The sequence below is a fragment of the Phytoamicus setariae genome, assembly GCF_016722925.1.
GTDB classification, from domain to species: domain Bacteria; phylum Pseudomonadota; class Alphaproteobacteria; order Rhizobiales; family Rhizobiaceae; genus Rhizobium_E; species Rhizobium_E setariae.
The window spans coordinates 1-57,671 of the sequence record NZ_JAEQNC010000019.1; the positions used below are offsets into that span (position 1 = coordinate 1).

The window sequence follows — 57,671 nt, forward strand, 5'->3', positions numbered from 1 at the left end:
GCTTCCCGTCGCGGCGGTGAGATCGATTGCCAACTCGTCGGGGACCGGGTTAGCCTTGTAGGTCATTGTGTCTTCTACCTAGAAGGCCAAGCCGAGATATGAGGAACATTGGATAAAGCAGACGCGACTCATTTTGGCCCCTTTGGGCCATGAGCCGTCACCCTTGCCATTTGCCGCATCATCCCGCCAAACGGCTGCCCTGCTCCAGAAGCGGAGGTTGCTTAAGGCAGAATCGCTTTCCCCAGAAGCAGGGTTGCCTGTTGCCCCTGAATTGCATTGCGCCCCGGCTGCAGCTACTGGAATGAGGGCCAAGCCCCCGCTTTCAGGCGAAAGACTGCTGCCTGAATCTGGCGCCCGGGCCAGCCCTCCTCCCTTCCCGGAGCCCTCACCGCATGCTAACACTCGCGCCATGAAAAACGGTGATCATCTCTTTCTCGTCGACGGGTCCGGCTTCATTTTCCGCGCCTTCCATGCGCTGCCGGCGCTCACCCGCAAATCCGACAAGCTGCCGGTGGGGGCCGTCAGCGGTTTCTGCAACATGCTGTGGAAATTGCTGGTCGATGCGCGCAACACCGAAGTCGGCGTGACGCCGACGCATTTCGCCGTCATCTTCGACTACTCGTCGACCACGTTCCGCAAGGCGATCTATCCCGAATACAAGGCCAACCGCTCGGCGCCGCCCGAGGATCTGATCCCGCAATTCGGCCTGATCCGCGAGGCCACGCGCGCTTTCAACCTGCCCTGCATCGAGCTGGAAGGCTACGAGGCCGACGACATCATAGCCACTTTCGCGCGGCAAGCCGAGGCGGCTGGCGCCGAAGCCACCATCATCTCATCGGACAAGGATCTGATGCAGCTCGTCACCGAGCGCGTGCACATGTATGACGCGATGAAGGACAAGCAGATCTCGATTCCGGAAGTGATCGAGAAGTGGGGCGTACCGCCGGAAAAGATGATCGACCTGCAGGCACTGACAGGCGATTCGACCGACAATGTGCCCGGCATTCCCGGCATCGGCCCGAAGACGGCGGCGCAACTGCTCGAAACGTTCGGCGATCTCGAGACGCTGATGGAACGTGCCCATGAGATCAAGCAGGACAAACGGCGCGAAAGCATCATCGCCGGCCGCGAACTGGTGAAAATCTCCAAGCAACTGGTCACCTTGAAGACCGACACGCCGGTGACTGAGGCGCTGGACGATCTGGCGCTGGAGCCGCAGAACGGCCCGAAGCTGGTGGCGTTTCTGAAAACCATGGAATTCACCACGCTGACGCGACGGGTGGCCGAGGCGACCGGCACCGATGCCGCTGAAATCGAACCTGCCGATGTGCCCGTTGTCTGGGATGGTGCGCGCGGCCCCGATCTCGACAAGACAGATGCAACGCCAAAGGCTGAGAAGAAGGCTACGCCCTCTTCGCCGGCAGCCGCATCGCCCAAGACAGATGCTGCAGACGAGGTTGCGGACAATGCGACCGCCATGTCGCAGGCCCGCGCCGAGTTCTTCGCCACCCACCCGATCGACCATTCGACCTATGAAACCGTCCGCGACCGGTCCGCACTTGAGCGGTGGGTGGCGATGGCGCGGGAAACCGGCATCGTTGCCTTCGACACCGAGACCAATTCGCTCGACCCGATGCAGGCCGAGCTCGCCGGCTTCTCGCTGGCGGTGGCCGACAATGCCGCCTCGCCGCGCGGCGACGTGACCCGCGCCTGCTACGTACCCGTGGGCCACAAAAGCGGCCATGGCGACCTGCTGGGCGGCGGCCTGGCTGAAAACCAGATCCCTGTCCGCGAAGCGCTCGAGATCTTGAAGGGACTGCTGGAAGACCCCTCGGTTCTGGTGATCGGGCAGAACATAAAATACGACTGGCTGGTGATGAAGCGGCACGGCATCGCCATCAGCACATTCGACGACACGATGCTGATGAGCTATGTGCTCGACGGCGGCGGCAATACCACCCATGGCATGGATGCGCTTTCCGAGCGCTGGCTTGGCCACAAGCCCGTCCCCTACAAGGATGTGACCGGCTCCGGCAAGGGCGCCGTCACCTTCGATCTCGTCGACATCGACAAGGCAAAGACCTATGCGGCCGAGGACGCCGACATCACCCTCAGGCTCTGGCAGGTGCTGAAGCCGCGACTGGTCGCCAAAGGGCTAACGCGTGTCTATGAACGGCTCGAACGGCCGCTGGTCGATGTGCTGGCGCGCATGGAAGAACGCGGCATTTCCGTCGATCGACAGATCCTGTCGAGGCTCTCGGGCGAACTTGCGCAATCGGCCGCCCGCATCGAGGACGAAATCTATCAACTCGCAGGCGAACGCTTCAACATCGGCTCGCCAAAGCAGCTCGGGGACATCCTGTTTGGCAAAATGGGGCTGCCGGGCGCATCCAAGACCAAGACCGGCCAATGGTCGACATCGGCGCAGGTGCTGGAAGAACTGGCCGACAGTGGACTGCCGCTGCCGCGCAAGATCGTCGACTGGCGCCAGCTCACCAAGCTGAAAAGCACCTATACCGATGCGCTGCCGGGCTATATCCACCCCGAAACCAGACGCGTCCACACCTCCTATGCGATGGCATCGACGTCGACGGGGCGGCTCTCTTCTTCCGAGCCGAACCTGCAGAACATTCCGGTTCGCACCGCCGAAGGCCGGAAGATCCGCACCGCCTTCATCGCCGAACCGGGCAACCTGCTGGTCTCGGCCGACTACAGCCAGATCGAATTGCGCGTTCTCGCCCATATCGCCGAGATCCCGCAACTGAAGCAGGCCTTCGCCGATGGCATCGATATCCATGCAATGACGGCTTCGGAAATGTTCGGTGTACCGGTCGAGGGCATGCCTTCGGATGTGCGCCGTCGCGCCAAGGCGATCAACTTCGGCATCATCTACGGCATCTCCGCCTTCGGCCTGGCCAACCAGCTTTCCATCGAGCGCTCCGAAGCGGGCGAGTACATCAAGAAGTACTTCGAGCGCTTCCCGGGCATCAAGGACTACATGGAAGCCTCGAAAGCCAAGGCGCGGGAGAACGGCTATGTCGAGACGATTTTCGGCCGCCGCATCCACTACCCCGAAATCAAGTCATCCAATCCTTCCGTGCGCGCCTTCAACGAACGCGCATCGATCAATGCGCCCATCCAGGGCTCGGCCGCCGACATCATCCGCCGGGCCATGGTCCAGATCGAGGATGCGCTCGAAACATCGGGCATCAACGCCCGGATGCTGCTGCAGGTGCACGACGAACTGATCTTCGAAGCCCCTGAAAACGAGGCGGAAAAGGCCATCCCCATCATCCGCGAGGTCATGGAGAATGCCGCGATGCCGGCTATCTCCATGAGCGTGCCACTGGCCGTCGATGCCCGCGCGGCAAAGAACTGGGACGAGGCGCACTGAGATGAAGCTGCCGGCAATCGATCCCGATCGAGCCGGCAGGCACCTCACCGCCAGTTGCGCCATCATGGCCGAGCTGGTCGCCCGGCACGGCCGCTGCACGCTGATGGATCGCGACTACCAACCATTCGAGACGCTTGCCGCCTCCATCATCGGCCAGCAGCTTTCGGTGAAAGCAGCCGATACGATCGAGAGGCGTGTGCTCGAGGCCATCGGCGGCTCGTGGAGCCCTGGGGGCATACTGGCTGCTGAGCCGGAACGCTTACGCACCTGTGGCATTTCCAATGCGAAGGTCAAATACATCAGGGCGCTCGCAGAGCGCGTCGCGGCAGGGGCAATGGACTTCGATGCCATGACCGCCGAGCCCGACAACGAAGTGGTGATAAATCAACTCGTCACGCTTCCCGGGATCGGCATATGGACGGCGGAAATGTTCCTGATCTTCGGGCTCAAGCGACCGGATGTGCTGTCGCTTGGCGATGCCGGCCTACAACGCGCCGTGCGCCAGTTGTATGGCGAGGACCAGACGATGGCCGACATCGGCGAGCGCTGGCGTCCCTACCGTTCGTTCGCCTCTTGGTATCTCTGGCGGCATCTGGATGCCGCGCCGTTGGAGTGACTTTGCGTCCCACTTGATAACTATTATCGAAGGGATCATATTGACCGCGCATAAGGAGATTTTCCATGGCGCACAGTGTGGAACTCGGAAATCTCGAGTCGGTGGTTGACTGGCTCGTGGAAAGCGGTCGCTACAATTCGAAGAGCGAAGTCCTCAGGGAAGGCGTCCGCCTTGTCGAGGAGCGAGAAAAGCGCCTGGCCGCTCTGGACGCGGAACTCGCCAAGGGCCTGGCGGATGTCGAAGCGGGACGGGTCCGTCCCGCAGCAGACGTGTTCGATGAACTTAAGGAACGCTACCGCCGCATGGCTGAAGAGCGCGGCCTATGAAAGTCATCTTCACCGATGAGGCCCGCAACGATCTGATCCTTATTGGTGACTACATTGCCCGGGACAATCCGCGAAGGGCGCTTTCGTTTATTGAGGAGCTCGAAGCGAGCAGTTTTTCGCTCCGCGATTTCCCACAATCCCATGCCTTTGTCATAGGATACGAACACACCAACATACGCCGGGCAGTTCACGGAAACTACGGAATTTTCTACACAATTTCTGAAAATGCAATCTACATCCTTCGCATTCTCAACACATCGATGGACCACCGGCGGATCCTATTTCCAGAAGACTGATTGGAAATGACTGACTATGTCATCTTCATCAGATCATCGGCTGTAAACAGCTCCATCGTGCCAAAGCCGCGAATCTCATGCTTACCGAGCGGCCTCAGCGGGCGGGCACTTTCCTTTTCTGCCGCCGGACCGACGCAGATGGTGGTGCCAAGGAACTTGTTTGCGTCCTGAAGCCGGGCCGCGAGATTGATGGCATTGCCATGGGCCGTATAGTCGAGCTTGCCCGCAATGCCGACCTCGCCGAGCACCGCCATGCCGGTCTCGATGCCGATCCGCGTGCGGCCGAATTCCTGCACCTTGAAATCGAGCCGTTCACGCATCTCCTCGGTCAGCCGAAAAATCGCCAAAGCGCATTCGATTGCCTTGTCGACGTGATTTTCCAGGTCTTCGGGTGCGTTGAAAAAGGCATGCACGGCGTCCCCGACGATCTTGTCAACCATGCCGCCATGATCCGAGACGAGCTTCGTCACCTCGGCGAAATAGACATTGAGCAGGCCAACAAGCACGTGCGGCGACACCCGGCCAGCCAGATTGGAGAACGCCTCGATATCGGTAAACAGCGCTGTGACCTGCCTGTCCTCGCCTGCCATTGGCCTGGCGTTCGGATTGTCGATGTAGCGATCGACCACGGACTGAGGCAGATATTGCGAAAATCGCTGGCGCGCGACCCGCTCTGCCCGTCGTGTCTCGGCAAATTGTGAAAAGGCCGCCACCAGCAGTACAAGTGCAAGCGCCAACGCCACGGTAAACCCATCAATCAGCCAGGCCGCGCGCGAATACATCAGGGCGGACAGCCCCAGCGACATCGCAATGACCGCAACACCGCCGAGCGCGATTGCCCATGGCCGGAACCGGACTGTCAGCAACGCGATCAGCAAACCGGCCAGCAAGACATATCCCGCCTCCCAGTCCACAAACCAGTCGTGACGCGTCGGCACGAATTTCTGGATGAGAGAATTGGCTAGATCGGCGTGGATCTGCACCGAGGCCACAAGCGGCTCGGCGGCGCTGCCGCGCAGCCCGCCGAGATTGGGCATCGAAGACCCGATAAAGACGATCTTGCCCTCGAAATAGTCTCGTGGTGGGTTGTCGACAAGCACATCGGCGGCGGAAACAGTGCGCCTGGCAATCTCCGCTTGATCGCTGGCAACAAAACGAAGGCTGCCATCTTCCGCCAGGCTGAAAAGATCGCGCCCGAGTTTCAGCCACGGCGGGGTTCCGCCGAGGATTGGCGTCTTGATCTTGAGATAGCGGCGCACGGCCTCCAGGCCCAGCGCCGGGAACGGATCGGCCCCGACAATCGAAAATGCCTGAACCCGCCGCACGCGCGAATCCTCATCGCCGATCAGAAACGATGCGGCAGAACTCGCGGCAGCCTTCTGAAACACCGGGCAGGAGGTCTCCGCACCCGGCAAGAACCAGATCTCCGGAACGGTCAGCGATTTGGCAATGGCAAGCGGCGGCAGCGGTTGAGGGGCGGCCCCCTCAACATCCGACAGCAGAAAACCCAATAGCGTCGGCGCGCGCGACAGGGCTGCTGCAAGCGCCTGATTGGCCGGAGCGGCAGTATCGCAATCGGTGGAAAAAACCAGATCAAACGCAATCACCGCCGGCTTCTGGACGGCAATCTTGTCGATCAAGGCAGCGGTATTTGCACGTTGCCATTTTTGATCCCCGACTGACGAAAACGCCTTTCGGTCAATATCGACAACGACAATGTCGTCCGAGTGGCGTGGCGGAAAGAGTTGGGTCAGGCGGTCAAAATAGAGTTCGCGCCCGCCCTCCAGTAGCGTCTCCGGCAGAACAACCACCATCAGCGCCGCAATCAGGCTTGCCAGAATTCCCATATGGAACGGGCGGAAGCGAAAGGTCATTCAAAAATTCTACACGCTTGCGGCACGAAATATGAAGCACTTCGCAAAGCTGAGGCCGGGTTGGATACCGGTTCAGGGCTTCGTTTCGGTCATGTATTTCCGCCAATTTCTAGTCGTCGTCCGGTTCGGCCAGGCTCATCAGCCGGCCGATATTGCAGTCAATCACATTGCCCTGACGTTTGATGGCGCCATGTTCTTCAAGCGAAAGTATCGATCGGTTGATTTTTGGCCGGCTTGCGCCAAGTATCCCGGCAATCTCGGTCTGGCTCAGCGCAATATGCAGATTGGCCTGATCGGGCAACTCCTCGCCGTGAATCTGGCGCAGCGTTGCGAGAAAAAAACGGGCGACGCGCGAATCGAGGTCATAGAGAGCGATGGTCTCAAGCTGGTCGGTGGTTTCCCGCAACCGCTTGCAGAGATAACGCATCACTGCTTCGGCTGCTTCAGGGTTCCGGGTGATCAGCGCCATGAACTCGTTCTTGCCGATAACATAACCTTCCGTGGCGATGGACGCTGCCGCATCGGCCGAGCGCGGCGCACCATCCAGCACCGCCATTTCACCCAGCAGCGTGCCTGGTTCCAGATGACGAAGCGAAAGCTCCTTGCCCTGAGCCGTGATGAGGGAAAGCTTGATCCGGCCTGCCGTGACGAGGATCATGTAGTTGCCATCGTCGCCACGCTGGAAAATGACTGTGCCTGACGGCCACCGCCGCCATTGCGCAAGGGCCGCAACCTCGGCGATCAGTTCCTTTGAGAATTCCTCGAAGATCGGAAATGACCGCCAGAAAGCCGGACTCCTGTTGATTTCTGCCATATTTGATTGTCCCCGTAAGCCGTACCCCGCCATGCCGCGCCTCCAGCAGCTTACAGATTACAGGACGCTCGCAAAAAGTTAAACGATTTCATCACTCGCCGTTCAATCGACGGAATGCACCGCGATTTGTGGATAGGCGCGCGCTGAGCTGACAACTTCCGGCGCCATCAGCGGATGGCTCCATTCCTTTCTTCCCAGCGACCTGATCCCGTCGACTATCCGCGTGAAACCGTCCCTTGCCCGGGGTGCGATGTGGCGAGCCCGCAGGAAACCGTGGACCAGCCCTGTTTCTTCATGCCACCACCCCTTGCCATGGGCGGCGACTATGCGGCTGCAATAGGTTTCGCCATCCGAGGAGAGCGGATCGCACTGTGCGGTAATGGCGATCGTCGGCGGCAGGCCGGCATAATCCGTGTCCGTCAGCGGCATGTAAGTCGGGTCGCGGGAAAAATCGCTGCCGCCGGAACGCACATCCTTGTAGAAATGGATGTCGCGCAGGCTGAGCAGCGGGGCATGCGCGTGCGCAACGTAGGATCCCCTGGACTCATCACCTCCCAGTGCCGGATAGATCAGCATCTGGCCGATCGGTGCCTTTCTATGTCCACGGCTGCGATGCGAGACAACCGCCGCCAGGTTGCCGCCTGCACTGTCGCCCGCCAGCACGATCGGCAGATCGTAGGCGTCGGCGGCCCATTCGAAGAATGCAAGTGCATCGTCGAAGGCCGCGGGATGGCGGTGTTCCGGTGCCAGGCGATAGTCGACGGAGACGACTTCATAGCCGGTGCGCGAGCAGATCTCGGCGCAGATATCGTCATGGCTTTCGAGGCTGCCGAAGGTGAAGCCACCGCCATGATAATAGAGGACAACGGCGTGTGGGTCATAGCGCATGGCGCGGTAACGACGAATGTGCAGCGGATGCCCCTTGACAGAGACATGCTTGGATTCCGCCGACACGCCATCAGGATAGGGCGAGAAAAATGCCCGACACATGCGATCGTAGGTTTCTCGTCGCCGTGCGATCGAGTTGTCGGCCTGGCCAGGCGGATAGCACGCCAGGGTTTGCTCAATGAAGGTCCAGGTTTCGTTGTCGATCAGTGCCTGATAGTCAGTCATCTCAATCGCGCTCCCTCAAAGCATGATTGAGTGTCGCAGAATGTCGTCCTGTTTTCAATTGCGGACTTGGCTGACACCGGCTTGTGGGCAGCACGCTTACTTTGCCGTATCGAAGGCGCCTAACGGGCCTGCAGCCATTCCGAAAGTTCCGCCTCCGCCCGTTCCAGTGACGAATAGTTCAAAAGCTTGCGGAGGAATGCGACCGTGACAGCGCGTGCGCGCAGGTTGAAGCGGCCTTCCTCGCTGTCCTCGCCCACAGGCTGGTAGACCTCCAGCTTTTCATAGAGCTGCTGCAGCCGGTTCTGAACGCTGCGCAGCGACAGATTGCGGCGGCGGGCAATGGCGCGATCGGTCAGGCCGAGCGCGATGTCGACGAGGATTTCGTATTCGCTGTCGGTAAAACCGTTGGCGTGCCCCAGCGATTTCTGTTGCAGGCCGCGCACCTCCCGATCGATGACGCATTGGGATTCGATGAAGATCGAGCGCAGTGCGAGCCGCAATCGGTCATCGGAGGCCGATTTCAGCACATAGCCGTAAGCTGCGCCTTCCGGGACGATACGCGAGATGCCCCGGACATAGGCCTCATCGGCATAGTTGGACCAGAACAGAATGCGGGTGTCGGGCCGCTCCTTCCAGATCGTGCGGGCAGCCTCGATACCGTTGCGCGGGCTCATCTGCAGGTCCATCACGATATGTGCCGACTTGTTCTCGCGGGCGAGTTTTTCGCCGACCCCGCCATTCTCCGCCTCGATCACCGTGTCGCATTCAGGGAGTGCCGCGCGAACCGCCTCGTTGAGATAGGAACGGTGGAGGGGATCATCCTCGACGATCAGCACCTTCATCATTCGGCACCCTTCGGCGCGATCGGCAATGTAACCTGTATGCACGTGCCGCTGCCTTCCTTGTTCCTGGATATTTCGAAGCGCGCCGAGATCAATCGAGCGCGCGTCCGCATGTTGTCGATGCCGCCGCCGCTCCGTTTGGTGCCGGGGGCGATGCCGATCCCGTCATCGCGCACCTCGACACCGACATTCTTTCCCGTCGCCCGCAGCCGCACATTGATGCGATCCGCATGGGCATGGCGGATGGAATTGTTGATGGCTTCCTGCGCGATGCGGAAAAGCGCGGTGGCGACCGGTTGCTCGAGACTGTCGATCGCGCCACTGGCTTCGTCAGCAAGCCGCCATTCGACAGTCGAGCCGCTGTCGCGCACCGAACGGTCGAGATGGTTTTCGATGGCCTGGGCAAAGCCGAATAGCTGCAGCACCGAGGGGCGAGCTTCCTCGATGATCTGCCGGAGATCGTGCATGCAATGCTGCAGGCTGCGGAACAGCGGCTCCAGGGTTTCACCCGGGATGTCGGGACTGAGCGTCAGCCGCTCCATGCGCCGGGCCAACCGGGTGAGATCGGCAAGGGTCTGGTCGTGCAGGTCCATGCCGATCCGCTGGCGCTCAGCCTCCAGCGCTTCGGTAAGTTTCAACGCACCAAGCCGCAGGCCTTCCTCGCGGGCGCGCGCCTCGGCTTCGACAATGGCCGAGCGCTTTGCCTGTTCGGCGGCTCTGAGTGCAAAAAAGTAGGGCGCCAGGAGATCGGCTATAGAGCGCGCCTTCTCCACGTCGTCCTGGCTGTAGACGCCGACTTCACGGCTCGAACAACTCAATGCGCCGATAATCTCGCCCTGGGCCTTGAGCGGCACATGCAGACGGCTGCGGAGATTGTTCTCGATGATCGGCCCGGAAAAGGAGCCTTCATAAAGGAAGCGGAGATCGTTGCAGGCATCATCCGTCAACATCGTCTCCGCTTCGCCATAGAGGACTTGCCGGATCGGGCTGTTGGAAATCGGCGCAGGAGGATGGCGCCCCCAGCCGGTTTCAAACCCGCTTTCGTAAGCCGTGTGATACTGACCATCGAGCGTGATGATGCAGACATCCATATGATCGTGAGGGATGATCTGGGCGACCTCGGCAGCCACCGCGCGGATTGCCGAGTGAAATTCCAGCTGCCCTGCCAGCAGCCGCGATATCGTCAGATACTGATTGAGCAACGATGTCGGCGCCGAATTCAGCATCGCGAAATATCCTCCCGGGCGAACCTCCGTGCCCGCCGTTGCGCGTCGCATTCTATCGTCAAAGAGGGCCGGTTCGTCCTGCGAAATCCCGCAGATTTTGTGCGGGTTCCCGCAAGTTGCGTGCCGTGAACCGCCTATACTATTTAGGCGTTCTGATACATCATACTTTTACTGAGCGAAGGAGCCTCAGCGCAACAACAAAATTCGGTTACCTGGAGGTAGGTGCCGGAGCCGGCCCGAAAAGGCCCGGTCATCAGGGAGAGAAAGATATGAAGATCAGGACGATACTCCTGGCCTCGGCCGCTATGGTCGTTGCTGCCATGCCGCTTTCTGCATCCGCCGACACGTCGGGCAAGAAGATCGCGCTTTCCAACAATTACGCCGGCAACTCCTGGCGTCAGGCGATGCTGACGAGCTGGGACAAGGTGACCAAGGAAGCGGTCAAGGCCGGCACCGTTGCTGCCGCCGATCCGTTCACCACGGCCGAGAACCAGGCGACCGAACAGGCCGCCCAGATCCAGAACATGATCCTGCAGGGCTATGACGCCATCGTCATCAATGCCGCCTCCCCGACCGCGCTCAACGGCGCCGTCAAGGAAGCCTGCGATGCCGGCATCGTCGTCGTATCCTTCGACGGTATCGTGACCGAGCCCTGCGCCTACCGCATTGCCGTCGATTTCAAGGAAATGGGCCGCAGCCAGGTCGAATACCTCTCGAAGAAAATGCCGGAAGGCGGCAACCTGCTTGAGATCCGCGGCCTCGCAGGCGTTTTCGTCGATGACGAAATCTCGGCCGGTATCCATGAAGGCGTCAAGCAGTTCCCGCAGTTCAAGGTCGCCGGCTCGGTGCATGGCGACTGGGCGCAGGACGTCGCACAGCGCGCGGTAGCAGGCATCCTCCCAAGCTTGCCGGAAATCGCTGCTGTCGTCACCCAGGGCGGCGACGGCTATGGCGCCGCGCAGGCCTTCACTGCGGCCAAGCGCAAGACGCCGCTGATCATCATGGGTAACCGCGAAGACGAGCTGCAGTGGTGGAAGAAGGAAAAGGACGCAAACGGCTATGAGACCATGTCGGTCTCGATCGCGCCGGGAGTATCCACGCTCGCATTCTGGGTCGCCCAGCAGGTGCTGGATGGCAAGGAAGTCAAGAAGGACCTCGTCGTGCCGTTCCTGCGCATCGATCAGGACAATCTCGAAAAGAACCTGGAAACCACCCAGAAGGGTGGCGTCGCCAATGTCGAGTACTCGCTCGAAGACGCCCAGAAGGTGATTGCCGCGGCCAAGTAAGCGGCTATTGTCTGAAGCAGTCCGGCGGGAGACATTTCCGCCGGACTGTTCTTCACTTTGCAGAATTCCTTTCAGGCATCACACCGGATTCATGGCAGACATCTCCACAAAGCCGGCTGTCGTCGCAGCCGAAGGCGTCAAGGTGCATTTCGGCGCGGTCAAGGCGCTGGATGGCGTCGATCTCGCAATCACGCCCGGCGAATGCGTCGGATTGGTCGGCCACAACGGAGCGGGCAAATCGACCATCGTCAATGTCATCAATGGCGGGCTCTCTGCGCATGAAGGCGAGGTGCATTACAATGGCGGCGGCCATTCCGGCCACGGCATCGCCATTGCCCGAGCCAATGGCGTACGCTGTGTCTTCCAGGAACTGTCGCTGTCGCCAAACCTGACCGTGGTCGAAAACACCCGGATCATGCATTCCGAGCTCAAGGGCTGGAACTGGCGCAGGCGCGCCCTAGCGATCATTCGCGCCAAGCTCGACGAAGTCTTTGCCGGACATCACATAGATTGCAAAAGCGCAGTCGGCGAGCTTTCGATTGCTGAACGGCAGATGGTGGAAATCGCCATCACCTTCGCCACCGTCACCGAGGCGCCTCGGCTCGTCATACTCGATGAGCCTACATCGTCGCTCGATGCCGGGCTTGCGGCGCAGCTCATGGATTATGTCCGAAAGTACGTATCTACAGGCGGCTCCGTGCTGCTGATCTCGCATATTCTCGGGGAAATCCTTTCCACCTCCGACCGCATCGTGGTGATGAAGGACGGCAAGGTGGTGACCAGCCGGCCGGCGCGCGAATTCAACACCAAGAGCCTGGTGGAAGCGATGGGCAGCGTGGTGCGCGAACAGTCGAGGCCGGCAAAGGTGGCCAGCAATACAGATGTCGCGCTGGTTCTGGATGCGCCACCGCGTAAGAACCATGGGTTACCATTCAAGGCCTACAAGGGCGAAGTGATCGGCCTTGCCGGGCTCGGCGGCCACGGCCAGACGGAAATGCTGCTTGACCTCTACAGAAGTCTATCGAGCGACTGGTTCCCGGGCCGTGACAAGTCGGTCGCCTTTGTCGCCGGCGACCGCAGCCTCAACGGTACATTCCCGCTCTGGAGCATACTTCGAAACCTGTCGGTCGCTTCACTCGGCGCCCTTTCATCCGCAACGCTGGTGAAGTCGGGTGCGGAAAGCACCCTTGGAGCGGACTGGAAAAAGAAGATCGAAATCCGCACACCCGACATGGACAACGGCATCCTGTCGCTTTCCGGCGGCAACCAGCAGAAAGTGCTGTTTGCCCGCGCGCTCGCCACCAAGGCCTCGATCCTGCTAATGGACGATCCGATGCGCGGCGTCGACATCGGCACCAAACAGGAGGTCTATTCGATCCTGCGAACCGAGGCCGCAGCGGGCAGGACTTTCATCTGGTACTCCACCGAAATGGACGAGATCCGGCTTTGCGACCGTGTCTACGTCTTCCGGGACGGTGCGATCGTCGCGGAACTGCGCGGTAACAACATCAGCGAGGAAAACGTCCTAGCGGCCTCGTTTACAGGAGAAGCCGCATGAAGGGGATCTCCGCCAACACAATCCGGCAGATCGTGCCCGCGCTGTCGCTTGCCGTGCTGCTTGCAGCGGTGTTCTACCTGCAGCCGCGGGCCATGAGCTACAACGGCCTCAACCTGCTGTTCAATCTTGCCGTGCCGATCGCGCTGGCCACCGTCGCCCAGATGATGATCATGGCCGTCAACGATCTCGATCTGTCGATGGGAACCTTCGTCAGCTTTGCGGCGTGCGTGGCCGCCACCTGGCTCAAGACCGATCCTCTGATCGGGACGGTCATAATGGTCGGCGCAATCCTGGCCTATGCCGCACTCGGCGTCGTCATCCACCTGCGCGACCTTCCGTCAATCGTCGTCACGCTGGGCATGAGCTTCGTCTGGGGCGGGCTTGCCGTGCTGATCCTGCCTGCGCCTGGCGGCTCCGCGCCGGATTGGGCGCGGGCATTGATGACATCCAAGCCTGCATTTGTGCCGATCGCCATCATCGCTTCGCTGGTGATTGCGGCGGTTGCCCATTTCGTTGTGATGCGCACCACATTCGGCGTGCTGGTGCGTGGCGTCGGCGGCAATGCCCGTTCGGTCGAGCGTGCCGGCTGGTCGGTGCTGGCAATCCGCGCCAGCGCCTATGCTGCGGCGGCGTTTCTCGCCATTCTCGCCGGCATCCTGCTGGTCGGGCTGACAACGGCGGCCGATGCCAATATCGCACTGCGCTACACGCTGCTGTCGATTGCCGGCGTCATTCTCGGCGGCGGTGAATTCGTCGGCGGTCGCGTCTCGCCCGTCGGGGCCGTCATCGGTGCGCTGACATTGACACTCGCCGGCTCGTTCCTGTCCTTCCTGCGGATCTCGCCCGACTGGCAGATCGGCGCGCAAGGCGCGATATTGATCATCGTGCTGGGACTGAGGCTGCTGCTCAACCGCGCGGAAAAGAGGGAGAAAAACTGATGAAGGCCCTCGCCGCCAAGCCATGGATCTGGTCCTATCTTGCCGTTCTCATCGTCTGGGTGATCACGGTGATGTTCACAGGCGGTGCGAGCGCGCTCGGCCTGTCGCAGGCCGCATTCACATTCGCAGCTTTCTACGTCGTGGTCGGCATCGGCCAGATGTTCGTCATCACGCTAGGGCCCGGCAATATCGACCTGTCGGTGCCGGCCACCATGACGCTCGCCGGCACCATCGCGCTGAAGATCATGGACGTCAACGATGCGATGGTCGTTCCGGGACTGCTGATCGCCATCGGCATCGGCATCGCTGTCGGCATGGGCAACTACGCGCTGATCAAGCTCCTGCGCATCCCGCCGATCATCGCCACGCTGTCGATGAGCTTCATCGTCCAGTCGACGGCGATCTGGTACAATCGCGGCCTGCGCATCAAGCCGCCGGAGACGCTGGCGACGTTCACCACCTCCGATGTCCTGGGCATCCCGAACGTCGCCATCGTCGCGCTGGTCCTGTCGGTCGCAGCCTGGTTTCTGCTTGAGAAAAGCATCTACGGCCGCTGGATCTCTGCCATCGGCCAGAGCCTGTTTGCCGCGCGGATGGCGGGCATTCCGGTCGACGGCGTCCGCTTCGTCACCTATATGCTGTGCGCGGTACTGGCATCTGTCTGCGGCTATCTGTTCGCCAGCTTTTCAGGCGGAGCGGCACTTAACATGGGCGCGGAATATCTGCTGATGTCGATTGCCGTCGTGGTGATTGGCGGCACGGCCGTGGCGGGAGGCAATTCCAATGTGCCGGGCATCTGGGGCGCGTCGCTCTTCATGTTCCTGGTCGTGTCGATGCTCAACACCTATGGCTTCGGCGCCGGCATCAGACTGATCCTGACTGGCGTTATCATCATCGCCGTCATTCTCGTGGCGAGCGGAAAGATGCGCGACGCGCGCTGAACGAACAGACCTCTAGGGGAAATACAATGTCGAGCGAAAGACAATCCATCTATGAAATCCACGATCCGCGTTTTCGCTATCTGACGGTCGGTAGTTCGGCACTTGAGGAGCTCTATTCCGGCTGCCGCTGGGCCGAAGGCCCGGTCTGGTTCGCCGACCTCAACTGCCTGATCTGGAGCGACATCCCCAACGAGAGGATGCTGCGCTATTCGCAGAACGGCGACGTCTCGGTGTTCCGCACCAATTCCAATTTCGTCAACGGCAACACCCGCGACCGGCAGGGTCGGCTGGTGTCCTGCCAGCATGGCGGCCGCCGCGTGGTGCGCACCGAAGTCGACGGCACAATCACCGTGCTGGCCGACAGCTATCAGGGCCGGAAGCTCAACTCGCCCAACGATGTCGTGGTGAAATCCGATGGCTCGGTCTGGTTCACCGACCCGACCTACGGCATCATGTCTAACTACGAGGGATACAAGGGCCAATCCGAGCAACCGACCCGCAACGTCTACCGGCTCGACCCGGCCACCGGCGAACTCAGCGTCGTCGTCGATGATTTCGGCCAGCCTAACGGCCTTGCCTTCTCGCCTGACGAATCCAAGCTCTATGTCGCCGACTCCGCCTCCAGCCATGACGTCAACGCGCCGCGGCATATCCGGGTCTTCGATGTGGTCGGCGGCAAGACGCTTGCCAACGGCCGCGTGTTCTGCAACGTCGACGCGGGCCTTCCTGACGGTTTCCGCGTCGATACCGATGGCAATGTCTGGACCAGTGCGGCAGACGGCGTGCATTGCTTTGCGGCAGACGGGACTCTGCTCGGCAAGATTCTTGTGCCGCAGACGGTTGCCAACCTCACCTTCGGTGGTCCCAAGCGCAATCGCCTGTTTATCACCGCGACCAAGTCGCTTTACGCTGTTTACGTGACGGCGACCGGCGCACAGTATCCCTGACCTTCCTGCACGTCATCTTTCGCTTTTGCTCGGTTCCGGGTTATAGAACGGCAAATGGAGCGAAAGACAAGCATGGCGATCTGGCAGGATGAGACGGACGAAGCGTCTGCTCGCGGGCCTGAAAAGAAGAGGATCTACGCCGAAATCGCCACGCGGCTCGGCGAGGCGATCTCTTCGGCCCATATTGCCCGGGGCACGGTGCTAATCGAAGGCCCGCTCGCCAGCCAGCTCGGCTGCAGCCGGGCGCCGGTACGCCAGGCGTTGAAACTGCTCGAAGAGCAAGGGATCGTCAGCCGCTTCGACGGGCGTGGATACGTCGCTGGCGGGCCTGGCACTTCGCCAAACCGCAAAAGCCAGCCCGGCGCGATCGAGGGCGACTTCCTGCAGGACCGTGCCCTCTTTGCCTGGCAGATCCTCTATGAAGACGTCGAAAAGACGGTGGTGCTGCATTCCTTCTTCGGACGCTACCGGATCAACGAAGTCGAGCTGGCCCGCCACCATAAGGTCGGCCGTACGGTTGCCCGCGACGTGCTGCTGCGGCTGGCGTCCCTCGGCATTCTGGAAAAGGACGAGCAGTTACGCTGGTCCGTCGTGCCACTGGACGACCGGCGGATCGCCAATCTCTACCAGCTCCGGGAACTGATCGAGCCTGCCGGGATCGCGTCCGCGACCCAACATATGCCGAAACCGGAAATCGACGGCATGCTGGAGCGGCATCGTGCGGTGCTCGACCGCTACCCTGACATCGCCACATCCGAGCTCTATCAGCTGGAATTCGACCTGCATGTCCGCGCGGTCGGCTTTTGCGCCAACGCCGATCTGTTGAGCGCTTTGAAACGAACACATGCGGTGCTGACGCTATCCAAACATGTGCTGGGATTTCAGTGGACGCTTTCCAACGACGATCCATTTGTCGGCGAGCATATCGGCATTCTCGAAGCGATGCAGGCGGGCCGCGCTGACGCGGCAGGAGCCGCCATGCATATGCATATCAGATCGTCGATGCCGAAGGTGATCGGTCGCGCCGCCGAAGCGCGTGAAACGCAGAAGCCCGAGCCCTGCATCTATATCGTCGAGGGAAAATAATCAGATAGATTTCACCATTCATCGCTAACAGGAGAGTGACATGACCCTGAGGGGAGTTTCTGCCGTCCTGATACTGTTGTCCACGCCCGGCGCCACCCTGGCTGCCGATGTGCCACCAGAAGTGCGCGCGGCCTGCATGGCCGATGCCAAGGCCCACTGCAGGGGCGTGATCCCCGGGGGCGGCAGGATGGTTGCATGTTTCGTCAAGAACGCAGGCGCATTGTCGGAAGGCTGCAAACTGGAGCTGTCGAAAATGTCGTGCTCGGCAGATGCCCCAAAGGATTTGAAGGCTGCGTTCCCCTGCGGGTGATGACTGTCACCCTCTTCTCCCATCGGGGTGAAGAGGGCGTGCGCCTCAGGTAATCGCGCCGACCTGCCACGGCACGAACTCGTTGTCGCCGTAGTCATAGACCTCGCTGACCGTCTTCTTGCCCGAGGCCACCGCGATGATGTCTTCGAAGATGCGCTTGCCAGCCGCCTCGATCGTATCGTCGCCAGTGACGATGCCACCGCAATTGATGTCCATGTCCTCGTCCATGTGTTCGTACATGTCGGTGTTGGTAGCGATCTTGATGCAGGGCGCCGGCTTGAAACCCGAAACCGAGCCGCGGCCGGTGGTGAAGCAGATGACGTTGCAGCCGCCGGCTACCTGGCCGGTCACCGCCGCCGGGTCGTAGCCGGGCGTGTCCATGAACACGAAGCCCTTCTCGGTGACCATCTCGGCATACTCGTAGACGGCTTTCAGCGGCATGGTGCCGCCCTTGGCGACAGCGCCGAGCGACTTTTCGAGAATGGTCGTCAGGCCGCCCTGCTTGTTGCCATAGGAGGGATTGTTGTTGAGTTCGTCGCCATTGCGGGCGGTATAATCGCGCCACCAGTCGATGCGCGACATCAGTTTTTCCGCCACGGCCGGCGTCACCGCGCGCCGCGTCAGCAGATGCTCGGCGCCGTAGATTTCAGGCGTCTCGGCCAACACCGATGTGCCGCCATGGCGAACCAGAAGATCTGACGCCACGCCCAGCGCCGGATTGGCCGAGATGCCGGAATAGCCATCGGATCCGCCGCATTCCAGCGCCAGCTTGAGCGCCGACAGCGGCTGCTCGGTGCGCTCGACGGAGTTAACGATCGGCAGCATCTCGCGAATGATCTCCTGCGCCTTCTCGATGGTTTTTCGAGTACCGCCGGTCTGCTGGATGGTCATGGTGCGCAGTAGCGCGCCTTCCGCGAGCTTGTAGTGTTCGAGGATCGGCGCGATCTGGTTGGTCTCGCAGCCGAGCCCGATCATAAGGATGCCGCCGAAATTCGGATGGCGGGCGTAGCCCTGGATGGTGCGGGTGAGGATGCGATAGCCTTCGGACTTGTTGTTGATCGCACAGCCGCCGCCATGGGTCAGCGCCACGACACCGTCGACATTGCCGAAGCCTTCAAGCCCACCCGAACGGTTGAAATGCTCGGCGATGTAGCGCGAGACCGTGGCCGAACAGTTCACTGAGGAAATGATGCCGATATAGTTGCGGGTGCCGACCCCGCCCGGACCGCGGTCATAGCCCATGAATGTGCGGCGTTCTGCTTCCGGCAGCAGTTCTTCATCCTTGTTGCCGGTGGCGAACTGATGCTCATGTTCGGAATCGATCATCTGCAGATTGTGCAGGTGGATATGTTGGCCGGGTGCTATATCGGCCGTGGCGACACCGATCACCTGGCCGAACTTGTGCACCTCCTGCCCCGCCTTGATGGCCTTGAGCGCCACCTTGTGGCCGCGACCGATATGGTCGGTCGCAATCAGGTCGCCGATACCCGTGCCGGTGTTCTTCTGGATCGAACGGCGCGCCACGCCGACATCGTCGACCGGATTGAGGACAATGACGGGCGGATTGGAATCGGACATTGGCGCATCCTTAGAATGACTATTGCATGCACAGGACAAATTACAATTTTGGGCCTGAGGTCAAGCGCTAATTTAAACGCGTTGCCGCAACAGCTCAAATTACTCCGGAAACGCCGGAAGCACCAAATCGGTTTTCTTGAGCGCCCGCTCGCGGAAGAAGATATAGAGACCGGATCCGACGATCAGCGCCGCTCCGATCAGCATAGCGACAGACGGCATGTCGTTGAACACCATCCAGCCGAAGACGATCGCCCAGAACAGCAGCGTATACTGAAGCGGCGCGACGGTGGCTGCATCGGCCAGCTTCAGCGCGCGGTTGACCAGCATATGCGCCGACATGGCGACCACGCCCAGCAGGCCGAGCAGCAGAACCTCCGTGGTACCCGGCATCACCCAGCCGAATGGCAATGTACAAAGTCCGGCAAGGCCCGCACCGACGATTTGCCAGAAGACCAGGACCGTATCCGGCGTGTTGCGCAGGGTGCGACCGGACATCAGCATGAATGCCATGGCCATGCTGCCGATGATCGATATGGCGGCAGGAAAGCTCAACATCGCGCTCGATGGTTCAAGCGCCACGATCACGCCGAGAAAACCCACCGCAATCGCGGTCCAGCGCCGCCATCCGACCTTCTCGCCGAGCAGCAGCGGCGCAAGCGCTGCAACATAGACGGGCGCAGCAAGCCAATAGGTCATCACGTCGGCCAGCGGCAGATAGACGACCGCCGCATAGAAGGCGAAAACTTCGAATGTCGAGAACACCACCCGCGACGCCTGCATCATCGGCTTTTCGACGGCAAAGATCTTGCGAAATCCCGTCCACCACAAGAACGGCGACAGCACGATCAGCGCCGCGACGCTGCGCATGAAAATAACCTGCCCGACCGGGTAGGTTGCGACGAGCCATTTGCCAAGCACGTCGTTGAGCGCAAACATCAGCATGCCCACGAGCATGATGATCACGCCCCGGCTTGCGGTCGAAGCGGGCGATGCGGGGCTGATAGTGGAGGTATTCATGAAGACAGGCTTTACTAGCTGAGCGTCGCCACAAGGCACGCTGGAGAGGAGGCGAAGAACTGAACGTAGCTCGGGCTTACAGCATTTCCAATGAACTGATGCAAAATTTCCAAGCGACTGTAAGCTTTCGATTGCCGCAAAATCAAGCCGTTCCGCGCCGATATCGCCAGGCTTTCAGCTTGCCCGTCGGCGGTGGCTCGTTGCGCACAAAGACCTGTCGGGATAAACAACCGAACCGTCCGCAGCCCCCTGCCGGCGATAATTCTGTTACAACATGCATATTCCGAGGGATTTCGGGCTTTTCCCGACGGTCGATTTGCGCCATACCTCAGGCGAAAAAGAACCTGTACCAAGGCTAGGCAATGAAAGAGTTTGACGTCCTCACGATCGGCAACGCGATCGTCGATATCATCGCGCGCTGTGAAGAAGATTTTCTCGTCGACAACAACATTGCCAAAGGCGCCATGAATCTGATCGACGCCGAGCGCGCCGAGCTTCTCTACTCGCGCATGGGACCGGCCATCGAAGCCTCCGGCGGCAGCGCTGGCAACACCGCCGCAGGCGTGGCAAGCTTCGGCGGAATCGGCGCCTATTTCGGCAAGGTGTCTTCGGACCAGCTCGGCTCGATCTTCAGCCACGACATGACGGCGCAGGGTGTGCATTTCGCCACCAAGCCACTCACAGGCTTTCCACCGACGGCCCGCTCGATGATCTTCGTCACGCCGGACGGCGAGCGATCGATGAACACTTATCTGGGGGCTTGCGTCGAACTGGGGATCGAGGACGTCGAGCCTGCCGTCGTCGCCGCGTCCAAGGTCACCTATTTCGAAGGCTATCTCTGGGATCCGCCGCGCGCCAAGGAAGCAATCCGCGAATGCGCCCGCATTTCCCATGAGAACGGCCGCAAGATGTCGATGACGCTGTCGGACAGCTTCTGCGTCGACCGCTACCGCGAGGAGTTCCTTGAGCTGATGCGAAGCAAGACCGTCGACATCGTGTTTGCCAACAAACAGGAGGCAATGGCGCTTTATCAGACCTCCGATTTCAACACGGCGCTCGATCTGATCGCGGAAGACTGCCGGCTGGCAGTGGTGACGATGAGCGAGGAAGGCTCGATCATCCTGTCGGAAGGCCGGCGCATTCCGGTCAAGCCGCTGCAGGTCGACCGGGTGGTGGATACCACGGGTGCCGGCGATCTCTATGCGGCAGGCTTCCTGTTCGGCTACACGCACGGCTTCGAACTGGCCGATTGCGGCCGGCTCGGCAGCCTTGCCGCCGGACTGGTGATCCAGCAGATCGGGCCGCGGGTTCAGGAATCACTGAAGCAGGCAGCCATCGAGGCCGGCTTTATCGTGTAAAGGCCTCGCCCGGATAGGCGCCCCAGATCTCGCCTTGGTTCAGCCATCCCTCGGTGCCATCCGCCTCGGCGTGGCACCAGTTGCCATTGCACTCATCGATCTTGACGACGACGCCGGGCTGCAGGCGCGCCACAACCGCGCCGCTCTCGCGCGAATCGGCATGCATGTTGACGAAAAGCTGATCGCCCTTGCCCTTCATCCAGGGCGCGGCGATCGCGCTGCGCTCGCCCGACAACAGCGAGTGGAAGACCCAGCCTTCGGCGCCATCGGCATCGCGGACGCGCCGCCAGTTGTCATATTCCTGGACGATCTCGACCGGCAGGCCAGACTTGAGGAACCGCCAGGACACTGCATAGTCCTTACCGGGGCCGACCCGCAGATTGACCTTCTTGGATTTCAACGACACGAAGCGCGGCAGCGGCAAGCCGGTTGCGCCCTTGGTCGCCTGAGCCGCTGCCGGTGCGACGGCACCGGAAATAATCAGGCCAAAAATGGCGATGCTGGCTGCAAGAAGAGAATGCTTACGCGACGTCATGAGATACCCCTGTCAGACGCCACACCCGAGCTCCCTATCGGAGGAGGAAGGAAGCGATTGTCTTCGGGTGCGCGTCTGATTAAGAATGTGCTTACCGGAAGCCGAGTGTCGCGCAACTTGGTTAACGGACGGTCAACAACTTGCCGGAACATGCGGATGACAACGAAGAAAAAACCACTGGTCTACATAACCCGCAAACTGCCGGATATCGTAGAAACCCGTATGCGCGAGCTGTTCGACGCTGAGTTGAACATTGATGACACCCCACGCAGCCGTGACGAGCTCATTGCGGCCGTCAAGCGTGCCGACGTGCTGGTTCCAACCGTCACGGACCGAATCGATGCCGGCCTGATCGAGGAAGCCGGGCCGCAGCTGAAGCTCATTGCGAGCTTTTCCAACGGCATCGACCATGTCGATGTCGAGGCGGCGGCAAAAAAAGGCATCACCGTCACCAACACGCCGAATGTGCTGACCGAAGATACTGCGGACATGACCATGGCGCTTATTCTCGCCGTGCCCCGTCGGCTCGCGGAAGGGGCACGCGTGCTCACCGACAGCAAGGGCGACTGGGAAGGCTGGTCGCCGACCTGGATGCTCGGCCATCGCATATGGGGAAAACGATTGGGAATCATCGGCATGGGACGCATCGGCACGGCCGTTGCGCGCCGCGCCAAGGCATTCGGACTTTCGATCCATTACCACAATCGTCACCGCGTCAACCCCCAGACCGAAGCACAGCTTGAAGCGACCTACTGGGACAGCCTCGACCAGATGCTGGCGCGCGTCGATATCGTCTCCATCAATTGCCCCTCGACGCCCGCCACATACCACCTGGTGTCGGCGCGCAGGCTGGCGCTGATGCAGCCCACCAGCTACCTCGTCAACACCGCCCGCGGCGGCGTTGTCGATGAAACGACCCTGATCAAGTGCATACGCGAGGGCAAGATTGCCGGCGCCGGGCTGGACGTTTTCGAGAACGAACCACTGGTCAATCCCAAGCTTCTCAAACTCGCGCATGAAAACAAGGTCGTGCTGTTGCCCCATATGAGCTCGGCGACCATCGAAAGCCGCATCGACATGGGCGAGAAGGTCATCATCAACATCAAGACCTACATCGACGGCCACCGCCCGCCCGACCGGGTGCTGCCGGGCCGGGACTGATATCGGCAAACGAGACTTAATTTTTGCGACGATACTTGATCACATCGAACCGGGCCGCAAGCGCGTCATACATCATCAACCGGCCCAAAAGCGGTTCGCCGGCGCCGGTGATGAGTTTGATCGCCTCCATTGCCATCAACGTACCGATGACGCCGGTCAGCGCGCCGACCACGCCGGTTTCGGCACAGACCGGCAACATGCCGTCGGGCGGCACTTCCGGAAACAGATCGCGGTAGCGCGGCCAGAACTTGCCGTCGGCTCCTGCCTCATAAGGCTTCAGCACCGTCAGCGAGCCATCGAAGCGGCCGACCGCGCCGGTGACCAACGGAATCCTTGCCGCCTCGGCAGCATCGGCGGCGGCATAACGCGTGGCGAAATTGTCCGAGCCATCTATCAGCAAATCATAGCCGGACAGTAGCCCGGGCGCACTTTCGGGCGTGAAGCGGGTGTCATGACCATTGACCGTCACGTGCGGGTTTAGCGCCGCAACCCGGGCGGCGGCACTTTCAATCTTCTTCAGCCCGACTGTGTCTGTGGCATGGATCATCTGCCGCTGCAGATTGGAAACCGAAACGACGTCGTCATCGATCAGACCGAGCGTGCCCACCCCAGCTCCGGCGAGATACTCGATGACCGGCGATCCGAGCCCGCCCGCGCCGATCACAAGTATACGCGCCGCCTTCAGCCGCTGCTGGCCGGGTCCGCCGATTTCCGGCAACAGGATGTGGCGCATGTAGCGCGAAATTTCCGGCTGGGAGAGGGTTACGTCATCGGTCATATCAAGGATGTAGCAACACCGGGCACAGGATTGAAGGGGGGGGAAGGTTTTCAGTGCGAGGAAGGCGTGGCCCGAATTGCCGCCGCCGCATCCTGCAACCCACCCCATGTCTCTTTGCCCGGGGCAAAGCGGGCACGCATATAGCTCGCGAGATCGGCAAGCTGACGGTCGCTGAAACTTTGCGCGAATGCCGGCATCGCCATGATCTCCCGCTCTTCAGCCATTGCCTTTGCAGCTAATTGCGCCGGCGCATCCATGCCGGTCAGGATGACTTGCAACAAATTGTCCGGCCGGTCGCTGTGAAGATTGCTGTTGAGCGCCAGATTTGGAAGCAACGTGCCCTCGCCATGGCAAGAAGAGCAAGCGCCTTCGAACAGTCGGGCTCCCTCTGGCGAGATTTTTGCTGCATTCGGGATTGCAGCATTGGCGGCGTCCAGCGCAGCGTTTTTCTGTTGCTCCACCGCCTTTTCACTCCCCTTGCCATTCGACAGGTAGATCGCCATCGCCCTGACATCCTCGTCGGGAAGCGCGGCCATCGATTGCACCACGGCGGCCATCGGCCCACCCGCGCTGCCATGATCAGCCGAATGACCATGACGCAGATAGTCGTAGAGCGCGGCCTCGGTCCAACTGACGGGCGCCTTGCCTTGTCCCAGGATCGCGGGCGCCTCCCAGCCCTCGGCAAATCCACCGGCAAGATGCGCCTTGCCGGTGAGTTCCGCACCCAGAGCATTGCGTTCGGTGTGACAGGCCGAACAATGGCCGAGGCTTTCGACAAGATAGGCACCCCGATTCCAGGCCGTGCTTCTGGTCGCGTCCACCGGCACCGGCGTGGTGCGCAGGAACATGGTGTTCCATCCGGCCATCAATGCTCTGTTGTTGAACGGAAACGAAAGCGCCGTCTCTTGCGGCCGGTTGTCCGCCGATGTGCCGTTCATCAGGAAGGCATAGAGCGCCTGAAGATCCGCGTCCTCGGCATGGGTAAACGACGTGTAGGGGTGCACCGGATAGAGGTGTTGGCCATCGCGCGAGATACCCTGCCGCATGGCCCGCTCGAAGGCCGGATAGGACCAGGCACCGATGCCATTTTGCGGGTCCGGACTGATATTGCTGGCATAGACCGTGCCGAATGGCGTCTCGAAACCACGCCCACCGGCAAAGGCCGTGCCATCACTGCCGACATGGCAGAGATTGCAGGCACCAGCCGCAGCCGCCAACCGCCCCCGCTCGATGGTGGCGGCGCTGAAGACGGCCGGGTCAGGCCGGGGAATGGGTGGATAGGCACCCCGCCATGGCGAAAGAACCGCCAGCCCGCCGGCGGCAATACCCGCAACACCAGCGACGCCAACGCCGAGCTGCCACCAGCGCCGCGATTTGCGCGCACGGGTCGGCGGCGGCAGAGCGCGCTGATAGCTGCGTCCCTCTAGTGCGGCGAGAACCCTGTCCGGCGTCAGCGGCAACTCGCGAAAGCGGATGCCGGTCGCATCGTAGACCGCATTGGCGATGGCAGCGGCACTGGGTATGGAGGCAGATTCGCCCACACCGCGCGGCTCCTCGTCCGGGCGCGGCAGCATCAGCACATCGATCTCCGGCACGTCCTCGAAGCTGAGAATGGGATAGCCACCCCATTCGGCGCTTTCCACCGCAGTGTCGGAGAAATCGATTTTTTCCTTCAGCACCCGGCTGATCGACTGGATGACGTTACCATGGATCTGGTGGCGCACCCCATCAGGATTGATCATCAACCCGGCGTCCTGCCCGACTGTGATGCGCGTCACGGCGATCTCGCCCGTCTTCCGGTTGACCGCGACATCGGCGACCCAGGCGGACCAAGCGGCAGGTGTCCCCGGGAATTTTCCGTGCACATAGAGCGCATAGGCAAAACCGCGTCCGTAGAGCAGATCGCCCTCGCGGCCAGCCGTGCCCCATTTCGTACGCGGCGTCCACTTTGCCTTCTCGGCAACGGCACGAACCAGATCGATGGCCCTGGCATCGGTGAGATAGCGCAGGCGATACTCGACCGGGTCGACGCCTGCCGCGAAGGCCAGTTCGTCGATGAAGCTCTCATGCGCAAACGAGTTCGGCATGGCCGAAACGCCGCGAAACCACGAGGCGCGAGCGAGCGGTGGCATGTCGTGGACAGTGACGCGCATATTGCCGAAGGCATAGGGCGGGATCGCGGTGCGGTCGCCCATCTCGACCGTCAGTGGTGGGCCGTCCACTTTGCCTGTAAGGATCAGCGCCAGCGTCGGTGCGAGATTGGAGGGATATCGGGTCTCGAAATCGTATCCGGCTGGACCGCCTTCGAGATCGAGCCCGCCGCGCACATCTATGACCTGTGCGGCACCTTTCGGCTCCCAGCCATGTTCCTGCTCGCGGGTCAATTGCACACGCACCGGCTTGCCGACGGCACGCGAAAGAAGAGCCGCGTCTGCGGTCACATCGTCGGCGCAGTTGCGGCCATAGCAGCCCGCCGCTTCCAGCCGTTCGACTTCGATCCGCTCCTCGGGCATATCGAGCAGGAGCGCGAGATCCCTGCGCATCGGGTAGGGATTCTGAGTGCCGGACCAGACGACGAGGCGCTCGGAACTCCAGTCAGCCACCGCACAGGAGGGACCGATGGAGCCGTGCATCTGATAGGGCCAGACGTAGGTCCGCTTCATCTCGGGCGAAGCGCCCTCCAATGCGGCCTCGACGTCGCCCTGATCTGCGAGCACACGCGGTGTCGACGGGTTGCCGCGTAGCGCCTCTTCCGGTCGGTTGAGATCGGGGCGCGCGGGCTGATCACGCCACAAGACCTTGAGGCGTTTAGATGCTTCGATGGCCTGTTCTTCGCGAAGGGCGATGACCCCGACGAAATCTCCCTCCACCACCACACCGACCAGCCCCGGCAGATCGGCAACCGAGCTTTCATCTACCGAGATCAGGCTCCGGCCGACCATTTCACCATGATCGTAGCCGACATAGGGCGGGCGTACGACACGCCCATGCAGCATGCCCTCGATGCGCACATCATGCACAAAGGTCCACTGGCCCGTGATTTTGGCAGACATGTCATTGCGCGGCTGGGACGAGCCAACAATGCGATAATCGCGGACACGCTTCAGCGTGATTTCGAGATCGATCTCGATGCGTTCGTGCTTGCCGCGAACGAGCTCACCGTAGCTGATGGCTCTGATGTCTTGATGGTGCACAATGCCATCCTCGACCGTCAAACCCGCGACTGGCACGTCAAGAACTTCGGCAGCGCGGGCGAGAAGAAGGTGGCGCGCGGTCGCGGCCGCCAGCCTGAGCGGCCGGGCTGTGATCTGGATCGTTTCGCTGGCGATCGTCGGCCCCTGATCCGGTGTGACGCTGGTGGCCCCCAGCACCATCGTTACCGCATCGAAGGCGACATCAAGCTCTTCGGCGGCGATCTGCGCAAGCGCCGTACGGATACCGGTGCCGAGATCGACCTTACCGCAAAAGGCGGTAACTTTGCCCTGGCTGTCGATCGCGAGATGAATTTCGGGATCGTTGTCCGTGCCATGGCGGATGACCAGCAACATGTCGGGCGCTTCCAGCCAGGCACTGCGCGGGAGATCCTGGAGTCCATTCATGCCGGCACCCCGATGCACTCGGCATGCATCAGTTCGACCGCCCGCCGCGCCGCCGCGAGTATCTCGACATGCGTGCCGCAACGACAGAGATGCCGGCTGAGCGCCTTGCGTATGTCGGCCTCGGTTGGATTGGCATTGCGCTCGAGGAGCGCCACCAGCGCAACGATCATGCCGTTGATGCAATAGCCACATTGGGCCGCCTGCATTTCGATGAAGGCCTGCTGCACAGGATGCAGTTTACCCGCGGCACCGAGCCCTTCCAGGGTCGTGATAGCCTTGTTCTCGACAGCGCCGATCTTGACGGTGCAGGAACGCACCGCCCTGCCCTCGACAAGCACAGCGCAGGCCCCGCATTCGCCAAGACCGCATCCGAATTTCGGGCCGTTCAAACCGAGATCGTTGCGCAGGATGTAGAGAAGCGGCGTATCCTCGGCAACAACGAACGCGTGGCTGCAGCCATTGACGTCGAGCGAGATCGAACGCGGCCTCATCGTCCAGCCCGCCAGTCGGGGGAGGCTGGCCGGCACCCAGTATCCGGCAAGGCATGCGCCGGGGATGAATATCCCGACCCTGCTGACATCACATTCCCCTCATCGCGCTTTTTCCAAGCTTTATTTGACGGTCATCTTAGCCAAGATACATTGGCATGCAAACGAATATTGGGAGGGGAAGCCATCTTCTGCGAACCGCCGGAACCTGCTGCCTCAGCTGATCTTGCGCAGCAACTCTACCAACATCATCCGTTCGGCGGAACTCAGCGGCGACAACGTCTCTTCAGTGACGGCACGCGCGATGTCGACATTGCGTTCGATGGCCGCCTGCCCCTCGTCGGTAACGGACAGCACCAGCCGCCGCCCGTCCTTGGGATCCGGCGCAGTCTGCAAATACCGCCGTGCCACCAGCCTGTCGACCACGCCCTTGATCGTGGCGACGTCCATCGCCGTCTCTCGCCCCAACTGGTTTTGCGAGCAGGGCTGGATTTCGTTCAGCTTGGTCAATGCGGCCCATTGCGTCGTGGTCAACCTGTCGCCCATCATGCCGGTGAAGATCGAAACGTGTCGCTGGTTGGCTTGCCTGAGATGGAAGCCCACCTGCTGATCGACGCGATAGGCGGGCTGCGCGCCCTCCTCGACTTCAACCACCTCTTCACTGTCCGAAATCGATGCCATGCTCTTCCCTGTCCGGCTTTGCCGCTTCGTCAGCAAAGCGTATAAACATGCAAGCGGATCGGCAACCCCGAATTCGCCGGCATGGTCATCCGCCGGTACAAACGGCATTTCCGCGACCGTTTCGCATGCATGCGCAAGCTGATCGCTTGACAGATGGCCGAGTTGGCTCAATAGTTGTTCGCATACAAACAAACAAAAACAGCAGGGAGTGCGGTGCATTCCGAAGCTGGAGACGCCGCAATCCTTGGCAGGAGGCTCCGCTTGGTAAAGCAGCATGTCGAAAGCGCGATAAACGGCAAAATCCGCTGCGATGCCTGTCCGGTGATGTGCTACATCGCCGAGGGCAAGGCCGGAGCGTGCGACCGCTACGCCAACGAGAATGGCGAACTCATCCGCGTCGACCCGCTGACCATCATCGAAAACACCGCATCGTCAGGCGGCAAGCTCGTGCCCTTCGTCCCGGAAGGCGGCGAAGACAATTGGGATGGCGATCTCGTCCATTCAAACAGCCAGTTCGTCACCGCTGTCGGCGCCGGCACCACCTATCCCGACTACAAGCCTGCCCCCTTCATCGTCTCGCAGAAGCAGAACGGCGTCGATATGGTGACCGTCGTCACCGAGGGCATCTTCAGCTATTGCGGCGCCAAGATAAAGATCGACACCGACCGGTTCCTTGGTCCCGAGACCTCGCTGGTCCGCGTCGAGGGCGAACCGGTCGGGCATGTGACGACAGGCGAATACGGTTCGCAGATGCTGTCGATCGGCGGGGTGCACCACTTGACCGGCGGTTCGAAGAAAGAGGGCCGCGTCACCTGCGACACGATTCTCAAGCTCTGTAACAGCGAAACCGCCGAGCTTGCGATCGACGGCGGGGCAACGATCTCGCTCAAGGCAGGCAGCGCGCCGATCATCAACGGCGTCGAGGAAAGCCGGATGCGGGTGGGCTGCGGCTCGGCGACGATCGGCATGTTCGCCAAGCAATGGCTCGGCCATGTCGACGAGGTGGTGGTGGTCGACGATCATATCACCGGCGTGCTGTCGGAACATCAGGCCGGCAAGCTGCTCGACATTGCCGGCACCGGCATCAAGATCAAGGGGCGGCGCTCGACGCCTGGCCGCTATTTCAGGGTTGCCGAACCCGGCATCGGCTGGGGCGGCACCAACATCTACGATCCGCTGACCATCCTTGGCGATTTCGACCCCAAAACGGCCTATCCCGGCTTGCGCATGCTGATGGTTTCCACCACAGGCGAGCAATATGGCTACTACATCCTGGACGAAAACCTGAAGCCTGAACTGCAAACCGCCCTGCCCGCGAAGCTGCAGGAATCCGTCGAGATCATCGCCGAAAACTGCGAGCCTGCGCTCGCTTCGGTGCTGTTCATCGGCGGGGCCGGCGGCAGTCTCAGGGCCGGGGTCACCACCAATCCGGTGCGACTGACGCGGTCTGTCAAGGACGCATTGACCTATGTGTCGTGCGGCGGCGCACCAGCCTATGTCTGGCCGGGCGGTGGAATCACGGTCATGGCCGACGTGACCCAAATGCCGTCAAACTCCTTCGGCTACGTCCCGACACCGGCAATCGTTGCGCCGATAGAATTCACCATGCGATTGGAGGATTATCGCGCGCTTGGTGGACATATGGAAGCGATCGTGCCAGTCGAACAGGCGATAGAACTGGCCGAGCGCAGGATCGCTCAGCCAAGCAATGTATGGCCGATGGCGGAAAAGAACTTCAAATGGGGCGCGTAACCGACGCGCAAGATGAGTGCGGCCAATGAACGGTCCTGTAGCAAATTATCTCGATGGCGATCAGAACGGCCGGCTGCATATGCAGCACGGGCCGATCGACCTGATCATCGGCGTCGATGGTGCAATCTCGCTCGAGCTAGAATCCTATCAACGGGCGCATGCCTACGCGATGGCCAACCGTCGCTTCAAGACCGTACTTGAGGAACTGGTGGCCGAGCTCCCGTTGTTGAAAAGTCGAGCGTGGCCGGATAGTCCGATGCCGAAGGGGACGACCGCCCGCAGGATGATGAGAGCGGTGCTGCCCTATGCGGACACGCATTTCATTACGCCGATGGCGGCAGTGGCCGGTGCGGTGGCGGACGAAGTGCTCGCGGCAATGCTGGCGGGCTTTACCGTCGAGAACCGCCCCAAGCGCATCTATGTCAACAATGGCGGCGACATCGCCATCCATCTCGATGCGCCGGCGGAATTCCATGTTGGCATGTCGCGCGAGGACCGGACCGGTCTCGGCAGCTTCACTCTGGACTGGCGGAGCCCGACGCGCGGCATCGCCACGTCGGGTCGCGGCGGCCGCAGCCTGTCCATGGGCATTGCCGATTCCGTTACCATCCTTGCCTGCAACGCGGCGGAAGCCGACGCGGCTGCAACCATCGTCGCCAACGAGGTCGATCTGCCCGACCATGCCGCCATTACGCGGATGCGCGCGTCCGACGTTGTCGATGACAGCGATCTGGGCGACCGGCTGGTGGTGCGCGGCTGCGGCATGCTGACGGCGCTGGAAGTCGATACAGCCCTCGAGCTCGGCGTCGAGGAAGCCGAGCGCCTGCGGCTTGGCGGGCTGATCCAGAAAGCTGCGATCTTCCTCAAGGACCAGGGCCGTATCGTCGCTGCCCCGATCGACAAGATTGACTTCCATTCCGACGACCATGACCATTTGCATCTGGAGATGAGACGACATGCCTGAGCCAAAAGTCCGCAAATTCCTGTCCGTGGTCGAAGAGGTGATGCATGAGGGCGGGCCGGTGGCCGAAACGCCGCTGAAGCGCGGCGCCATTCTCGCGGTGATCGAGAACCCGTATGCCGGCAAGTATCACGAGGACATCTCCGCCTTCATGAAGGATCTCGAGCCACTGGGGCTCGAGATGGCAAACCGGCTGATTGCCGCACTCGGAGGCGACAAGGACGACATCCAGGGCTACGGCAAGGGCGCCATCGTCGGCCAGGCGGGCGAACTCGAACACGGCGCGCTCTGGCACGCGCCGGGCGGCTATGCCATGCGTGCGGCGCTGGGCGATGCCAAGGCGATCGTGCCCTCGACCAAGAAGGTCGGCGGCCCCGGCACCCGCCTCGACGTCCCGGTAGCCCATGTCAACGCGTCCTATGTGCGCAGCCATTTCGACGCGATGGAAGTTGGCATACCGGATGCGCCGCGCGCCAACGAAATCGTGCTGAGCCTGGTGATGACCACCGGTGCCCGCATCCATGCACGCGTCGGCGGCCTCAAGGCCGATGATGTCAAGGGCGAGGATGGCCTGCGGTGAAATCCGAAATTCGCAAACTCGCCGTGTTTGTCGAGGAGGTCCACTCTGAGATGGACCGTCCGGTCACGCCGCCCACCCGCAAGGCTGCGGCGGTAGCCGTGATCCGCAACCCTTTCGCCGGCATCTATGTCGAGGACCTGTCCGAACTGATGGAGATCGGCGCCGAGCTGGGCGGACTGCTCGGCAAAAAATGCGTGGAAGCACTGGGCGTCTCGCCGAGCGAGGCCGAAAGCTACGGCAAGTCGGCCATGGTTGGAGAAGACGGCGAACTCGAACATGCCGCGGCGATCCTGCATCCGTCGATGGGCAAGCCGTTGCGCGAAGCGGTGGAGCATGGGGCAGCGCTGGTGCCCTCTTCCAAGAAGCGCGGCGGCCCCGGCCAGGTGCTGGACATTCCGCTGGGCCACAAGGATGCGGCCTATGTCCGCAGTCACTTCGACGGCATGGAAGTCTGGCTCAACGACAGCCCACGCGCAGGCGAGATCATGGTGGCGGTCGCCGTCACCACATCGGGCCGGCCACTGGCGCGTGTCGGCGGGCTGAAAGTAAGCGAAATCGAAGGCAAGGACGGGCTGCGCTGAGCGATGCTTGCAAGTTTGGACCAGATCGCCTATTTTTCAGGAGTGGAAGGCGGGCTTTCACCCGCCTTCCGTTTACTAGCTAGCGAATTGAAGCCGGACCACAAGCGTCCAACTTGTCCGGCTTCTCTTCACTTCCAGCGTGATGCGTATTGGCTTTAGCCACATAGCAGCACCTCCTAGTTCGACAGCGAGGCTGACGCCACAGCCAAGGGGGCCCATCTCCCTTGGTCGCGCCGGCTGAACTCGACGCTGCTGCTTTCACTGGCAAACACGTACAATTTGCATCTTTTACGGGAGGTCGCAAGATTGACTTCGCGCCGCCGCCATCAGCCGCTTGACAGCACATGCCTTCCCCGGCAAATTTCGTTTGCATACGAATAAATTGGGGGATGCCGAGGTGGCCGACCGAAATGAAAAACCTATCCATCCCCAAAGCCAGGTCGCCGGCATCGATGTCGGCGGCACATTTACCGATCTGGTGCTGTTCGATGCCGCCAATGGCACGGTGCGGCTGGCCAAGACCCCGACAACGCTTCCCAACCAGTCCTTCGGCGTGCTCAACGCGCTCGATGCGGCCGAGGCCGACATATCCGCGCTTGACCTGATCGTGCATGGCACGACCACCACCACCAATGCCGTGCTGGAGCGCAATCTCTGCAAGACCGGCCTGATCACGACGATGGGGTTTCGCGACGTGCTGGAACTCGGCCGCCGCACCCGGCCACAGCCCTATGGCATGAAGGGCGAGTTCAGGCCGATCATTGCCCGCGACCTCAGGCTCGAAATCCCCGAGCGCATGGACGCTTCCGGCAACGTGCTGACGGCGCTCGATGAAGAGGCGCTGCGGGCGGCGTTGAAGGTCCTGATCGACAAGGATTGCGAAGCGCTGGTGATCCATTTCCTGCACGCCTATGCCAACCCGGCGCATGAACTGCGCGCCCGCGAGATCGCCGCAAATATCTGGCCGAACGGCAATATCACCATGGGCCACGCGCTGCTGTCGGAAAGCCGCGAATTCGAGCGTGGCGTCACCGCTGCGGTCAACGCCTCGGTGCAGCCGCTGTTGCGCCGCTATGTCGAGCGGCTGGCCGACCAGCTCGCCGCGCGCGGCTACAAGCACGACGTGCTTGTCATGAACGGCAATGGCGGCATGGTGTCGGCCCGGCATGTGGCTGACGAAGCGGCGAAAACCGTGATGTCCGGTCCAGCGTCGGGCGTGATGGCGGCGGCCTATACCGGCCGGCGCGCAGGCATCCCCAACCTGATCACCTACGACATGGGCGGCACCTCGACCGATGTGGCGCTGATCCGCAATGCAGAGCCCGCCGTCTCCAACGAGATCGAAATCGAATATGCCATGCCGATCCATGTGCCGATGGTGGATGTGCGCACCGTCGGCGCGGGCGGCGGGTCGATCGCCAAGGTGACGGCGGCGGGCCTCCTGCAGGTCGGCCCGGAAAGCGCCGGCGCATCGCCCGGCCCGATCTGCTACGGCCGTGGCGGCACCAGGCCGACGATATCGGACGCCAATCTCATCCTCGGGCGGCTCGATCCCGGCCGGCTGAATTCGGTGCCGGGCGGCATGTCGCTCGACGACATCAAGGCGATCTTCCAGAAGGAACTCGGCGACAGGCTGGGGCTCGATGCAACCGGCGCCGCCGACGCCGTGATCCGCATCGCCAATGCCCGCATGTCGGACGCGGTGCGGATGGTGTCGGTCAGCCTCGGCGAGGATCCGCGCGATTTTGCGCTGTTTGCGTTCGGCGGCGCCGGTCCGTTGCATGCAACCGCCATCGCGCGCGAACTCGGCATTCCCAAAGTGCTGGCGCCATCGCGACCGGGGATCACCAATGCGCTCGGCTGCGTGGTCGCCGACCTCCGGCACGATTTCGTCAACACCGTCAACCAGCCGCTGGCTGTTGTCGATATCGATGCGGTGCATGCGCTGTTTACCCACCAATCGGCGGAAGGCCGCCGGCTGATTGGCAAGGAAGCTGTTGCGATCAAGGAAATCCGCGAGATCTGCTCCGTCGACATGCAGTTCATCGGCCAGACTCACCTGTTGCGCGTGCCGCTGCCCGGCCCGAAGCCCACGATCGAGGACCTGCAGCAGCGCTTCGAGGAAGCCTATTTCAACCGCTTCCATGTCGAACTGAAGGAAATCCGCGCCAACCTCGTCAACGTCAACACGTCGGTGATCGGGCGGCGCGCCGAGATCGATCTTTCGCTGCTGATCGACCCGAAGGGGCGTAAGCAAGCACTTACGGATGCGAGGACCGGCAGCCGCCGGGTCTGGTTCTCCGGCTGGCACGAAACGCCGGTCTATTGGCGCGATCATCTGCCTGGTGATGCCGTCATCGCGGGGCCGGCGATCATCGAGCAGATGGACACGACCATCCTCATCGAACCCGGCGACATCGCCAGGCAGGACCATGACGGCAACATCATCATCACGCTGGGTGGGAGTTCCTGAAATGTCAGGGCGCAATCCGGGCAGATGGCGAACGACAGACTCCCTCTTCTCCCCAGCGGGGAGAAGGTGGCCCGAAGGGCCGGATGAGGGGGAGCGCGAAGCGCCAAAACAGTCAAGGCGGAGCCAGAAAGCCCCCTCATCGCCTCGCATTCGCTCGGCACTTCTCCCCGAGTGGAGAAGAGGGAGAAAAACGTTCTCACCGCATTTTCTCATATGCGACAACCCTCCCACTGAGGGCAGATCAGGAGGCACTGCATGACCCTCGACCCGATCACGCTTTCGGTCATCCAGTCCGGCCTGCAGCAGGTCTGCGACGAGATGGACCTGTCGTTCTCGCGCGCCGCCTTCTCGCCCGTCATCGCCGAGGCCAACGACCGTTCGGACGGCATCTATTCCGCCGTCGACGGGGCGCTGATCGCGCAAGGCTCGACCGGCCTGCCGGTCTTCGTCGGCACGATGCAATATTCCACCCGGGTGCTGATCGAGATGATCGCCGCCGGCAAGGCAGCCGCCCCCAAGCCGGGCGACATCTACATCGTCAACGATCCCTATCTCGGCGGCACGCATCTGATGGATGTGCGCTTTGCCATGCCCGTCTATCGCAACGGCGAGATCTTCTGCTGGTTGTCCAACACCGGCCACTGGCCTGATACCGGCGGGGCGGTGCCGGGCGGCTTTTCGGCGTCGGCGACCTCCGTCGAGCAGGAAGGGCTGCGCCTGCCTCCCGTGCGGCTGTTCAAGCAAGGCGTGCTCGACGACGAAATCTACGCCATCATCTGCTCCAATATCCGCGTGGCCGACCAGCGCATCGGCGACGTCAAGGCGCAGGCTGCGGCACTGCTGGTGGGTGAAAAGCGGCTGACGCGAATTCTCGACCGTTACGGCGACACCACCGTCAAGGAAGCGATCGAGGAACTGCGCAAGCGGGCGAGCGCGCAGATGCGCGCCAACTGCAAGCTCATCCCCGATGGCACCTACAGGTCCATTGCCTATGTCGACAGCGACGGGGTGGTCAACGAGCCGCTGGAAATCCGGCTGGCGATCCATGCCAAGGACGGCCTGCTCGATTTCGATTTCACCGGGTCGTCGAAACCCTGCATCGGGCCGATGAATTCGGTGCTGGCGACGACCTTGTCTTCCGTCTATCTCGCCATGCGCCACATCTTCCCCGACGTGCCGATCAGCGCCGGGGCCTTCGAACCGCTCAGGGTCAAGCGCCCGGAAGGCACGTTTCTCGATGCGCAATATCCGCGCCCGGTGTCGGGCTGCGCCGCCGAGGTCAGCCAGCGGATCGCCGAAGCGGTGTTTTCCGCGCTGGTCGAAGCCCTGCCCGACCGCGTCACGGCGGCTCCGGCGGGAAGCTCCGGCAATTTCGCGCTCGGCGGCCATGACCCGGAGCGCAACCGCGGCTTCGTCATGTACCAGATTTCCGGCGGCGGTTATGGCGGCAATGCCGACCATGACGGGCTGGCCAACGGCTGCTCGACCATCGGCATTTCCAAGGCCCCGCCGGTGGAAATCATGGAGCAGCAATTTCCCGTGCTCTATCATCGCTATGCGCTGCGCGAAGGTTCCGGTGGCGCCGGCCGCCATCGCGGCGGTTTTGGGCTGGATTACGAGGTCGAGCTTCGTCGCGGCGAGGCGACCGCGAGTTTCGTCATGGACCACGGCCGCTTCGGCCCGCCCGGCGCGCTCGGCGGCAAGGACGGCCAGCCGAACTCGGTGCGGATTTTCAAGGACGGCGAGACGATCGTGCCGGAACACCTCTCCAAGGCACAGGACATTCCGCTGAGACCCGGCGACCGGGTACGCGTCGGCACCCCCGGCGGCGGCGGCTATGGCGATCCGATGACGCGTGATCCCACGGCCGTAGCCGAGGATGTCCGGCTGGAACGCTATTCGGCTGAGGAGGCAAAGGCGCTGTTCGGGGTGGTGATCGGGGTCGATGGGACGGTGGATGAGACGGGGACGGAGGGGTTGCGGGGAAGGTAGCCCGATCAAGGATAATCGCAGCCGGAACAGCCCCTCCCCGCAAGGTCGGGGCGATCACCTATGAACCTGAGCGGTGGCAGCAAGCTCCCTCTTCTCCCCAGCGGGGAGAAGTGCCAAGCGGACGCGAGGTGATGAGGGGGATCCGATGGCGGAACGGAGGCCATCGTAAGGGAGGTGGAGAGCGCGGGGAGGCGGGGGAGGAAGATTCCGGTATTGGGTGGAAAGCAGACTCTCGGCAGCAGCGCCGACAGCGTGCCCAGACGGACTATGCGGGAGGCAAATCGAGGCCGTTCGGTAGTGAGATCCAGATGACAGTTTGCGCCTCTGCGGAATGGCGTGACAGATGGCCCTTGCCGTGTGTGTCCTCCACTAACACGAAGCTACCCGCCTGAACGTGGCGCACCTCTCCGTCACTCGTCTCGTATTCAACCGAACCATCCAGCCTGACCGTAAGCACCGGCTCCGGGACCGTATGCCAAGCAACCTCGCGCATGCCCGCCGGGATGCGGGAGAGGCGGACGCGGGACGCCTGATAACTGGCCGAAACCTCGAACGGCACGGCATCGGGGTGCACCGACCTCTTCGTCGTCGGCAACTCGACTTCGTCGAAATGCGACTCGCCATCCGGGGTGGCATAGATGCGCAGGCACTTCATTTCGGCTGACTCCTTCTGGTTCGCCATACTGAAACAAAACCATGCCTACCATGAAGGAAGCGGGTAACACCACGGGTCTGTTGCGAGAGTCCGGTGTGGGCGGATGCACGGCATGTCCAGCTAGTTTCTCAACGATTTCGGCCGGTAGAAGCCATTGAACTTGGAGTGGATTCAAATTCCGGGACATCGTTCGCCCTTCGCCCAGCGGGCCCAATGACGATCCTTATGGAATCTTTATATCGCAGCACCCGATGACACATAGAATTCTTATGCGATCTCGGATAGCGCACAGGTATATGCTTTGAAATGCGTCGTGCAAAACCGTGCGAAGCCTTCAGGGGAGAGCCTTTGACCGATAAAGCTTCCAGCGTTTACGGTGCTCGCCATATGTCGACGAAGGAACTGCTAACTCTTTCGCTTGGCTCAATCGGCGTGGTGTATGGCGACATCGGCACAAGTCCGCTCTACGCCTTTCGAGAAGCCTTGCGCCCCGTGGCATCTGACGGCATCGCTGATTTCGAGGTAATCGGCCTGGTGTCACTGATGCTTTGGACGCTGACTGTCATCGTCACCATCAAGTATGTGTCTTTCTTGTTGAGGGCGGATAACAATGGCGAAGGCGGGACTCTCGCGCTGCTTGCGCTGCTATCCAAGCAAGTCGGCGAAAAACGCCGAGACTTCCTGCTGGCCCTGGGCCTGGTCGGGGCAGCCTTGTTCCTTGGCGATGCGATGATCACCCCAGCCCTGTCGATCCTCTCCGCTGTCGAAGGCTTGAAACTGGTCGCGCCTGACCTTTCGCAATTCGTCATCCCAATTTCGGTCGCAATCCTTGTTGCGCTGTTTGTCGTGCAAGCGAGGGGCACGGGGGCAGTGGCAAAAGCCTTCGGGCCGATCACACTTGTCTGGTTTATCGTCATGGCGCTGGGCGGCGTCATCCATATCTCAGACGACCTCAGCATTTTTGCCGCCATCAATCCGTGGCATGCCGTCTGGTTTGTGTTCCACGGCGGATGGGCGGGATTTGTGGTGCTTGGCGCGGTTTTCCTGACGGTGACCGGTGCGGAGGCCTTGTATGCCGATCTCGGACATTTCGGGCGTCGTTCAATTCAATGGGCGTGGTTCGTGGTCGTGTTTCCCGCTCTGACGCTGAACTACCTTGGGCAAGGGGCATTCATTCTCAAGAACCCGGCAGCGGCAAGTGACCCGTTCTTCCTGATGTTTCCCAAGCTGGCGGTTCTGCCAGTCGTGATACTGGCGACAGCAGCCACGATCATCGCCAGTCAAGCGGTTATCACAGGGGCGTTTTCAATGACCCAGCAGGCCATGCACCTGGGCTTCCTGCCTCGAATGCAGGTGGACATCACATCGGCCGCGAATACCGGTCAGATTTACCTGCCGGGAATCAACAAAGTTCTGCTCTTCGGCGTCATGCTTCTGGTCCTGATATTTCAGACGTCCGAATCCCTTGCGACTGCCTACGGAATTTCGGTGACGGGGGCTATGGTGGTCACCACCATCATGTTCTTCGATTTCCTCCGCTTTCACAAAAGGTGGTCTACGACTGCGAGCCTGCTTGTCGTCCTCCCGCTCGTCGCGTTGGAGCTGGTTTTTCTTTCGTCCAATCTTCTCAAGATTCATGACGGTGGTTATGTCCCGATCCTGATAGCCGGATTGACCGTAGTCGTCATGTGGACATGGCGTCGGGGAGCTGCAATCCTCGTCGCGAAAGCAAAACGCGACCACATTCCCCTGCAAGGCTTTATCGCGTCGATATCGCGCAAGGGTGCCCATGCGGTGAACCGCGTCCCCGGCACAGCGGTTTTTCTGACCTCGCGACCCGATGCCACTCCGCCGGCACTTCTTCACAATCTCAAGCACAACCACGCCCTGCATGAAGCAAACGTGATACTGACGGTGCGCACCGAGGATGTTCCGACAGTGCCGCCTGATGAACGCGGGCACTTCGAAGCTCTTTCCGACGGTTTTTCGATCGTAACGCTACGATTCGGCTTCATGGAAGAGCCGAATATCAATCAGGCATTGGGAGGACTGCGGAAAGAAGGTTTCAAGTTCGATATCATGACGACGTCTTTTTACCTCGGCCGCAGGAAAATCATCTCCGATCCGAATTCCGGCATGCCCGGATGGCAGGACCGACTGTTCATCACAATGGCCTCCGCCGCTGCTGATCCGTCCGACTATTTCGAACTGCCCGCAAACCGTGTAGTCGAGATGGGTGCGCAAGTTTCTGTTTGAGCGCCCCGCTTCCTTCACTTGCGGCCGAGCGTCGACAACGGGGAACGCCAAGACGCAAGCCAACGGGATTGCTGTGACACGCACAGGAATGAGGGTGGTTCGGAGATTCCCAAGGTAAGCCGATCCATCCACATACAGAAAAGCCGGACCGACATTCGTCGACCCGGCTCCATAATTTACCCGGCTAATTCTCTCAGAAGAACGCCTGAATACCCGTCTGCGCCCGACCCAGGATCAGCGCGTGGACGTCGTGGGTGCCCTCGTAGGTGTTGACCGTTTCGAGGTTCTGCGCGTGGCGCATGACGTGGTATTCGACCTGGATGCCGTTGCCGCCGTGCATGTCGCGGGCCTGGCGGGCGATGTCGAGCGCCTTGCCGCAATTGTTGCGCTTCATGATCGAGATCATTTCCGGCGCGAACTTGTGCTCGTCCATCAGGCGGCCGACGCGAAGCGAGCCCTGCAGGCCAAGCGTGATTTCCGTCTGCATGTCGGCGAGCTTCTTCTGGAACAGCTGGGTGCCGGCGAGCGGCTTGCCGAACTGGATGCGGTCGAGGCCGTACTGGCGGGCACGGAACCAGCAATCCTCGGCCGCGCCGAGCACGCCCCAGGAAATGCCGTAGCGGGCGCGGTTGAGGCAGCCGAACGGGCCGGCAAGACCGGAGACACCCGGCAGCAGCGCATCTTCGCCGACTTCGACACCGTCCATGACGATTTCGCCGGTGATCGAGGCGCGCAGCGACAGCTTGCCGCCGATCTTCGGTGCCGAAAGACCCTTCATGCCCTTTTCGAGGATGAAGCCGCGGATCTTGCCGTCATGCGCTTCGGACTTTGCCCAGACGATGAACACGTCGGCGATCGGGGCATTGGAGATCCACATCTTGGAGCCGCGCAGGCGATAACCGCCCTCAATTTTTTCCGCGCGGGTCTTCATGCCACCCGGATCGGAACCGGCATCCGGCTCGGTCAGGCCGAAGCAGCCGATCAGCTCGCCGGAAACGAGGCCGGGAAGATACTTGTCCTTCTGCTCTTCCGAGCCATAGGCATAGATCGGGTACATGACAAGCGAGGACTGCACGCTCATCATCGAACGGTAGCCGCTATCGATGCGCTCGACTTCGCGGGCGACGAGGCCGTAGGCGACGTAATTGGCATTGGCCGCGCCGTACTTTTCCGGCAGCGTCACGCCGAGCAGGCCGGCCTTGCCCATGGCACGGAAGAGTTCCGGATCGGTGTGCTCGTTGAGATAGGCTTCGTTGACGCGCGGCAGCAGCTCGGCTTCGGCGAAGGCTGCGGCGGAATCGCGGATCATCCGCTCTTCTTCGGAAAGCTGGTCATCCAGCAGGAAGGGGTCGTTCCAGGTAAAGGGGGCTGGCTTGCTCACAGGGCGGCTCCTCTAGAAAAAAATCTGCTGAACTTATGGACCCGTCCCGCTGTCGAGACAAACCATATTTACTCATAGAGATATGAGTTATAGTAATAGCGCATGACATCCATGCAACGCCGACTGCTTCCCTCCACCAGCGCCCTGACCGCCTTCGACGCGGTGGCGCGAACCGGCAGCTTTTCGGCTGCAGCGCAAGAACTGTCGCTGACGCAGGGCGCGATCAGCCGCCAGATCGCGCTGCTCGAAGAGCAGCTCGGCGCAAAACTGTTCGACCGCAACAGCCGCGGCGTGACGCTGACCGATACCGGGCGGGTCTATGCGGCGGGCATTGCGGAGGTGATCCACAAGATCCGGACGCTGTCCTTCGAAGCCATGGCGGCGGGCCGCGAAAACGCGCTCAGCCTCGCCATCCCGCCGACCTTCGGCACCCGTTGGCTGATGCCGCGCATCCCGGGCTTCGTCAAGGCCAACCCGAACATCATCATCAATTTTGCCACCCGCATCGGCCGGGTCGATTTCGAGGCCGAGGGGCTGGACGCGGCAATCCATATCGGACGTCCCGACTGGCCGGATGCCGATTGCAAGCTGATGATGCATGAAATGGTCGCACCGGTGTGCAGCCCGGATTTCCTCAAAACCCACCCGGTCGCCCGGCCCGAGCGGCTGCTGTCGCTGCCGCTGATCGAGATGGCCTCGCGGCCGGGCGCCTGGGAACATTGGTTCGCCAGTCTTTCCATCGAGGCCAGGCTTTCGGGGGGCATGCGCTTCGAGCAATTCTCGAATGTCGCCCAGGCCTGCATCGCAGGGTTGGGTGTGGCGCTCATGCCATTATTTCTGATCACATCGGAGCTGCAGATCGGCCGGCTGGTGCTTGCCTATGACCACCCGGTGCAGAGCCTCAGCGCCTATTATCTGGTGCGGCCGCAACGCAAGGTCAGCTACCCCCCGGTCGTAGCCTTCTCCGAATGGCTGATGGCCGAGGTCGCCACCTTCGAGAGCGAAGCCGCAGGCGACAGCGTCATCGCCTGGTAGGCGGTTCAGCTCCCGGCATCGATCGCGCATCGATATTCGATGATGGCGCGTGGGATTTCCGCCGCATAGTCCGCCGCCGACAGTGTCGCGCGCTTCGCGTCGAGGTGGTCGATCAGCGATGTCGCGACGATGACGCCATCGGCAACTGCGGCGACACCCGCGGCCATTTCCGGTGTCTTGACCCCGAAACCCACCATGACAGGCAGCTTCGAGACGGCCCGGCAGCGCTCCACCGCCTCACCGATCGCTTCGAGCGAGGCAGACGGACCGCCGGTGGGGCCAACCACCGGGATGCAATAGAGAAACCCGCCGATGCCGGGTTTTTCGACGGCGAAATCTTCGGGAGCCAGCGTCGGTGCGGCAAGCGGGACCATCACCAAGCCATGCCTTGCAAGCGCATCCAGCAGGCTGTCCGCCTCGCGGATGGGGAAATCTGCGGCAATGATGCCGTCCACGCCGGCCTTGGCGGCACGTTCGGCAAAGGCCTCGTAGCCCATCGCCAGCAACGGATTGCTGTATCCCATCAGGATCACAGGCGTGACATCGTCGTGTTCGCGGAACGCCGCGACAAGCTCCAGCGTTCGCGAAAGATTGCCGCCGGCGGCCAGTCCGCGCCGGTTGGCCTTCTGGATCGTCGCGCCGTCAAGGATCGGATCAGAATAGGGATGGCCGAGTTCGATCAGGTCGATACCTGCAGCGGCAAAGGCGTTGAGCCGTTCCAGGCTTTCGGCGAAAGACGGATCGGAGGCGACGGTGTAGGTGACGAACGCCTTTCGACCCTCGCCCTTGAGCCGCGCGAACATCGCATCGATGCGCGGCACCTGCATTTTTCTTGCCATGATCAATCCTCCGGCCAGACGATATCGAGGTCCTTGTCGCCCGAGGACGGGACCATGACGACCACCACGTCAGCGGGGCTGAGATCGCCGGCGATCGTTTCGGCGGCCGCAACCGCATGGCCCGCTTCGAGCGACACGAGGATGCCTTCACGGACAGCAAGTCGCCGGACTGCGTCACGCGCGGCCGCATCGGTGATGGACACCGTTTCGGCGCGGCCGGAGGCCACTAGGTTGGCGATCTCAGGCGCGGAACCGGGATAGGCAAGGCCCGGCGCAATCGAATCCGTCGGCAGGATCTGGCCGTCCACGTCGCAAAGCACCAGCGTCTCGGCTCCATGAAAGATGCCACGGCGCCCGTTGGCGAGCCGCGCGGAATGGGCGGCGCCCTTCTGACCTGAACCGCCGGCCTCGACCGCCACCAGCCGGATCTGCGGATCGTTGACGAAGGCCGAGAAGATGCCGATGGTCGATGAGCCGCCCCCCACTGCAGAGACGACGGCCGCCGGCAGCATGCCGGCCTCGATCATCTGAAGGCGGGTTTCGCGGCCGATCACGGCCTGGAATGCCCCAACCATCTGCGGATAGGGGTGCGCGCCAATTGGAGCACCGGCCACATAGGCCGTGGTGGCGCTGAACCCCATCCAGTGGCGGATGGCTGCGGAGGTTGCGGCATGCAGGGTGCGGTCGGCATCCTCGACCACTCTCAGATCGGCACCGAAGGCGCGCATCTTCTTGACCGCTGCCGATTGCTGGGCAGCGTCCCTGGCGCCCATGTAGATCGTGCAGGGCATGGAAAAGCGCGCGGCGACCGCTGCGGTGGCGATGCCGTTCTGGCCCGATCCGGTGTCGGTGACGACGCTGGATAGCCCCATGCGACGCGCGAGCAGGCACTGGCCCAATGCGGAATTGGCATAGTTGCCGCCGTTGAAGGTCAGGTCGTCGCGCTTGAGGAAAATGCGCGCGCCGCGTTCGGACTCGATCAAGGCGCTGGTTTCGGAGATCGGCGTGGGGCGACCGACGAACCGTTGCAGCAGATTGTCGAAGGTCGCGCGGAATGCCGGATCGGCCCAGGCGTCGTTGAAGGCGCTCTCCAGCCGGTCGAGCACCGGCAGCAGCACCGGGGCGACATATTGCCCGCCGAAGACGCCATAGCGTCCGGGCCGGGTTTGGGTCGCTGTCAGGTTCTGGATGCCCATGCTCACGCGCCCTTGCCGATGCGGCGGACAAGAACCGCAGCCAGGATGATCGCGCCGGTGATGATGTCCTGCAGGAAGGTCGAAACGCCGAGGATGGTCAGGCCGTTGCCGATGACGGCAATAATCCCGGCCCCGACCAGCGTGCCCGGCACATTTGCTTCACCTTCACGGAACGCGGTCATGCCGAGAAAGACGGCCGCATAGGCGGAGAGGAGATAGCCACCACCGCCGGTCGGGCTGGCGCTGCCGATACGGCCCGTCAGCAACATGCCGACCAGCGCCGCGAGCATGGCGCACAGGATGAAGGCAACCATGGTGTTGGGCACGATGCGCACGCCAGCCAGCCGCGAGGCTTCGCGGTTGCCGCCGATGGCATAGAGACGGCGGCCGAATTCCACCTTGTCGAGCAGCAGCCAGACGACGATGGCGACGCCGATCAGCCACCAGGTGAGCGTCGGGATGCCCAGCGCGTGGCCACGGGCGAGGTCACGAAAACCGGCTGGGATATCGCCAAACAGCGTTGCGCCATCCGAAAGCCAGAAGGTCACACCGCCGATGATCGTACCGGCCGCAAGCGTTGCGATGAAAGAGAGCACTTCGAACTTGGCGACGATGTAGCCGGAGACCGCGCCGAAGCAACCAGCAGCGGCAAGCACGATCAGGCAGGCAAGCGGCGTGGGAACACCGAGCTTGAAGAGAAAGACGATGAAAATACCGCCGAAGGACACCAGTGCGGCCGTCGAAAGATCGAACTCGCCGACGGCCATGACCATCGTCGCGCCGATCGCGACGATGGCGAGCAGTGCCATCTGCTGGGTGATGTTGATGAGGTTGCTTGCCGTGCCGAATGCGCCGGGGGAGGCAATGGAGAAGGCGACGATGATCACAATCAGCGCGATCAGCGTGCCGTATTGTCTGGCGAGGCCGGTCATGCAAGGGACTCTTTCTGTTCAGGATGGTGGAAGGCGGCAGCGACGATGCGCTGCGGCGACAGTTCGTCGCCCGAAAGCTCCGAAGTGAATTCGCCATTGGCGAGAACCAGGACGCGGTTCGAAAGCGCCAGCAACTCGTCCATGTCGCTGGTGGTCATCAGGACGGCGACGCCCTCCGATGCCAGCCGCCGGACGATGGCATGGATTTCTTCCTTGGCGCCGACATCGACGCCGCGCGACGGTTCGTCGAGGATCAACAGGCGGATCTTGCCGCCGAACCAGCGGCCGAACAGCAGCTTCTGCTGATTGCCGCCTGACAACGTCAGGGGATGCGCCCAGGGCGAGCCCATCTTGATCGACAGCTGCTGCTTGATGTCTGCGGTGCGGGCAGCCAGCCCGCTGCGGCTCGTCAATGGCAGCCCGGATGACGAGCGAACCGACTTCAGATTGGTGATCGCGAGGTTTTCGGCGATGCTACGAGCGGTGATCAGCCCCTCGCCGCGCCGGTCCTCGGGTACATAGGCGCCGCCGGCGGCGATCCGCGCACCGATGTCGCCAGAGCGCATGGATGCGCCATCGATGAAAACCGTTCCTCCTTCGCTGGTCCGCGAACCCCACAGAACCTTCATGAAGGAGGAACGGCCGGCGCCGACAAGACCATAGAGACCCACGATCTCGCCTTCACGCACACTGAGCGAGACCTTGGAGCCGCGTCGGCCGAAGGGCAGGTCTCTGACTTCGAGCACCGGCTTGCCGCCGGCGACAGGCGCAGCCCGGCCGCCCCGGATTTCTTCATGCCCGGACATCAGCCGGACGAGATCGGCTCGGTTCACATCGGCGATCGCCCCCGTTCCGGTGGTGGCGCCGTTGCGCAACACGGTGTAGCGGTCGCAGATATCGAGCACCTCGTCGAGGCGATGGGAGATGAAGATGACGGCAACGCCGCGCGCCGCAAGCGCCCTGACGGCCTGATGCAGACGGCGCGCCTCGCCATCCGAAAGCGATGCGGTCGGCTCGTCCATGACGACCAGCCGTGCCGGCTCGTTCATCAGCGCGCGGATGATTTCCACAAGCTGCTTCTGACCCGTCGTCATGCGGCCGACGGGAATGTCGAGCGGCAGATCGGGGGCTATGTCCCGCGCCGTTGCCGCGACCTTGGCTCGCATCGCTGCGCGATCCACGAACAGCCCGCGCTTTGGATAGGGGCGGCCGACAAAGGCGTTCTCGACCGCCGTGAAATGCGGCACCAGGCTGAGTTCCTGATGAATGAACCGGAAGCCGAGATCCTCGGCGTGACGGACGCTCGTTATGATCTCCGCCTTACCGTCTATGCGGATCTCGCCGGCATCAGGACTGACCAGACCGGACAGGGACTTGATCAGCGTCGACTTGCCGGCGCCGTTTTCGCCCAGAAGGCCGTGCACCGAGCCCGCTTCGACGGCAAGGTCGGCGCCCGCAAGCGCACGCGCGCCACTGAAGCGCTTTTCGAGTGCACGGATTTCCAGAAGCATCGTTTCGTTCCTTGCCTCAGGCGGTTAGTTGCAGGTCACGCCGAGGGATTCAGGTGTGACAGTGACGGCGGGAACATAGAGTTCGTCCTTGTCGGCCTTGCCGCCCGCAAGAATTTTTTCCAGCTGCTCTGCGCCAACAGTTGCCATTTTGGGGAAGTCCTGACGGAGCGTCGCCTTGTAGTGGGTGCAGGACTTGATCATGTCGACCGCCTGCGCATTGCCGTCGATGCCCATGATGACGAGCTTGGAATCCGGCTTTTCGGATTCGGTCGCCAGCTCGGCACCGATGCCCGGATCGTCGAAGGCTGCCCAGACGCCATCGATGGCATCGCCATGCTGGCGCAGGATGTTTTCCATGGCGATACGGCCGTCATCGACCGGGCCCGGCACCTTGACGAAATGATCGGCAATGATCTTCACGTCGGGGTACTTCTTCAGAACTTCGTCGAGGCCGAGTTCGCGCTGATGCACGCCCGGATGAGCCGAGTGATAGAACTTGACGATGTTGCCCTTGCCGCCGATCGACTTGATCAGTTCCTCGGAGAGCTGCACGCCCAGATCGAAATTGTTGGAGGTGACGTTGACGGCGACGTCGGCATTCTTGGCGCCGTCCAGCGAGATCACCGGAATGCCGGCCTTGTGGGCCAGCGCGACCTGGTCCTGCACCTGGGCCGGATCGGTCGAGATCAGCACGATTGCCGAAGCCTTGGCATTGACAGTGTCTTCGATGCGCGAGGCGAGCTGGCCGAAATCGTTGCGGGTATCGATGATGGTCACGTTCCAGCCACGCTTTTCGCCCTCGGCCTTGAAGCTCTGCGCCATCTCGTTGGTCGGGATCGAGCTGATATAGGGGGTGAGGATCGACACATCGGTCGCCCATGCGGATGCCGCCGACGACAGCAAGGTGGCGAGCGCCACCGAAATCATTGAAAGTCTCATTTTCCTGCTCCTCAACTGGATGTGACGTTACATGTTGTTTTCGTGGACCAGCCCGTCCGTGCGGATCAGGCCGATGGGGCGCAGCGCGTCGATTGCCTTGCGATAGGCGTCGAACATCGCGTCATAGCGGGGTGTCATTGTCGCATCGGGCTCGAAGATGCGCTCGACGCTGGTCATTGCGGGAACCGCTTCGGCAATCGTGGCAAATTGTCCGATACCGACTGCCGCCATGATCGCCGCACCGAGGCAGCCGACATCGGCAAAGGCGAAGCGATGCAGCGGAATGCCCAGGCAATCGGCGCGGATCTGGCTCCAGAGATCGGAGCGCGAGCCGCCGCCGCCATAGAGCAGCCTGTCGGGCCGGTAACCGGCGGCCGTCGTCAGCGAACCGAGCAGATGACGGGCCGAAAGCGCCACACCTTCCAGCACGGCAAGCGCCAATTCCGGTCCTGCGGTACGGCTGTCGAGGCCGATGAAGGCCCCACGAATCTCTGAATCCCAAAGCGGCGCGCGTTCGCCTTCGAGCTGCGGCAGAAACAGGATCGGCCGGTCGTGGCGATCGGCTTTCTCGGCGAGCCTGGGGACATCAAGCGGATCCACGCCATTCGCCTTGCCCCACCAACGCAGCGAATCGCCGCCGCTCTGGGTCGGACCGGCATTGACCACCAGCCCATCGACCGTCGGGAAGGTGACGACGCCGGGCGCGCCGATGCGGTTGGAGCCGGCCAGCGCCAGGATCTCGCTGGTACCGCTGACATACATGCCCTGCCCCGGACGGAACACGCCGCAGCCGAACAGGTTGCCCCAGGCATCCATGGTGCCGGTGACGACGGGCACCATGCGGCCGGACGAACCGAGCCGCATTTCGCCCGCGACATCAGTCATTGCGCGCAGCTGTGGCAGCCGCTCGGCAGCGCCCGGCACGCGCGCGATCAAATCCGTTACATACGCATGATCGAGGGTGACATGGCCGAAAGCCGAAATGGGGTCGGCCACCGCATTGCCCGTGAGGTGGAAGAGACAGAAGTCCTTGGGCGAAAACACATAGGCCGTTTTTGCCCAGAGATCCGGATGGTTTTGTGTGAACCAGGCCATCTTGGCAAGCACGTGGCTCGCACCGATGGGCATTTCAGCACCCCACCACGCCTGTTTGTCTCCAGCGGTGATTTTTGCATCGATGGCGGCCGCGGCAGCGCCGGCGCGCACATCCTGCCAGACGATCGCAGGCGCCAGCGGCTTGCCGGATGCATCGACGAAGACATCGGTATTGACCTGGCTGCAGATGCCCACGGCGGATATCGAGGCAGGGTCACGCCCGGCCAACAGCGCGTCGATCGCATCGCGGATGCCATCAAGCCAATGCTGCGGGTCCTGCTCGACCAGACCGGGGCCCGGCCGTTCGGTCGGATAGGCACGGCCCCAGTGATCGATGACCGTGCCATCGATAGAGAACAGCCCCGCCTTGACCGAGGTCGTGCCGATGTCAAAACCGATGATCAAGCCGCCCTCAGCCATCGAGACCCCTCCGCAAATCCCGAAGCAGGGACGTCAGTCTTTGCCGCCCTTCGAGCGCGGCACGCAGCACTTCGGAGCCAACCACGATACCATCGGCGCCCAGATCGATGGCGGCGCGCGCCTGCTCACCATTGGAAATACCGAAGCCGAGCAGGATCGGCGCTTCGACGCCCGCCTGGCGCAGCGTCTCGATGCGTGCCCGACCCCCGGCATCGACGGTATCGCGCGGGCCGGTGACGCCTTCGGCGGCCTGCAACATCACATAATAGTCCGCAGCCTTTGCCGCCTCGATTTCGCGGGAAGTGATCGGCAGCGGTGTAAAGGCGGAGACGGCAACCCTTTCGGCACGGGCAGCCGCCTCAAGCTCGAGGCGGATTTCATCGTCGGTGGGCGCGACAATCAAAAGCCCATCGAGACCGGACCAGACATCCGGATTGGAACGGGCTGGATGGGCCGCATCGGCATAGGTCATCAGCAATGCTGCGGGCCGTTGCGCCTGCCGGTCGAGACGCTCGCGAATTCCGTCGAGATCGCGCCGGGCATTGCTGCGATCGGCGCGTGCCATCGAGCCGCGCACATCCGGACCGTCGAGATAGGGATCGGGCGAAGAAAGGCCGAGTTCGACGACATCGACGCCCTCGCCTGCATAGATGTCGAGAAGATCGACCGGCACCCTGGGGTCGCCGACTGGGAAATAGCACGTCAGCCACGGCCGCGACGCTGTCGCGCTCGTACCCTTCAGCTGTCTGTCCGTTGTCAATTGCATGCGTCACTCCACGGCGCCGTCCTCCTGGCGCCCACAGATCTCGCATGCAGTGTTAATGAGCCGTCATGAAACTGTCATCCGGGGAAAGGCCCGGCAAAATCGAATTCTGCAGGATGTGGATAGCGCCCGACCGATCAGTGCGTCCCGGCGGAATCTTGCGAGGGCAGGACGCCAAAGACATCGCGATAGGTGGCGGAAAACCGCCCGAGATGGCGGATTCCGACGTTGCGGGCCGCCTCTGCCGCCGACAGCCCCGCGTGGCGCATCAGCCGGCGGGCATTCTCCATGCGGATGCGAGTGAGGATGTCATAGGGGGAGCGCTGGTAATAGCGCTGGAACCCTTCGTAGAGCGCACGCTCCGAAATGCCGATCTCGCGGGCGACCGCCGGCATCATCAGCCGCTCGCCGTAGCGCGTCTTGAAGAGATCGATGGCAAGCTTGACCTGCCGCGGCGTCGCGTGCAGGCGCTCGGGAACGATCGAACTGCCTTGCCGGTAGGCGATGTTCTGCAGCAATTCATCGATCAATGCGGGGACGACCGCTTCCAGATCTTCCTGCGCTGCAATTTCGGGATCGGCAAGCGCTTCGGCAAGACCAGAAAAGGCCGTCCTGATGTAGCGCCCATGTTCGGTGTTCAGGTCGATCACGGGGTTGAAGATCGGGTGGCTGGCATTGGGCCGGCGCGCCAGCGCCGCAAACCGGTCCTCCAGCGCCTGCCGGTCGATCTGCAGCATCATCTGGCGGGTGCCGGCCCGCCAGCGCGACACAAAGCGCGGCCCCGGCGACAGCAGCAGCGCGATACCAGTGCCCGATTGCACCGTCTCGGCACCGAAATGAATATCGACACCGCCTTCGATGGGCATTTCGAGCATGTAGAAATTCTCGAAGCTCGAGGCGATGGAGACCTCTTCGCCATATTGCAGCAGGTTGAAGCCGGATCGGTCGAGCGCCAGTGAGGCATGACGGAAGTCAAGCGCCGCGCGGTTCGGGCCCGGCTCCAGATGGTGGTCGCAATAAGAGTTCGACAGGTGCGCTTCGGCGTCGGCAAACTCGGTCGAGTTCGTCTGGCGTATCCTTTGATGTGCCTGTTCCACGCTCAATACCGCCCCTCCGGAAGCGGGCGAAGTATTTCCTATGCCCCGCCGCCGCGCAAGTCCCCCGGGCTGCGACAAACAAATCGCAAGATATTTCGGCCGGGGGTGTCGGGATATGGCCCGCGCGAGCGTCCTAGGTTTAGCCGTCGCGAAACGGCGGACAGATCAACCGGAGAGGAGACGTAAAATGAATGAAGCTGCAATGAACACCAATCAAACCATGCCTGCCGCCAAGGGTGGGCTCGTGCCTTACATCGTTGTCGACACGCAAAAGGCAGGAGAGTTCTACCGCAAGGCTTTCGGCGCAGAGGAAGCCTTCTGTGTGCCGCGCGACGAGCAGGGCCGCACCATGCACCTGCATCTCTATATCAACGGTAGTTCGCTGATGCTGTGCGATGCCTACCCCGAACACGGCCATCCCATGGAAAACCCGCAGGGGTTCACCTTGCAACTGATCGTCGACGACATCGACTTCTGGTGGGAGCGGGCCGTCAAGGCCGGATGCGAAATCACGCTGCCGCTGCAGCTTATGTTCTGGGGCGACCGCTACGGCCAGCTCCGCGATCCTTTCGGCATCAGCTGGGCGATGAATGCACCGAACAAGGGTGCATGACACACGACCCGAAGAACCGCAGCGGGACGCTTTCCCGCTGCGGCATGCCTGCTTCTCAGCAGACGGTACGAAACCGCTCCAGACAGATGTCCAGCACTTCATTCGGATCGCGCTTCCACCAGTTTGCGGCCGAAAAAATCTCGACCTCGCAATAGCCGCGGTAGCCCGCAGCTTCTACGGCGGCGCGCAAGAACTTCAGGTCGGCGACGCCATCGCCCATCATGCCGCGATCGAGCAGCACATCATTGGTGTCGGCCAGCCAGTCGCAGAGATGGTAGCCGGCGATCCTGTCGCCACCAAGACGCCGCAGTTGTTCCGCAAGCCCGAGATCCCACCAGACATGATAAACATCGATGGCAACGGTGACGGCTTCATGCCCGATCGCCTCGACCACATCGACCGCATCGCGTGTCGTCACCAGGCAGGAGCGGTTGCCCCCATAGACGGGGTGTAGCGGTTCGAGTGCCAGCGTCAGGCCGCCGGCCTTGGCGCGCGGCGCGGCTTCCGCAACCATTTCCGCCACCATTTTCAGGCTGTCCCGCATCGAGTGGCTGCCTTCGACGACGCCGCCGACACAGATCGTCAGGCAGGCGGCCCCGAGTTCGGCGGCCATGTCGATGGAAGCAAGGAAATCGTCCATCGCAGCCGAACGCGGTTTCGGTGCCAACGGCCCGACGAGAAACGGAGCGCGGCAAAGGCCACAGACCTCTAGCCCCGCCGCCCGGGTCCGCTCGCCGAATTCACGGGCGCGGGTGCCGATCTCTCGCCGCCAGAACGCGATCGCGCCAAAGCCGCGCGCTGCACAGGCATCGATGACCTGCTCCGGCGACCAGCCGGCACCGTTCCCTTCGACATTGTGGCCGAGGGTTGCGGTGTTGAGCGCGAGTGGCGAGTGGTCGATGGAAAAGTCACGCAGCGCATCCATCTTAGACCCCGTAAAGCGCGAGCAGTTGCCGCATCCGGCGGATCGCGAGATCGCCATCACGCAGCAGGCCGCATTGGTCGGCGAGCCGGAACACTTCGGTAAAATAGGGAAGCGGCCGCATGGCCTGGGCGCCGTTGAGCATGATGAAATGGTTCTGGAAGCCATTGAGCCAGGCGAGGAAGACCACGCCCGTCTTGTAGTATTGCGTCGGGGCGCGAAAAATCAGCCGGGCCAGCGGCACCGTCGGATCGAGCGTCCGGCGAAAGCCGGCTTTATCACCTGCCGCAAGCTGCGCCATCGCATAGGCGGCCGCAGGCGCCAGCGGGTCGAAGATGCCGAGCAGGGCATGCGAATAGCCTTCGCTATCGCCCTCGATCAGTTCCGGATAATTGAAATCGTCGCCGGTATACATCTTGACGCCATCAGGCAGGCGGCGGCGCAGAAGGATTTCCTTGTCCTTGTCGAGCAGCGAGATCTTGATGCCATCGACCTTGGCGACATTGTCGCGGATGACGGAGAGGCAGGTTTCTAACTGCTCTTCGAAGCGGTCCGATCCCCAATAGCCTGCGAGTGCCGGATCGAACATGTCGCCCAGCCAGTGCAGCACCACGGGCTTGTCGCATTCAGCAAGCGCATCACGATAGACAGCCAGATAGTCCTCGGGTCCCTTGGCAACCCGCGCGAGCGCCCGGCTTGCCATCAGGATGATGCGCCCGCCGACGGCCTGTATGGCGCCGATCTGCTCGCCGTAAGCACACCTGACATCGTCGAGCGTCCGCGCGTCATTCGGGTTGAGATGATCTGTGCCGGCGCCATTGAACACCAGCGCATCGGGGACTTCTGCTTTCGTGCGGCGGATGAGTTCAAGCGCGCCTTTCCAGTCCAGCCCCATGCCGCGCTGGGCGGTGTCCATGGCTTCGGCAATACCCAGCCCCAAACCATGCAGGTGGCGGCGGAAGGCCATCGTCGTATCCCAGTCGATGGCGGCAGCGCCTGACGGATCGTTTGCGGTGAGCGGATCCGATGTCACATGGGCGGCGGAAAAGACGACGCGGTTGAAGCTGCGCGAGAAGCTGCGCGTTTCGATCGGGGTGCCGGAAAGGCTGTAGGCCTGAAGGCGGCCATCGGGACCAGGAAACTGGATGTCCATCAAATAATCCTCAGAAACGGGGAATGAGCATTCCGCCATCGGCGGAGATGACCTGGCCGGTCACGTAGGGCATGCCGCCGGTCGCTAGCGTGGCGACCATGCGGCCGATATCGCAGGGCTGGCCGAGGCGCGGCATGACCGTCAGCCCGTCCTCTTCGATCCGCTTGCGATAGATATCCTTGACGCCCCTGGTCATGTCGGTCTCGATCAGGCCCGGCTGAACGTCGAAGACAGCAATGTCTTCCGCGCCGAGCCGAACGGCGAAATTCCGGGAGATCATCGCAGCGGCCGCCTTCGAGGCGCAATATTCGGCGCGGGCGATGGAAATCGCCGTTGCATTCGAAGAGGTGACGTTGACGACACTGTAAGTGAGATCGGCTGAACGCTCGCGGGCCAAAAGCCGTCTCGCAAAAGCCTGCGTCAGGAAGAAATGCGCCTTGGCGTTGACCGCCATGCAGCGATCGTAACTCTCTTCGGTCACATCGAGGATATCGCCGCGCGACAGGACCGAGACGCCGGCATTGTTGACCAGCGTCGTCAATGGACCCGTGACGCTTTCGGCCCGGTCGAGCATCGCCTGATGCCCGCCAAGGTCGCTAACATCGGCAGCGATGCGGATGACCTCGACGCCGCGCGCGCGGACTGCATTTTCGGCCGCCTGCAGTTCCTCGCCATCCGAATGACCGTTGAGCGCAATGTTGAAACCACGATCGGCAAGCTGAAGCGCGATCGCCAGACCGATGCCCCGGCTGGAGCCGGTGACCAGTGCCGCCTGCCCGCTCATGCCCGTGCTCCGTGCTTGGCGAGTTCGCGGGCGATGATCATCCGCTGCACCTGATTGGTGCCCTCGTAGATCTGGGTGATCTTGGCGTCGCGATAAAGGCGCTCGACCTCGAAGCCCCTGATATAGCCGCTGCCGCCGAACACCTGCACGGCATCGGCGGTGCGCGCCACGGCCATGTCTCCAGCAAAACACTTGGCCATCGAGCAGGCCATGGTGGCGTTCTCACCCCGATCGATCTTGCCGGCAGCACTATGGACCAGCAGGCGTGCCGCCTCGACATCCTTGGCGATGTCGGCAAGCAGCCATTGCACGCCCTGGAAATCCGATATCTTCTGGCCGAACTGCTTGCGCTGCTGGGCATATTCGAGCGCTGCTTCCAGCCCCGCCTGGCCGATGCCGACCGCGAGCGAGGCGATGCCCACGCGCCCCTTGTCGAGTGCGCCCATCATCATGTGGAAGCCGCGCCCCTCCTCACCGAGCAGGGCTTCCGGACCCATGCGGACATTGTCGAAATGCAGCGCCCCCACCTGGCTGGCGCGCTGGCCCATCTTGTGTTCCTTCGGCCCCTTCTCGACGCCCTTGGCATTGAGATCGACGATGAAGATCGACATGCCGCGATGGCCGGCCTCGCGGTCGGTCTTGGCGAGCACGAAGCCGATATCGGCAACGGGCGCATTGTGAATCCAGATCTTCGAGCCGTTGAGGATCCAGCCATCGCCATCCTTTTCGGCAAAGGTGCGGATGCCGGAGACATCGCTGCCAGCTTCGGCCTCGGTCAAGCAATAGGCAACCTTGACCTTTGAGCTCATCGACGCCTTCAGCCATCGACCTTGCTGCTCACTTGAGCCATGCCGCACGAGCAATGTGGTGATCAGTTCGAGCAGCCCACATTGATCGGCCACCGAGGCATAACCGCGCGACAGCTCTTCCATGACCAGCGCATAGGCGAGCGTGTCAAAACCCGGCCCACCCAGCCTCTCCGGCACGCCAATGCCGAACAGGCCAAGTTCGCCCATCTGTGCGTAGATCTCCGAGGGGAAGCGTTCCTCCCGGTCCAGCGCCTCGGCGACCGGCCGCACGACATCCTCGGCGAATTGCCGCGCCATGTCGCGAACCTGCTGATGCTCCTCCGAAAGGTACATTTCCAACTCCCATTTTGTAACTATATGGTTACTTAATAGCAGCGTCGATTTTTGCGGTCAAGACTGGCTGGCGAACCAATTTTTCAAGCAGATCCTGACCATTGATTTTGAAGGATTATTCCTGCTTCAAGAACGAGCGGATGGAAGTAGCCGGCTGAAATCAGGCGCTTTTCTCTTGCCATCGGCTTTACGAGTGATAACATAAATAACTAACTGGTTACATTTTTCGGGAGGAATGTATGAGAGTATCCGACACACGGAAATTCGGACGGACGAATCTGCAAGTGACGACGTTCGCCTTTGGAACCGCCCCCATCGGCAATATCTTCAAACCAATCGACGAACCCACATCCGATGGCATGATCCAGTCGGCATGGGATGCCGGCGTGCGCTTCTACGACACGGCGCCGATGTATGGCCACGGCCTGGCCGAACTGCGCACCGGCCATTCGCTGCGCTGGAAGGACCGCGACGATTTCGTGCTGTCCTCCAAGGTTGGCCGCATCCTGAAACCCAAGCGCCGTGCCGATATCGATTTTGCGCCGTGGAACAATGCCGCACCCAACGAACTGATCTTCGACTACAGCTATGACGGCACGATGCGGGCCTTCGAGGATTCCCTGCAGCGGCTGGCGCTGGAGCGGATGGATATCTGCTTCATCCATGACATCGACGTGTTTACGCGTGGCGCGGACCAGCCTGAAGTATTCAAGACGGCGATGGACGGCTGCTGGAAGGCGCTGTCGAAGCTGCGCGACGAGGGCGTGGTCACGGCGATCGGCGTCGGCGTCAACGAATGGGAAGTCTGCCAGGCGGCGCTCGAGCAGCGCGATTTCGACTGCTTCCTGCTGGCCGGCCGCTATACGCTGCTGGAGCAGGATTCACTCGATACGTTCCTGCCGCTTTGCGAGAAACGCAACGCTGCCGTGGTGGTCGGCGGCGGCTTCAATTCTGGCATCCTGGCGACGGGCGCTGTGGAGGGCGCCAAGTACAATTATTCGCCCGCCCCCGCCGCAATCATGGACCGGGTCAGCAAGATTGAAACGGTCTGCCGCGAATTCAACGTACCGCTGCCAGCCGCCGCCATGCAGTTCGTCGTCGCCCACCCCGCCATCCCGTCCTTCATCGCCGGTACGCGCACGGTCGAGCAGTTGGAAAAGAACATGGAATGGTTCAACCATCCGATCCCGGTGGAATTCTGGGCCGAGCTGAAGAACAAGGGACTGCTGAGGGAGGATGCGCCGGTTCCACACTCCTGATGGCGAAGACAACGGCGTTTCGGAATAATCTGAACGCCGCTGTCGGAAAGGCGTCGCTTCGTTCGTCCTCAGGGTTCTCGAAACCAGGAGGAACCGAGATGCACAATGCGATGAAGGCAGAGCAAGCAATCACCGACATGCTGATGGCGCGCGCAAAGGCGTTCGAGGAGAAGGATGTCACCGCCGCGATTTCCCATATGGCGGAAGATGCTGTCACGTTCTCCCTTGCCCCGCCCCTTGCGACGCGCGGCAGGGATGCCAATGGTTTGCAAGCGTGGCTTGCGACGTGGCGCGGTCCGATTGGCGGTGATGTCCGTGACGTCAAGCTCAGAGTTGGCGAGGATGTCGCCTTCTGGACGGGTCTTGTTCACATCACCGGCACCAAGGCCGACGGCGATGTGGTCGACCTCTGGTTCCGGCAGACGCTCGGTCTGGTCAACACGGCAGCCGGATGGAAGGTGGCGCACGAACATGAGTCCGTGCCTTTTGCGATGGACGGCAGCGGCAGAGCGCTACTCGATCTCAAGCCATCCCCGGGCTGAGCCGGCAGACGTTCCACACCTACCGGATCAGGATCG

The 57,671-nt window shown here is 61.9% G+C and carries 51 protein-coding genes (1 of these 51 running past the window's edge); 24 read left to right on the top strand and 27 right to left on the bottom strand.

Annotation, left to right across the window (positions count from 1 at the left end; all coding sequences use genetic code 11):
* The first annotated feature begins 409 nt into the window (after positions 1-409).
* From polA to JJB09_RS24215, 4 genes are all read left to right on the top strand, one after another.
* Positions 410-3,394: a DNA polymerase I gene (gene polA / locus JJB09_RS24200; protein WP_201663670.1), complete on the top strand. Its 2,985-nt coding sequence runs from the start codon at positions 410-412 to the stop codon at positions 3,392-3,394.
* Position 3,395: 1 nt separating this feature from the next.
* Positions 3,396-4,010, top strand: a complete 615-nt coding sequence (locus tag JJB09_RS24205; protein WP_201663671.1) for a DNA-3-methyladenine glycosylase family protein — start codon at positions 3,396-3,398, stop codon at positions 4,008-4,010.
* A 65-nt stretch (positions 4,011-4,075) separates the two neighbouring features.
* Positions 4,076-4,336: a type II toxin-antitoxin system ParD family antitoxin gene (locus JJB09_RS24210; protein ID WP_201663672.1), complete on the top strand. Its 261-nt coding sequence runs from the start codon at positions 4,076-4,078 to the stop codon at positions 4,334-4,336.
* A complete protein-coding gene (locus JJB09_RS24215) occupies positions 4,333-4,632 on the top strand; it encodes a type II toxin-antitoxin system RelE/ParE family toxin (protein ID WP_201663673.1) in 300 nt (99 codons plus the stop codon). Before JJB09_RS24210 ends, JJB09_RS24215 begins: the two co-directional genes overlap by 4 nt.
* A gap of 14 nt (positions 4,633-4,646) precedes the next feature.
* On the opposite strand, the gene JJB09_RS24220 is transcribed toward JJB09_RS24215, so the two are convergent.
* From JJB09_RS24220 to JJB09_RS24240, 5 genes are all read right to left on the bottom strand, one after another.
* Positions 4,647-6,506 (bottom strand): CHASE2 domain-containing protein, encoded by a 1,860-nt coding sequence (locus JJB09_RS24220; RefSeq protein WP_201663674.1) that lies wholly within the window; start codon positions 6,504-6,506, stop codon positions 4,647-4,649.
* Between the two features lie 109 nt (positions 6,507-6,615).
* On the bottom strand, positions 6,616-7,320 hold the full coding sequence (locus tag JJB09_RS24225) for a Crp/Fnr family transcriptional regulator (RefSeq protein WP_201663675.1): 705 nt from the start codon (positions 7,318-7,320) through the stop codon (positions 6,616-6,618).
* A 102-nt stretch (positions 7,321-7,422) separates the two neighbouring features.
* Positions 7,423-8,433, bottom strand: a complete 1,011-nt coding sequence (locus JJB09_RS24230; RefSeq protein WP_201663676.1) for an alpha/beta hydrolase — start codon at positions 8,431-8,433, stop codon at positions 7,423-7,425.
* Between the two features lie 119 nt (positions 8,434-8,552).
* The gene (locus JJB09_RS24235; RefSeq protein ID WP_201663734.1) at positions 8,553-9,275 is read right to left on the bottom strand and encodes a response regulator transcription factor; all 723 of its coding nucleotides are present in this window, start codon (positions 9,273-9,275) and stop codon (positions 8,553-8,555) included.
* On the bottom strand, positions 9,275-10,501 hold the full coding sequence (locus JJB09_RS24240; protein ID WP_201663677.1) for a GAF domain-containing sensor histidine kinase: 1,227 nt from the start codon (positions 10,499-10,501) through the stop codon (positions 9,275-9,277). The genes JJB09_RS24235 and JJB09_RS24240 overlap by 1 nt, the downstream gene beginning before the upstream one ends.
* 269 nt (positions 10,502-10,770) lie before the next feature.
* On the opposite strand from JJB09_RS24240, the gene JJB09_RS24245 reads away from it, so the two are divergent.
* From JJB09_RS24245 to JJB09_RS24275, 7 genes are all read left to right on the top strand, one after another.
* Entirely contained in the window at positions 10,771-11,787 is a 1,017-nt protein-coding gene (locus tag JJB09_RS24245) for an ABC transporter substrate-binding protein (protein WP_201663678.1), read from the top strand.
* 91 nt (positions 11,788-11,878) lie between these two features.
* A complete protein-coding gene (locus tag JJB09_RS24250) occupies positions 11,879-13,345 on the top strand; it encodes a sugar ABC transporter ATP-binding protein (protein ID WP_201663679.1) in 1,467 nt (488 codons plus the stop codon).
* Positions 13,342-14,283 (top strand): ABC transporter permease, encoded by a 942-nt coding sequence (locus tag JJB09_RS24255; RefSeq protein ID WP_201663680.1) that lies wholly within the window; start codon positions 13,342-13,344, stop codon positions 14,281-14,283. Before JJB09_RS24250 ends, JJB09_RS24255 begins: the two co-directional genes overlap by 4 nt.
* Positions 14,283-15,224 (top strand): ABC transporter permease, encoded by a 942-nt coding sequence (locus JJB09_RS24260; protein WP_201663681.1) that lies wholly within the window; start codon positions 14,283-14,285, stop codon positions 15,222-15,224. The genes JJB09_RS24255 and JJB09_RS24260 overlap by 1 nt, the downstream gene beginning before the upstream one ends.
* A gap of 26 nt (positions 15,225-15,250) precedes the next feature.
* The gene (locus JJB09_RS24265) at positions 15,251-16,171 is read left to right on the top strand and encodes an SMP-30/gluconolactonase/LRE family protein (protein ID WP_201663682.1); all 921 of its coding nucleotides are present in this window, start codon (positions 15,251-15,253) and stop codon (positions 16,169-16,171) included.
* A 54-nt stretch (positions 16,172-16,225) separates the two neighbouring features.
* Positions 16,226-17,257 (top strand): GntR family transcriptional regulator, encoded by a 1,032-nt coding sequence (locus JJB09_RS24270; RefSeq protein ID WP_201663683.1) that lies wholly within the window; start codon positions 16,226-16,228, stop codon positions 17,255-17,257.
* Between the two features lie 40 nt (positions 17,258-17,297).
* Positions 17,298-17,567, top strand: coding sequence for a cysteine rich repeat-containing protein (locus JJB09_RS24275; RefSeq protein ID WP_201663684.1), 270 nt, complete (start codon positions 17,298-17,300; stop codon positions 17,565-17,567).
* Between the two features lie 45 nt (positions 17,568-17,612).
* Here the strand turns inward: JJB09_RS24275 and JJB09_RS24280 are convergent, their stop codons facing one another.
* Together JJB09_RS24280 and JJB09_RS24285 are read right to left on the bottom strand one after the other, a co-directional pair.
* On the bottom strand, positions 17,613-19,145 hold the full coding sequence (locus JJB09_RS24280; protein ID WP_201663685.1) for a UxaA family hydrolase: 1,533 nt from the start codon (positions 19,143-19,145) through the stop codon (positions 17,613-17,615).
* Positions 19,146-19,244: 99 nt separating this feature from the next.
* Positions 19,245-20,162, bottom strand: coding sequence for a DMT family transporter (locus tag JJB09_RS24285; RefSeq protein WP_201663686.1), 918 nt, complete (start codon positions 20,160-20,162; stop codon positions 19,245-19,247).
* Positions 20,163-20,524: 362 nt separating this feature from the next.
* Between JJB09_RS24285 and JJB09_RS24290 the strand changes: the two genes are divergently transcribed.
* Positions 20,525-21,520 carry an adenosine kinase gene (locus JJB09_RS24290; protein WP_201663687.1) on the top strand — a complete coding sequence of 332 codons (996 nt, stop codon included), beginning with the start codon at positions 20,525-20,527 and terminating at the stop codon, positions 21,518-21,520.
* Here JJB09_RS24290 and JJB09_RS24295 read toward each other — a convergent pair.
* Positions 21,510-22,055, bottom strand: a complete 546-nt coding sequence (locus JJB09_RS24295) for an SH3 domain-containing protein (RefSeq protein ID WP_201663688.1) — start codon at positions 22,053-22,055, stop codon at positions 21,510-21,512. The two genes, JJB09_RS24290 and JJB09_RS24295, sit on opposite strands and share 11 nt — an antisense overlap.
* Positions 22,056-22,211: 156 nt before the next feature.
* On the opposite strand from JJB09_RS24295, the gene JJB09_RS24300 reads away from it, so the two are divergent.
* Positions 22,212-23,216 (top strand): 2-hydroxyacid dehydrogenase, encoded by a 1,005-nt coding sequence (locus JJB09_RS24300; protein ID WP_201663689.1) that lies wholly within the window; start codon positions 22,212-22,214, stop codon positions 23,214-23,216.
* Positions 23,217-23,232: 16 nt separating this feature from the next.
* Here JJB09_RS24300 and moeB read toward each other — a convergent pair whose 3' ends face one another.
* From moeB to JJB09_RS24320, 4 genes are all read right to left on the bottom strand, one after another.
* Positions 23,233-23,994 (bottom strand): molybdopterin-synthase adenylyltransferase MoeB, encoded by a 762-nt coding sequence (gene moeB, locus JJB09_RS24305; RefSeq protein WP_201663690.1) that lies wholly within the window; start codon positions 23,992-23,994, stop codon positions 23,233-23,235.
* A gap of 50 nt (positions 23,995-24,044) precedes the next feature.
* Positions 24,045-27,593 carry a molybdopterin cofactor-binding domain-containing protein gene (locus JJB09_RS24310; RefSeq protein ID WP_201663691.1) on the bottom strand — a complete coding sequence of 1,183 codons (3,549 nt, stop codon included), beginning with the start codon at positions 27,591-27,593 and terminating at the stop codon, positions 24,045-24,047.
* Positions 27,590-28,084, bottom strand: a complete 495-nt coding sequence (locus tag JJB09_RS24315; protein WP_201663692.1) for a (2Fe-2S)-binding protein — start codon at positions 28,082-28,084, stop codon at positions 27,590-27,592. Before JJB09_RS24315 ends, JJB09_RS24310 begins: the two co-directional genes overlap by 4 nt.
* 213 nt (positions 28,085-28,297) lie before the next feature.
* Positions 28,298-28,762 (bottom strand): MarR family winged helix-turn-helix transcriptional regulator, encoded by a 465-nt coding sequence (locus JJB09_RS24320; protein WP_201663693.1) that lies wholly within the window; start codon positions 28,760-28,762, stop codon positions 28,298-28,300.
* A 324-nt stretch (positions 28,763-29,086) separates the two neighbouring features.
* On the opposite strand from JJB09_RS24320, the gene JJB09_RS24325 reads away from it, so the two are divergent.
* The 6 genes from JJB09_RS24325 to JJB09_RS24350 all read left to right on the top strand — a co-directional run bounded on the left by JJB09_RS24325 (position 29,087) and on the right by JJB09_RS24350 (position 37,101).
* Positions 29,087-30,514, top strand: coding sequence for a 6-hydroxynicotinate reductase (locus JJB09_RS24325; protein ID WP_246748952.1), 1,428 nt, complete (start codon positions 29,087-29,089; stop codon positions 30,512-30,514).
* 25 nt (positions 30,515-30,539) lie between these two features.
* A complete protein-coding gene (locus JJB09_RS24330; RefSeq protein WP_201663695.1) occupies positions 30,540-31,478 on the top strand; it encodes a UPF0280 family protein in 939 nt (312 codons plus the stop codon).
* Complete coding sequence (locus tag JJB09_RS24335; RefSeq protein WP_201663696.1) at positions 31,471-32,055, top strand: amino acid synthesis family protein; 585 nt, start codon at positions 31,471-31,473, stop codon at positions 32,053-32,055. Before JJB09_RS24330 ends, JJB09_RS24335 begins: the two co-directional genes overlap by 8 nt.
* Positions 32,052-32,636 carry an amino acid synthesis family protein gene (locus tag JJB09_RS24340; RefSeq protein WP_201663697.1) on the top strand — a complete coding sequence of 195 codons (585 nt, stop codon included), beginning with the start codon at positions 32,052-32,054 and terminating at the stop codon, positions 32,634-32,636. Before JJB09_RS24335 ends, JJB09_RS24340 begins: the two co-directional genes overlap by 4 nt.
* A gap of 397 nt (positions 32,637-33,033) precedes the next feature.
* Positions 33,034-35,109 carry a hydantoinase/oxoprolinase family protein gene (locus JJB09_RS24345; protein WP_201663698.1) on the top strand — a complete coding sequence of 692 codons (2,076 nt, stop codon included), beginning with the start codon at positions 33,034-33,036 and terminating at the stop codon, positions 35,107-35,109.
* Between the two features lie 255 nt (positions 35,110-35,364).
* Positions 35,365-37,101: a hydantoinase B/oxoprolinase family protein gene (locus JJB09_RS24350; protein WP_201663699.1), complete on the top strand. Its 1,737-nt coding sequence runs from the start codon at positions 35,365-35,367 to the stop codon at positions 37,099-37,101.
* A gap of 265 nt (positions 37,102-37,366) precedes the next feature.
* Here the strand turns inward: JJB09_RS24350 and JJB09_RS24355 are convergent, their stop codons facing one another.
* Positions 37,367-37,756, bottom strand: a complete 390-nt coding sequence (locus JJB09_RS24355; protein ID WP_201663700.1) for a cupin domain-containing protein — start codon at positions 37,754-37,756, stop codon at positions 37,367-37,369.
* Between the two features lie 387 nt (positions 37,757-38,143).
* Here JJB09_RS24355 and JJB09_RS24360 point away from each other — a divergent pair, with 387 nt between their 5' ends.
* Entirely contained in the window at positions 38,144-40,012 is a 1,869-nt protein-coding gene (locus JJB09_RS24360) for a potassium transporter Kup (RefSeq protein ID WP_201663735.1), read from the top strand.
* A 193-nt stretch (positions 40,013-40,205) separates the two neighbouring features.
* Here the strand turns inward: JJB09_RS24360 and JJB09_RS24365 are convergent, their stop codons facing one another.
* Positions 40,206-41,393 (bottom strand): acyl-CoA dehydrogenase family protein, encoded by a 1,188-nt coding sequence (locus JJB09_RS24365; protein WP_201663701.1) that lies wholly within the window; start codon positions 41,391-41,393, stop codon positions 40,206-40,208.
* Between the two features lie 102 nt (positions 41,394-41,495).
* Here JJB09_RS24365 and JJB09_RS24370 point away from each other — a divergent pair, with 102 nt between their 5' ends.
* Positions 41,496-42,428: a LysR family transcriptional regulator gene (locus tag JJB09_RS24370; protein ID WP_201663702.1), complete on the top strand. Its 933-nt coding sequence runs from the start codon at positions 41,496-41,498 to the stop codon at positions 42,426-42,428.
* Positions 42,429-42,433: 5 nt separating this feature from the next.
* Here JJB09_RS24370 and trpA read toward each other — a convergent pair whose 3' ends face one another.
* From trpA to JJB09_RS24410, 8 genes are all read right to left on the bottom strand, one after another.
* Entirely contained in the window at positions 42,434-43,267 is an 834-nt protein-coding gene (gene trpA / locus JJB09_RS24375; protein ID WP_201663703.1) for a tryptophan synthase subunit alpha, read from the bottom strand.
* 2 nt (positions 43,268-43,269) lie between these two features.
* Entirely contained in the window at positions 43,270-44,463 is a 1,194-nt protein-coding gene (gene trpB / locus JJB09_RS24380) for a tryptophan synthase subunit beta (RefSeq protein ID WP_201663704.1), read from the bottom strand.
* A 2-nt stretch (positions 44,464-44,465) separates the two neighbouring features.
* Positions 44,466-45,395 (bottom strand): ABC transporter permease, encoded by a 930-nt coding sequence (locus JJB09_RS24385; protein WP_201663705.1) that lies wholly within the window; start codon positions 45,393-45,395, stop codon positions 44,466-44,468.
* A complete protein-coding gene (locus JJB09_RS24390; protein ID WP_201663706.1) occupies positions 45,392-46,906 on the bottom strand; it encodes a sugar ABC transporter ATP-binding protein in 1,515 nt (504 codons plus the stop codon). Before JJB09_RS24390 ends, JJB09_RS24385 begins: the two co-directional genes overlap by 4 nt.
* 24 nt (positions 46,907-46,930) lie before the next feature.
* Positions 46,931-47,845 (bottom strand): sugar ABC transporter substrate-binding protein, encoded by a 915-nt coding sequence (locus tag JJB09_RS24395; protein ID WP_246748948.1) that lies wholly within the window; start codon positions 47,843-47,845, stop codon positions 46,931-46,933.
* Between the two features lie 27 nt (positions 47,846-47,872).
* Positions 47,873-49,360 (bottom strand): xylulokinase, encoded by a 1,488-nt coding sequence (locus JJB09_RS24400; RefSeq protein ID WP_201663707.1) that lies wholly within the window; start codon positions 49,358-49,360, stop codon positions 47,873-47,875.
* Positions 49,353-50,126: a tryptophan synthase subunit alpha gene (locus JJB09_RS24405; protein WP_201663708.1), complete on the bottom strand. Its 774-nt coding sequence runs from the start codon at positions 50,124-50,126 to the stop codon at positions 49,353-49,355. The genes JJB09_RS24400 and JJB09_RS24405 overlap by 8 nt, the downstream gene beginning before the upstream one ends.
* 134 nt (positions 50,127-50,260) lie before the next feature.
* On the bottom strand, positions 50,261-51,220 hold the full coding sequence (locus JJB09_RS24410) for an AraC family transcriptional regulator (protein ID WP_343229082.1): 960 nt from the start codon (positions 51,218-51,220) through the stop codon (positions 50,261-50,263).
* A gap of 187 nt (positions 51,221-51,407) precedes the next feature.
* Between JJB09_RS24410 and JJB09_RS24415 the strand changes: the two genes are divergently transcribed.
* Positions 51,408-51,833, top strand: a complete 426-nt coding sequence (locus tag JJB09_RS24415; protein WP_201663710.1) for a VOC family protein — start codon at positions 51,408-51,410, stop codon at positions 51,831-51,833.
* A gap of 55 nt (positions 51,834-51,888) precedes the next feature.
* Here the strand turns inward: JJB09_RS24415 and JJB09_RS24420 are convergent, their stop codons facing one another.
* Genes JJB09_RS24420 through JJB09_RS24435 form a run of 4 tightly spaced genes read right to left on the bottom strand, consistent with a single transcriptional unit; the run spans position 51,889 to position 55,834 of the window.
* Positions 51,889-52,749, bottom strand: coding sequence for a sugar phosphate isomerase/epimerase family protein (locus JJB09_RS24420; protein ID WP_201663737.1), 861 nt, complete (start codon positions 52,747-52,749; stop codon positions 51,889-51,891).
* 10 nt (positions 52,750-52,759) lie between these two features.
* A complete protein-coding gene (locus JJB09_RS24425) occupies positions 52,760-53,908 on the bottom strand; it encodes a dihydrodipicolinate synthase family protein (protein WP_201663711.1) in 1,149 nt (382 codons plus the stop codon).
* 10 nt (positions 53,909-53,918) lie between these two features.
* Positions 53,919-54,692 (bottom strand): 3-ketoacyl-ACP reductase, encoded by a 774-nt coding sequence (locus JJB09_RS24430; RefSeq protein ID WP_201663712.1) that lies wholly within the window; start codon positions 54,690-54,692, stop codon positions 53,919-53,921.
* The gene (locus JJB09_RS24435; protein WP_201663713.1) at positions 54,689-55,834 is read right to left on the bottom strand and encodes an acyl-CoA dehydrogenase family protein; all 1,146 of its coding nucleotides are present in this window, start codon (positions 55,832-55,834) and stop codon (positions 54,689-54,691) included. Before JJB09_RS24435 ends, JJB09_RS24430 begins: the two co-directional genes overlap by 4 nt.
* 239 nt (positions 55,835-56,073) lie before the next feature.
* Here JJB09_RS24435 and JJB09_RS24440 point away from each other — a divergent pair, with 239 nt between their 5' ends.
* Positions 56,074-57,093 carry an aldo/keto reductase gene (locus JJB09_RS24440; protein WP_201663714.1) on the top strand — a complete coding sequence of 340 codons (1,020 nt, stop codon included), beginning with the start codon at positions 56,074-56,076 and terminating at the stop codon, positions 57,091-57,093.
* A 98-nt stretch (positions 57,094-57,191) separates the two neighbouring features.
* On the top strand, positions 57,192-57,635 hold the full coding sequence (locus JJB09_RS24445; protein ID WP_201663715.1) for a YybH family protein: 444 nt from the start codon (positions 57,192-57,194) through the stop codon (positions 57,633-57,635).
* A gap of 19 nt (positions 57,636-57,654) precedes the next feature.
* Here the strand turns inward: JJB09_RS24445 and JJB09_RS24450 are convergent, their stop codons facing one another.
* Positions 57,655-57,671, bottom strand: partial view of a glycerate kinase type-2 family protein gene (locus JJB09_RS24450; RefSeq protein WP_201663716.1) — the 3' portion only. The gene runs 1,243 nt beyond the window's last position; 17 of the gene's 1,260 nt are visible here — the last part of the coding sequence; the start codon falls outside the window, past its right edge — the gene reads right to left on this strand; it ends in the stop codon at positions 57,655-57,657.

Coding starts and splice junctions, on each gene's coding strand:
- JJB09_RS24230 (WP_201663676.1), bottom strand. CDS start 8,433: ATGACTGACTATCAGGCACTGATCGACAACGAAACCTGGACCTTCATT.
- JJB09_RS24235 (WP_201663734.1), bottom strand. CDS start 9,275: ATGAAGGTGCTGATCGTCGAGGATGATCCCCTCCACCGTTCCTATCTC.
- JJB09_RS24310 (WP_201663691.1), bottom strand. CDS start 27,593: ATGAATGGACTCCAGGATCTCCCGCGCAGTGCCTGGCTGGAAGCGCCC.
- JJB09_RS24205 (WP_201663671.1), top strand. CDS start 3,396: ATGAAGCTGCCGGCAATCGATCCCGATCGAGCCGGCAGGCACCTCACC.
- trpA (WP_201663703.1), bottom strand. CDS start 43,267: ATGGCAAGAAAAATGCAGGTGCCGCGCATCGATGCGATGTTCGCGCGG.
- JJB09_RS24385 (WP_201663705.1), bottom strand. CDS start 45,395: ATGACCGGCCTCGCCAGACAATACGGCACGCTGATCGCGCTGATTGTG.
- JJB09_RS24355 (WP_201663700.1), bottom strand. CDS start 37,756: ATGAAGTGCCTGCGCATCTATGCCACCCCGGATGGCGAGTCGCATTTC.
- JJB09_RS24315 (WP_201663692.1), bottom strand. CDS start 28,084: ATGAGGCCGCGTTCGATCTCGCTCGACGTCAATGGCTGCAGCCACGCG.
- JJB09_RS24320 (WP_201663693.1), bottom strand. CDS start 28,762: ATGGCATCGATTTCGGACAGTGAAGAGGTGGTTGAAGTCGAGGAGGGC.
- JJB09_RS24240 (WP_201663677.1), bottom strand. CDS start 10,501: ATGCTGAATTCGGCGCCGACATCGTTGCTCAATCAGTATCTGACGATA.
- JJB09_RS24415 (WP_201663710.1), top strand. CDS start 51,408: ATGAATGAAGCTGCAATGAACACCAATCAAACCATGCCTGCCGCCAAG.
- JJB09_RS24210 (WP_201663672.1), top strand. CDS start 4,076: ATGGCGCACAGTGTGGAACTCGGAAATCTCGAGTCGGTGGTTGACTGG.
- JJB09_RS24405 (WP_201663708.1), bottom strand. CDS start 50,126: ATGCAATTGACAACGGACAGACAGCTGAAGGGTACGAGCGCGACAGCG.
- JJB09_RS24440 (WP_201663714.1), top strand. CDS start 56,074: ATGAGAGTATCCGACACACGGAAATTCGGACGGACGAATCTGCAAGTG.
- moeB (WP_201663690.1), bottom strand. CDS start 23,994: ATGACCGATGACGTAACCCTCTCCCAGCCGGAAATTTCGCGCTACATG.
- JJB09_RS24360 (WP_201663735.1), top strand. CDS start 38,144: ATGTCGACGAAGGAACTGCTAACTCTTTCGCTTGGCTCAATCGGCGTG.
- JJB09_RS24395 (WP_246748948.1), bottom strand. CDS start 47,845: ATGAGACTTTCAATGATTTCGGTGGCGCTCGCCACCTTGCTGTCGTCG.
- JJB09_RS24330 (WP_201663695.1), top strand. CDS start 30,540: ATGAACGGTCCTGTAGCAAATTATCTCGATGGCGATCAGAACGGCCGG.
- JJB09_RS24300 (WP_201663689.1), top strand. CDS start 22,212: ATGACAACGAAGAAAAAACCACTGGTCTACATAACCCGCAAACTGCCG.
- JJB09_RS24430 (WP_201663712.1), bottom strand. CDS start 54,692: ATGAGCGGGCAGGCGGCACTGGTCACCGGCTCCAGCCGGGGCATCGGT.
- JJB09_RS24260 (WP_201663681.1), top strand. CDS start 14,283: ATGAAGGCCCTCGCCGCCAAGCCATGGATCTGGTCCTATCTTGCCGTT.
- JJB09_RS24370 (WP_201663702.1), top strand. CDS start 41,496: ATGACATCCATGCAACGCCGACTGCTTCCCTCCACCAGCGCCCTGACC.
- JJB09_RS24435 (WP_201663713.1), bottom strand. CDS start 55,834: ATGTACCTTTCGGAGGAGCATCAGCAGGTTCGCGACATGGCGCGGCAA.
- JJB09_RS24220 (WP_201663674.1), bottom strand. CDS start 6,506: ATGACCTTTCGCTTCCGCCCGTTCCATATGGGAATTCTGGCAAGCCTG.
- JJB09_RS24350 (WP_201663699.1), top strand. CDS start 35,365: ATGACCCTCGACCCGATCACGCTTTCGGTCATCCAGTCCGGCCTGCAG.
- trpB (WP_201663704.1), bottom strand. CDS start 44,463: ATGGGCATCCAGAACCTGACAGCGACCCAAACCCGGCCCGGACGCTAT.
- JJB09_RS24270 (WP_201663683.1), top strand. CDS start 16,226: ATGGAGCGAAAGACAAGCATGGCGATCTGGCAGGATGAGACGGACGAA.
- JJB09_RS24445 (WP_201663715.1), top strand. CDS start 57,192: ATGCACAATGCGATGAAGGCAGAGCAAGCAATCACCGACATGCTGATG.
- JJB09_RS24275 (WP_201663684.1), top strand. CDS start 17,298: ATGACCCTGAGGGGAGTTTCTGCCGTCCTGATACTGTTGTCCACGCCC.
- JJB09_RS24290 (WP_201663687.1), top strand. CDS start 20,525: ATGAAAGAGTTTGACGTCCTCACGATCGGCAACGCGATCGTCGATATC.
- JJB09_RS24225 (WP_201663675.1), bottom strand. CDS start 7,320: ATGGCAGAAATCAACAGGAGTCCGGCTTTCTGGCGGTCATTTCCGATC.
- JJB09_RS24285 (WP_201663686.1), bottom strand. CDS start 20,162: ATGAATACCTCCACTATCAGCCCCGCATCGCCCGCTTCGACCGCAAGC.
- JJB09_RS24400 (WP_201663707.1), bottom strand. CDS start 49,360: ATGGCTGAGGGCGGCTTGATCATCGGTTTTGACATCGGCACGACCTCG.
- JJB09_RS24215 (WP_201663673.1), top strand. CDS start 4,333: ATGAAAGTCATCTTCACCGATGAGGCCCGCAACGATCTGATCCTTATT.
- JJB09_RS24245 (WP_201663678.1), top strand. CDS start 10,771: ATGAAGATCAGGACGATACTCCTGGCCTCGGCCGCTATGGTCGTTGCT.
- JJB09_RS24255 (WP_201663680.1), top strand. CDS start 13,342: ATGAAGGGGATCTCCGCCAACACAATCCGGCAGATCGTGCCCGCGCTG.
- JJB09_RS24425 (WP_201663711.1), bottom strand. CDS start 53,908: ATGGACATCCAGTTTCCTGGTCCCGATGGCCGCCTTCAGGCCTACAGC.
- JJB09_RS24335 (WP_201663696.1), top strand. CDS start 31,471: ATGCCTGAGCCAAAAGTCCGCAAATTCCTGTCCGTGGTCGAAGAGGTG.
- JJB09_RS24265 (WP_201663682.1), top strand. CDS start 15,251: ATGTCGAGCGAAAGACAATCCATCTATGAAATCCACGATCCGCGTTTT.
- JJB09_RS24280 (WP_201663685.1), bottom strand. CDS start 19,145: ATGTCCGATTCCAATCCGCCCGTCATTGTCCTCAATCCGGTCGACGAT.
- JJB09_RS24295 (WP_201663688.1), bottom strand. CDS start 22,055: ATGACGTCGCGTAAGCATTCTCTTCTTGCAGCCAGCATCGCCATTTTT.
- polA (WP_201663670.1), top strand. CDS start 410: ATGAAAAACGGTGATCATCTCTTTCTCGTCGACGGGTCCGGCTTCATT.
- JJB09_RS24390 (WP_201663706.1), bottom strand. CDS start 46,906: ATGCTTCTGGAAATCCGTGCACTCGAAAAGCGCTTCAGTGGCGCGCGT.
- JJB09_RS24250 (WP_201663679.1), top strand. CDS start 11,879: ATGGCAGACATCTCCACAAAGCCGGCTGTCGTCGCAGCCGAAGGCGTC.
- JJB09_RS24325 (WP_246748952.1), top strand. CDS start 29,087: ATGTGCTACATCGCCGAGGGCAAGGCCGGAGCGTGCGACCGCTACGCC.